We start from the raw sequence: 57671 nt of genomic DNA, 5'->3' as shown, positions 1-57671 counted from the left end.
GAACCATGTACACCACTGTCCGAGGAGTCATAATATCTCTGACCATTTTTCGCTCAAAATTCAAAAGGTTTTTTATGATTTCTGACTCTTCAGCGGCTAACGCACCACTCTCTTTACCTACTGAAGCAATAGCAGCAAAGTCTGCTCTGCTTAATACAGAGGCTGATTTATCACTTTTTAACATTCCGGTTATCAGCTTGCTTAACCATACAAAAGGATATAAAATCCAAATAATGACCCTTAATGTTTTGGCTGTAAATGGAGCTAGTGATCGCCAATTATTGGCACCGATTGTCTTGGGAATAATTTCAGAAAGCACCAAGATGAAAAAAGTCATTAAGCCTGCGATTAGAGCTTCGTAACTAAGGTGGAATCCTCCTGGTAGTGGGATCTCCGTTTCTCCAAATAGATTGCTGGCTTGTACACCTACCATGATCGCACCTATAGTATGAGCAATCGTATTTAAAGTCAAGATCGCAGACAAAGGTTTATCCAAATCATCCTTGTATCGGCTTAAAAGAATTCCGGTACTGGTATTAGATTGCACCTGTTGTGTCACATAAGACGGTGTAATGCTTAAAAGAACAGCTTCAAGGATGGAACACAAAAAAGAAAAGCCAATCGAAATGGCAAAATAGATGAAAAGTAAGAGCACGTTCTTGTTTTTCTTACAAAGTTAATATTCCTTTACTAAGTTCGAGATTTTATTGCTGATACTTCTAGTTGTACCAGACTGCGTACCTTTGTCTTTTCAATATCTTGCTAAGCTGTACCTCCATATCCATAGCCTGAGTTTTATTCATAGGGTTGAGATGTCGATAAAGACTTGGCCTTAAATAAAGTCCGTACTTCAGTACCAAATTTGAGGCAATTTTATGTCCTTTTAAAGATCTCGCATTGGTTTTATGTTTTTTAAATCTTTGTTCAGGAGTTAGACTGGTCATTCCGACATAAAGGCATTCCACGACACCATTAAACTGAGGATTGGCTTCACGAAACTTGCGGTTCTCTGTCCACACTTTCCGAGATAATTCAACGACATAAACGGAATATGCTGTCATAACTTAAGCTGTGCAGTATTTGTGCCAATCTTTTTTGCAATTATTTTTACTTTTGAACAAAATTTTAAATGATGAATTTTATATTATGAGTAATGAAAATATGACTTTGGGAATAGGGTCCAGGGTGGAGCATCCTGCTTTTGGTGATGGAGTGATAATTGGAATCGATGTTATTGCATATAAAGTTTGCTTTATTCTGTATGGAATAAAAAATGTGAGTAAAGAAAATGCAAATTGGGAGGTCGTCGATGCTATCGAAGCTGAAGAAGAAGTCAGCTTTTCAGAAGCAGAAAAGTCTTTAATTAAAATCTTGAACACCTATAATGCTTTAAATCATAAAGTAGAATTAGGTGACAAATGGGTGGATGGCCAACTCATTCTTAAGCCCGGTGATGAAGGGCTCAAATCAAAAGAAATGCCCATCGAAACTTTTTTTCATAAAATTGTGATGGTCCGGGATCGAATAAGAGTGATGGAGCAAAGAATTAATAGCAGTAAATTGACTGATGAAGAGAAAGTGAATCTTCAACAATATATTACCAAAATATATGGTAGCCTTACATCTTTTAATGTGCTTTTTAAGTACAAAGAAGATCACTTTGTAGGAGATAAAACTAAATAAATGAAATTAATCAAATTTTTATCCATCTTGATTTGTGCTTGCCTATTCAGCACTTGTGTGGAAGTACAAAACCAATATCAGGTCATACCTCCTGGTGTTTGGAGAGCAACCCTTAATGTTAGTGGAGGGGGTGCAGAAAGATTTATTGATACAGATAACGAGACGGACCGTGTCTTTACAGAATTAACAGACGGAGAATTACCTTTCAACTTTGAAGTGGTCTATAATTCAGAAGAAGATATTGATATTTTCATTTTGAATGCTGAAGAAAGGATTCTTGTGGACGATATAGAATTTGGCAGGGATAAAGAAACCCTGGAAGATACCATAAGAATTAATTTTCCATTGTTTGATACCTATATTTCTGGTCGATACGAAGAAAATCGCATTGAAGGGTATTGGGTAGTCAATTACAGAGAGCAATACAGCGTTCCGTTTCAAGCAGAGTTTGGGAGAGATCACCGTTTTACTAATCTAAAAAAGGAACCCGCAGCAGACTTAAGCGGAATTTGGGAAACGACATTTGAGATAGGTACAGAATATGAATATAAAGGAGTTGGTGAATTTCAGCAAGAGGGTAATCATCTAACTGGAACCTTTCGAACAGAAACTGGAGATTACAGATTTTTAGAAGGAACCGTTCAAGCTAATAAAGCTTACCTGTCCTGTTTTGATGGATCACATGCCTTCCTTTTCCAGGCGAAAATTTTAGAGGATACTACTTTGATAGGCTCCTTCAGATCTGGTAAACATTACATCACGACTTGGGAGGCCAAAGAAAATGAGGACTTCGAACTGAGCAATCCTAATGATCTGACTTATATCAAAGGTCAGGAAAAGTTCTACTTTGAATTTCCTGACAGTGATGGTCGGCTCGTCAGCATGAATGATGTAAAATTTGCCGGAAAACCCTTACTCGTTACGATTTTCGGAACATGGTGCCCTAATTGCAGAGATGAGATGGATTTTCTAAAAACTTACATAGAAGAGCATCCCGAACTGGATTTTAATGTGGTAGGTATTGCCTTTGAGAGGTATAGAGATACAGATAAATCAATGGCTGCAGTGAAGAGGTATAAGGATAAAATGAAATTACCATTTGATCTGCTTTATGCGGGCTACTATGATAAGGGCGAAGCCGTTAACCAGCTTCCAATGTTAAATAAAATTATATCATATCCAACCCTCATATACATTGATAAAGAAAAGAATGTAAGGCAGATTCATACCGGTTTTTCGGGACCGGCGACCAGTAAATATGAATCCTTTACGAATGAATTTGATGAATTAGTGAGAACTTTAGTAAATGAATAATCAAAAAATTAGAAAAATTGCGTTGATTACGGGCGCGACTTCAGGAATCGGAAAGGCAACAACCGCACATTTTGGTAAAAAAGGTTATGACCTGATCATTACAGGACGAAGGAAAAAGAGGCTTGAAGAAAATGCAAGTAAATTTCGCCAGAAGTATGGTATAAAGGTCAGGCCTCTGAATTTTGATGTTCGGCAATTAACCGCAGTTAAAAAAGCAATAGGATCCTTAGAGGAAGAATGGCTCGAAATAGATGTACTGATTAATAATGCCGGACTGGCAAGTGGCTTTGATCCGATCTTTGATGGAGATATCAAAGACTGGGACAGGATGATTGATACCAATATCAAAGGACTTCTTTATATGACAAGACTTGTCAGCCCTGGTATGGTGAACCGTAAAAAAGGTCATATTATTAATGTTTGTTCCACAGCAGGACATGAGGTATATCCCAATGGAAATGTTTATTGTGCATCAAAACACGCGGTAGATGCTTTGACTAAAGCCATGCGCATAGATCTGCATGAGCACAATATCAGGGTCTCGCAGGTCAGTCCGGGACACGTGGAAGAAACAGAATTTGCTTTGGTACGATTTCATGGTGATAAGAAAAGAGCGAAAATCTATGAAAACTTTCAACCGCTGAAGTCCAAAGATGTAGCGAAAACCATTTACTTTATTGCTTCTCAGCCTAAGCACGTTAATATTCAAGATGTTCTGATGATGGGAACGCAGCAAGCCAATAGCAATTTTATAGATCGCAGTGGAAGATAGAGCTACATATTATGATTCCTCCCGCTCTGAATGGCGGGATTGGTTGCTTCAGAATCATGCAACTGAAAAAAGTGGCGTTCGAACCGTCACATACAAAGAAGCGGCAAAGGAAGCCATGTGTTTTGTATGGGTATACAGCCTTCCAAATATAGGTGATAACGACAGTTATCATACCAGAAGATCTAAATCAAGCATTCGACACGTATCTTAGATCGAAATCCAACTTTACAAAATTTCCTCCCTCTGTGAGACGGGGAATTCTTGATTGGATTTTTAATGCAAAGACTGAAAAAACTCGAAAGAAGAGAATTTCAGAAACTGCACAATTAGCTGAACAAAACGTTAGAGCTAATCAGTATACACACAAATGAATGAACTGTAAAAATTGGAAAAATAAAAACCTGAAGTCAATTCTGCTACAGGAATGGAATGATGCGTCACCTGGTGATATAAAGCTATCTCTTCGTCATTTTCATATTCTACACATAAAAAAGGGGAATGTTGCTCTAAAAATAGGGGGTAAAATATCTCAATATGGGGATAATGACTTCGTTTTTGTTAGAAGGCACGAGAAATTTAAAATAATTAGTGCTCAGAATGCTAAAGTGATTTGCATTAGCATCAAGAGAAAATATCTATCTGTATTTCATTCAAAAATTCACAATCTTCCAATTTTACCTGTACAAGCATCTGAATCACTTAACTATACCCTTCTTAGACTAAGTTTCAACCTTTTTTGTAGTGCTTTTAAAAAAGCTTCCGATGTACAAGTCATCAAAGACTTGTTGGAAGAATTGCTGATACAGTGTTATAAATCAACAACTGATTTGGTTTTAGATCCACAAAGTTTAATCAAGATTGAAGCCATTATCAAGTTAAGAAAAGAAGAACCCATTCAGTTACAAATAGTAGCTGATAATTTCCTGATAAGCCCATTTCATTTGGTTAAGGGATTTATCAATCATTACCAGTCGACACCTCTATTGTACCAGATTGGGTATCATATCCAGGAAGATTTCATACCTGAATGGCTTTCAGGCTGGATTGAAACTTCGGAAATTCGAAATTATCTGGAAAGCGTTACCTAATTTTAGATTCTTCCTCCTATATTCGAAGACAATAGTTTCGAATGAATTATCTAACATTTTTTGTAGCGATTCTTTTCTATATAAATGGCATTGGACAAATTCAATATCCGAATGTAATCGTGATTTTCTGCGATGACCTGGGATATGGTGATTTAAGTACTTACGGGAATCCCACCATACACACGCCTAATCTTGACCGAATGGCATTAGAGGGTCAGAAATGGACACAATTTTATGCTGCAGATCCGGTTTGCACCCCCAGTAGAGCGGGATTATTAACCGGTCGCTACCCTATTCGTTCGGGCATGACCTCTAAAAAGAGAGGCGTTTTATTTCCTGATTCTGCAGGTGGATTACCTAAAAGTGAAATGACACTGGCAGAATTATTTAAAACAAGAAGTTATGTGACATCGGCTGTCGGTAAATGGCATCTGGGTCATTTGCCTGAGCATCTCCCGATGAATCATGGATTTGATCATTACTATGGCATTCCATACTCTAACGATATGAACGCAAAGGTGGGATTATGGGGAAACTATGAAGAATTAATTAATGACCCCGACTACGATTGGGATTATAGGAATTATGATGTACCTCTGATGGAGGATGATCAAGTTATAGAGCGTCCTGCAAATCAGAATACTATTACACAACGTTATACAGACAGATCCATCGAATTTATCAAAGCCAATACCCACCGTCCATTTTTTCTTTATTTGGCACATTCACTTCCCCATATTCCTTTATTCGCTTCTTATGGGTTCAGAGGTAGAAGTAAGAGGGGAATTTACGGGGATGTCATTGAAGAAATTGACTATGGTATAGGTGAAATATTAAAAACGCTACAAGAGGAAGGTATTGCAGATAATACACTAGTCGTCTTTACTTCTGATAATGGGCCTTGGCTAAGATTTAAAACCCACGGAGGTTCTGCTGGACCATTGAGGGCAGGCAAAGGAACTACCTTCGAGGGCGGTCAGAGAGTACCAGCCATCTTTTGGGGCCCTGGAATTGTCAGGCCCGGAATTATAGATACTCCGGGATCCACATTGGATTTATTTCATACATGCTCTACATTGATCGGAAAAAAGAATCGTAAGGATCGAAAAATGGACAGCTATGATCTCACTCCAGTCTTAAGAAGAAAAGAAGGTAGCCCTAGAGAAGAATTCTTCTATTGGGCTTTTGGAGAATTACATGCCGTGAGAAGTGGACCATGGAAACTTCATATTAAACAAAGAGCACCTGTGCATTATGGGCAAGTGGTCGAGATGGATGGAGTTGAATTATACAATCTAGAAAAAGATATTTCAGAAAAATATAATGTGGCAGAAGCCAATGGGGAAGTCGTAAATGAACTATTGATGCTCATCAAAGAACATTTAGAACATACCAGTGACGCCCTACCCGATCAATTGGAAGCAAAAATTGCTGAGTGACTATTGTTTTAGGGATTTTATTTTTAGGTCATGAATAGATCTTAATTAGAGAAGACTCAAAAAAGCCAGGCCAAAACCAATCGCTACCGCAAAAATCTTTCTATATGAAATCTGATGATGTGAATTGACGTCAGTCTCGAATATAATGGTAGTTGCAATGTGCAATATAAAACCAATGGAAATGGCCAATATAATCCTTTGAGTTTCGGCAGAAAAAGAAACGATTTCTGAGATAAGTGTTCCGAGAGGCGACATTGCTGCAAATACTAATAACAAAAGATATACTTTCATTTTACTTACCTTAGAAGCTACTAGCAATATGCTCAGCGCAATAGCAGCTGGAAGTTTATGAGCTACGATGCCCCACAGATATGGCCTGGAGATCAATGAATGTCCATGTCCAAGATGGTCAACTGACATATGAGCTACCGGAAGTCCCTCAATGAAAGCATGAGCACACAAGCCAAACATAATTGAAAATATGTAAAGCTTATTGTGTTTGTCCCTCACATGTATGTGTCCATGTTCAACGCCTCTGGATAAAAACTCCAGTATATTCTGTAGCAGAAATCCCCCAAGAATCAGTACACCGATCTTATGATCCCACTCGCTTCTATAGAATATTTCAGGAAGCATATGCAATACTGCGACACCCAGTAGAAAAGCTCCACTTAGTGGTAGTACGAACAATAAGTATTGCGTTGACTTTTCACGCTGCAACAATGTGCCCAATGCACCACCTATAATGGCTGAAAGAAACAACGCTATGTAAGGTAGAATATTCAAAGAGCCATCTTTCTTTTGCCTAATTTATAAAGTTCAGACGTCAATAGTGCAATTCCTATGCCTAGTAATGCACCACAGAGAATATCCAAAGGGAAGTGTACCCCAACATATATTTGAGCGTATCCAACAAGAAATGCCCAAATAAAAAGCATTAAAGATATAATCTTTTGTTTTTTAGAAAGAGTAAAAATGAGAAAGAAAGCGATCCCAAAATGGTTTGCTGCATGCGAAGAGGTGAAACTAAATCCTGACCCGCAAGTAACCAATAATCGAGGTTGTAGATGTTCATTGGCTTCGTGACATGGTCTGGCTCTTTCAACCAGGGGCTTAATAACACTACTGCTGATGAAGTCGGATAAAGCAAAGGTCAAAACTATAAAAAAGATAAGCCAGTACGCCTCTTTGCGATAATTTAAAACCAAAAAAGTGACAACAAAGAGATAGAATGGCACCCATAAATATTTATTTCTCCAAAAAAAGAGCAGTCCATCCATGAAATTATTGATCAACTCTTTGTTGATCAATTGAAAAAGCTGCTGATCGAGCTCGATAATGGACATTAACGTCATCCAGTGAATTAAATTTAGATTGCTGATTCGAAATTGCCAGCCAAAGTAGTAATATTTTTAGATTTGCAACAAAATTAGGAAAGTGACATTAATCAAATCTATTTCAGGTATTAGAGGAACCATTGGAGGTAAACCCGGCCAAAATTTAACAGCTCAAGATCTTGTAGAATGTACAGCTGGTTTTGCGACATGGATCAAAAGTAGAAATAAAGGGCGTAAGGTGGTGATAGGGAGAGATGGTCGAATGACCGGTATGGTTATTAGCGACCTCGTTTGCAGCACCTTACGAATGATGGGTTTGGATGTAGTGGATCTTGGTTTGTCTACCACTCCCACTGTAGAAATAGCCGTACCCCTGGAAGGAGCCGCTGCCGGCCTCATTCTGACAGCGAGTCATAATCCAAAGCAGTGGAATGCACTAAAATTTTTGAACCATAAGGGTGAATTCATCAGCGCTGAAGATGGTGCAGAAATCCTTGATTACATTTCACAAGGCCAGTTGACTTATGCTGAACTTGCAAAATTGGGTACTTACCGTTTAGATAAATCATACATTGGCAAACATGTCGAACAAATTTTATCTTTAGATATTTTAGACGTGCACATGATTCAGAAAGCAGGTTTTCAGATCGTGGTAGATTGCATCAATTCGACCGGCGCCATAGCTGTTCCAGCCTTGTTGGACGAACTGGATTGTTCCTATATACTGATTAATGATGATGTCACAGGAGATTTTGCACACAATCCTGAGCCGCTTCCCGAGCATCTTGAAGAATTGTCAATGAAGGTATTGAGCGAAGGCGCCGACCTGGGGATAAGTGTGGACCCAGACGTAGATAGATTGGCATTTGTATGTGAAGATGGGTCTATGTTTGGAGAAGAATACACCCTGGTCGCGGCAGCTGACTACGTACTCAGCAAGGGAGGCGGAAATACGGTTTCTAATTTGTCGTCAACAGCTGCTTTACGGAAAGTTACAGAGAAGCACGGTGGTTCTTACAACGCAGCGGCTGTCGGAGAGGTCAATGTCGTCAAAAAAATGAAGGAGACCAATGCAGTAATAGGTGGTGAAGGAAATGGTGGAGTCATTTATCCTGCATTACATTGTGGAAGGGACGCACTTGTAGGAATAGCCTTTGTGTTAAACTTACTTGCTGAGAAAAATCTTAAAATCAGCGAATTAAAAGCCTCCTATCCTGCTTACACAATCATTAAAAATAAAATCCAACTTACTCCTGCGATAGATGTAGATCACTTACTTGCTGAGCTAAAGGGAGTTTACAGCGATCAAGAACTCAATACGATAGATGGTCTAAAAATTCACTTTGATGGTGCATGGGTTCATTTGCGTAAATCGAATACAGAACCAATCATTCGGGTTTATGCAGAAGCAAAAGACGAAACTATTGCATCCCACTACATTAAGGAGGTACAAAGCAAAGTAGATGCAATTCTAAAAAAATGACCATTTATCTAGACAATGCCGCAACCACACCCATCCATCCCAAAGTAATCGCCTATATGAGTCAGCTCATGAAGGATGTGTATGGTAATCCATCCAGTATTCATAAGTCAGGTCGGCACGCTCGAACAATAATAGAGGATGCCAGAAAGACAGTGGCAAAAGCTCTGAACGCATCTATAGGAGAGATCTTTTTTACGGGAAGTGCTACAGAGGCTAACAACATGCTGATTCGACGAGCCGTCAGCGATTTAGACATCAAGACTATCGTGATCAGCAGTATAGAGCATCCTTGTGTCATGAATACAGCACTTGATCTCAAAGAATCAGGATTAATTGAACTCATGATCTTAGAAGTGAATGAATGGGGAAAGATAGACCACGATCAACTTCATAAGATACTTCAAAAATCCTCCGGGAAGACCCTGGTTTCTATTATGCATGTCAATAATGAGATTGGGGTAATTCAAGACATTATGACAATCAGCAAAATCTGTTCACAGAACGATGCACTTTTTCACTGTGACGCAGTGCAAGCCATTGGAAAATTGCCTATTGACTTACAAGAAATTCACATTGACTTTCTAAGTGGTACTTCCCATAAATTTCATGGACCCAAAGGCGTTGGATTTATGTATATCAGAAATGATCACAAAATCAAGCCCTTTATCACTGGAGGTGGACAAGAACGAGAAATGCGAAGTGGTACAGAAAACGTTTATGGAATAGCTGGGCTGGCAAAAGCCTTGCAAATATATCAGGAGGACCAGAAGGTTAAAATGTCCAACATTTTGACATTGAAAAACGCATTCAAAAGCAAACTTCAAGCTTTGGTTCCAGAAGTGAGATATCTGGAAGATCAATGTCCTGATCAATTTATTCCTACGATTTTGTCCGCCTCGTTTCCGGAAACGCCCAAAACTGAATTGATCACCTTCAATCTGGATATTGCAGGAATTGCAGCCTCAGCTGGCAGTGCTTGTGCATCCGGCGTGGAGCAAGCATCCCATGTATTGGAGGCCATTCAATTACCTGAAGATCGCAGAGCAGTTCGATTCTCCTTTTCGTATCTTAACACCATGAATGAGATAGAAGAGAGTGTAAAATTGATTCATAATATGCTTAAGTGAGTCACGAAGAATATATGTGGCGTTGTATCTACCTGGCTTCCATGGCAAATGGTGGAGTAGGAATCAATCCTAATGTCGGTGCGGTCATCGTCCACAATGACGTCATTATCGGTGAAGGCTATCACCAGCAGTATGGAGGTCCGCATGCGGAAATAAACGCAATCAATTCCGTTTCAAAAGAAAATTTGTGGAAATTGTCTGAAGCGACATTGTATGTCACTTTGGAACCATGCAATCACTTTGGCCTGACTCCTCCTTGCTGTGATCGTATTTTGAAGGAAAAGATGCCTCATGTAGTAGTAGGTTGCGAAGATCCTAATCCCAAAATGGCGGGGTCCAGTCTGAAAAAATTGCAAAACAATGGGGTACATGTCACGAAAGGGGTATTACAAAAAGAATGTCAATCTTTAATCCATCCATTTAGAGTCAATATAACAGAGAAGAGGCCGTTTGTAACCCTCAAATTTGCACAGTCAAAGGATTTTTACTTTGGCTATTCCCATGAGCAGGTTTGGCTGAGTAATGCCTACAGCAAGATTTGGAGTCATCAGCTAAGATCACGGAATCATGCCATTTTAATAGGAACTCAAACAGCTCTGATAGACAATCCATCTTTAACGAATAGGTTATATTCTGGCAAATCGCCCTTAAGAGTCGTCATTGATAAGGATAATCAAATCCCAATTACACATCAACTATTGAATGATGAAGAGCCGCTACTCACCATTAATCAAAAGCATAGAGCGGGACTTAAGCCTCAAAAGGAACAATGGACAATGGAGGTGAATTTAATAAAGTTACTGGCCAGGCTATACGAGGAGAAAAAGGTAGGAAGAATGATCGTAGAAGGTGGAGCCATGACGATTAAATCTTTTATCGAGAATGGCTTGTGGGATCAGGCAGCCGTCGTCAATACCAGTAAAGAACTTAGAACGGGAATTGAAAGTCCACAAATTAAAGGTGTATTAAAAAGTCAGATGAACTTAGGAAATGATCATTTGACATTTATAAATAAAATCTTTTGTTAAACTTATTTTAAATGAAGCTGTCCGTAAAGACAATCTATTAAAAATGTTGTTATTTAGATGTTTGTATCAGCTTAACGAAAGCCAATCAGTACTGACACTGATAAAAGTAGAAGAATGAAAAAATTATTAGTAGCCATTTTATTGATTACTATTTGTTTAACTGGAAAAGCACAAAAGGAGATTAACTGGATGTCCTGGGAACAGGCAGTAGAAGCTTCCAAGGAGGAAAAGCGTAAGTTTGTCGTAGATGTGTATACAGAATGGTGTGGATGGTGCAAGAAAATGGATGCAACCACTTTTAAGGATCCGCAGATCGTCAAATATGTTAACGAAAACTACTATGCGATCAAGTTTGATGCCGAACAAAAAGAGGACATTGCACTAAACGGAAAGGTTTATAAATTTAACAAGACAGGTAAAAGAGGTTATCACCAGCTGGCCGCCGAAATTACAAGGGGAAGGCTATCCTACCCTACTGTCGTCTTTCTTGACGAGGAATTGGGATTAATACAGTCCATACCAGGATATCGAGATGTAATGTCTTTTACCATGATCATGAAATATTTTGCCGAAGATTTTCACACAAGCGTACCCTGGAAAAATTACTCTCGAAATTATCAAGTTTTAACTGGCGGAGGGCACTAGATTAAGCACTATCCTTATCGGAATCTCGTGTTGCGATTTTCATATCTATTTTGGTTAAATCTCCAAAGAGATGTATTGAGTTTTGATTCCAGTTCCTCCTCAATTTCATCTGTTAACAAACCTTCAAAAAAATCAAATCCGGTCAGCGATTCCACGCTGTCTATGGTAATGGCATAGTCCCTTAAATGACCTTCCAATAATTTGTTTTCAAGAACATATCCAATGCCTTTTTTTTCTTGACCAGAAATATCCAAAACCACTTTGAAAAACCTTTTAGGTACCCCCACTTTATTCCTGCCTATCGTTTTTAAAATACCATCCTTTAAAACCGGACCTGTCACCACATAAACCCTATCATTATCGTATGCCCAATCTCTCACTGTCTCTTCTAGTTCTCTCCAAACGCCTCCATTAAATTCCTCAATTTGTGGACTGATATTGCTCATTAAAAAAGATTCTTCCATAGCCTCCCTTGAAAAGGCCATGTCTCCGGCTGGAGCCAGATGCCCACGTGTATAACCACTTCCACTGTAGTCGTTATGAATTGCTGACTTTGTTGTTACCAGATCATCCGGTCTAAATTCCCGAGCTCTTTCTACATTAGGCACTTGTATTTGAGCTTTGGTCAACTCATAGGCCACCCAATCAGCTTGCTCATATTTCTCATTGTAACTTAAAGTATAATGTTTATGAAAGACCATTTCGCCATTGGCTCCAGAAGGAAGATAAAATCTATCTGTAGAATCCAGTGAAAATGGGACTTCATATTCCCATACTGTATTTTGATCGAAGGTTCTGGTAAGGTAGTACAAAGCGAATCCACCTAAAAATAAGAATGCTACAATTCTTACAAATGAGCTTGAAAGAAAATTGCCACTCTTGGTATGATTTCTCCTGAACTTAGCCATATTAGTGCAATTATAATAATTATCTTGCCACTATGAAACATTCTTTCCTCCCATTGCTCTTCCTAGCTTCTTGTGCGCTAAGCGCTCAGTTCGAGAGTCCTTTTGGCAAAGGAGCAGAGTTCTTAGGAATGGGAAATGGTGGGGTCGCTTCCGTTTCAAATTATTCAATGCAATATAATCATTCGGGACTGGCCTGGATAGATGAGTGGAGTGTGAATGTGCAAGCGGCAAGATTATTTGATGATTCTGGCATTCTTCATTTACATACTGGTTTTGTATATCCTACACAAAAATTTGGTGCTTTTGGATTTCGTGCAGAGCGATATGGCTTAGATGGGTACTCCTTTCAAAACTATTCGATGGCCTATGCCAGAAAACTACATTCTAATTTCAGCATGTCAGTGGCCTTTAATTTATATCAATTTGCAATTGAAGGATATGGAAATAGTTTTACGCCAAATGTTGAAATCGGTATGCTAACCCAATTAACAGATGAGATTTCTTTAGGCATGCATCTGGCCAATCCTTTTCCACTGCGATTGTCGCAAGAAACCGCCCTACCGACGATCTTCTCAGCAGGGATACAATATCAAATCAACGCATTGGTTAAAATAGTAGCTGATGTTGAAAAAAATATTAAGGAAACTCAAAACTTTAAATTTGGCGTTGAATACCAGATACATCAGATATTAGCTTTGAGAGCCGGTATCAATACGTTGCCGGGGAGCTTTTTTTTTGGAGTCAGCTTGCTCTGGAAAAATATCAAAATGGATATCGGCAATGGCTATCATCAGATTTTGGGAAATTCAATCGGATTAGGAGTAGTGTATAGAAAACCAGCAGAATGAAAATACTTTTAGTATCAAGCTCAGGAGAAGAAATCAATCCGGCTTTAGAAATTATGGACGAAACTTGGGAGAGGGTTTCTTTCTCAGAATATAGAAATGGTAATCTTCAGGTCTTTCCCCTGGTAGTCGGTTATGCAGGCATCTTTATGCCTTATGCGCTTGCAAAGTTTAACGGAATCGAAAATATTGATTACGCTGTCTTTGCCGGTCTTGCTGCTGGTACGACCCGTATTGTGGAAGTGGGACAAACAGTCAATGTCGGTCGTGATATTATGGGTGATGTGGGAATAGAAGAAAGTGACAGAAGTTTCAATGATTTGTTTGATCTGAATCTTCACGAGCGCAATAGATACCCCTTTTTTAAAGGTGAGATTTTTAATGAAGACATTATCAATCCCTTAAAACATCGCGTGGTAAAGAACATTTCAGTGAATATGATTCCCGGGACTTTTGAAAGTATCGAATTACTTAATAAGAAATACCACGCTGAAATTGTAACTACTAACGGAGCGGCTTTTGCTTATACCTGCAGGATGCTTGATGTCAATTATCTCCAATATCGAACAATCTATCGGTATCTGGAACCTACCACCATTAGAAACAGAGAGAAAGAATATGCCATCAAAAACCTTAATAAAGAAATCATCGATTTATTAGCGGAACTGGATTATCTTTCACGCTAGTGAATGAGATTATTCTGGAAGTTGATAAGATCCATATTTCTCTTTGTGACTGTAGGCCAATCGCGTGATCTGAGCATAACTTTTCATACCAGCCTTTACGCCCTGAGCTTTCAAATAATTGTTGTAGAAGAAATCTCTCAGCCATGGGGCAATGTCAGGATATCGATCCAGTCGTTCTCTAATAGCTCTTAAATCCGTCATTATAGCCTCAGGTCGCATGTAATTAGCTTCTTCAAGAATTTCGGGATAATTTCTACGTAGTGCCCTGTACAAATAGCCATGATACTCCAGCCATCCACTATATGCAATAAACGGTTGTGAACTATTGATGCATGTCATAAAACCTATAAAATTACATACGCCCTCGTCGGTGATGGCATAGGCATGTGCCATTTCATGTGCCATCACATAAGGTTTTTCGATCGCATGGAGACCATCATCTATATGCCCTTCAAAAACCCAGGGAAAATATACTCCGGCAGTTTTAATTCGCAGTAATGATCCCCTAGGTTTCAGAACGCGGATTTTAGGATCATTGAAGATTGGTTCTTCAAATTTCTTAAGTACATTAATTTGTGAATTCCTGATTTTTTCTTGCAAATCGATGGGCATCAAATCATCATCTATTGGTACTGAATCTAAAGGCTGTAAATTTTTTCTTAATTCCACTAATATTGAATCAACATCTTGCAATTCACTGAATAAGAAACTTTCATTCGGTTCCTGCAATTCCATCTTTTGCCTGATATGGAAGTCACTTCTGGCATAATTGAATCCCCAGGACCAGTAAAATATAAAAGCGATCCATCCCATGAAATTGAGCGTGAAAGTTAATACTGAAGTCTTTTTTTTGATAAATAATCTTCTCAACAAAATATAAGTCAGCAAGAGAATGAACACATAGATTAATGGAAATGGGATGTAGGTCAATGAATAGCCATAAAGCCATCGGATAAATCTATAAAAACCATTGGTATAAAGAGTCTCTACAACCCTAGGGAAAAGGGAAAGAAATTGAAACAAAAACATGGATATCAATCCGCAAAAAAGGCCAAGAAATCTTCTAATAAACTTCATAATCATCAAATTGACAATAGCGGACAATTGCTCTCAGCCCAATAAGTACAATGCTTTGACACTGCTGGCGGATAAGATATTGAATTTTAGTATTATATTTGCAACCTTTCACGAGAAATTGCAGTTAGGTTTACAGAACAATAAAAAAAACAATTTAAAATGGCATTTGAATTCACAGATAATAATTTTGAAGAAACTGCTTTGGCAGATGACACTTTAGCAGTAGTTGATTTCTGGGCAGAATGGTGTGGTCCATGTAGAATGGTGACGCCAATCATCGAGGAATTGTCTAATGACTATGAAGGTAAAGCTTTGATCGGTAAGGTTAATGTAGATAGCAATCCCGAAGTATCCATGAAATATGGTGTCAGAAGTATTCCGACTATTCTTTTTATCAAGAATGGGGAGATTGTAGATAAGCAGGTAGGTGCTACCTCCAAAGCAAGTCTGGAAAGTAAAATCAAAGCGCATTTATAAAAGGCGCATGACTTAATAATAAAAGGCCCTATATTGACATTCAGTATAGGGCTTTCTTAATTTAACCTATCATTATTATTTTCGAGCATGGAGTTTTTTGAGAATTACGATCTGAAATCATTAGATAATCTGGAATTATTGGCAAAGCAAGTCGTTGAGGGCTTTATTATAGGTCTTCATAAAAGTCCATTCCACGGATTTTCAGTCGAATTTGCAGAGCACAGACTTTATAATCCCGGTGAGAGCACCAAAAATATAGATTGGAAAGTGTTTGCGAGAACTGATCGTCTTTTCACCAAACGTTTTGAAGAAGAGACTAATCTGCGCTGTCAAATAGTGGTGGACTGCTCCTCTTCCATGTATTTTCCTGAAAATGAGAAAAAATTTAATAAGCTCATATTTTCGTCTTTGGCAGCGGCTTCCTTAATGAATCTGCTTAAAAAGCAAAGGGATGCCTTCGGTCTCAGCTTATTTGATTCCACGGTAAATATTCATACACAAGCGAGGTCAAGTACTTCACATTACAGACTGCTCTTGACCTATCTGGATCAACTGATTCATGACCAAACGCCTGAGAAGAAAACCTTTGCCACGGAAGCACTTCACCAGATTGCTGACAGTGTTCATCGACGTTCTCTCATCATGATATTCAGCGACATGTTTGATACCAGTGAGGATTCTGAAAAGTTATTCTCTGCCTTACAGCATCTAAAGCACAACAAGCATGAAGTCGTTCTTTTTCATACGGTCGATAAACAGTATGAACTCGAGTTTGAATATGAAAACAGACCTTACGAGTTCATAGACATGGAAAGTGGTGAAAGAGTGAAGTTACAATCCAATGAAGTAAAAGAGTATTATCAGAAGCGCTTGAAATTATTTACAGAAGATTTGCGAGCAAAATGTCTGCAATACAAAATAGATTTGGTGGAAGCTGATATTCGGAAGGGTTTTCATCCAATCTTACAGAGCTATCTAGTCAAAAGAACAAAAATGAATATTTAATATGATTGACCTGTCAACCATTTCCACACGCGCGCCGAAGGGTTTGGACAAAAACGAAACAAAAGAAAAAACGAAAGAAATCGCTGAGAAGATCGGTAAACTGGCAGAGAAAATGAGGGCTGAAAGAAAGCATTCTCTATTGGTGGTTTTTCAAGGTATGGATTCAAGCGGTAAAGATGGGGCGACAGAGCACGTATTCAGTGCTACCAGTCCTACCTTTGTCAGCGTTAAAACATTCAAAAAACCAACTGAGGAAGAATTCGCACATGACTTTTTATGGCGCGTTACAAAAGAGGCTCCAGAAAAAGGTATGATCAAAGTCTTTGTGCGCTCTCATTATGAAGATATTTTAATACAACGGGTTCATCAATGGATAGATGAAGAACGGGTAACTCTTAGAATGAATGCGATCAATATGTGGGAAAAACTGTTGATACATGATAACAATACCACCATTTTGAAGTTTTATCTTCACCTCTCAAAGGAAAAACAGGAGGAAAAATTACAGGAAAGGATCGATAATCCCGAAAAGAACTGGAAACACAATCCGGGAGATTGGGAAGAAAGAAAGCTCTGGGGCGATTATAGAAAAGCTTATGAGGATGCAATCAATCGATCAGAAGTTCCGTGGATCATAGCACCCGTTGACCAGCGGTGGTATAGAAATTACTTTATTGCTTCTAAAATTTTAGAGACAATGGAAGCGATGGACATCACTTTACCGACATTAGAAAATGGAGAAAACAAGGATTGACAAATGGTTATGGGCTGTTCGAATCTTTAAAACCAGGACGCTGGCCTCTAATAATTGTAAGAAGGGAAACATTAGAATTAATGAGGAAAAGGTCAAACCTTCTTATAATGTGCAGATTGGTGATTTGGTCGGTGTGCATAAAAATGGATTCAATCTAATTTTTAGGGTAGAGAAGGTGATCAGTAAGAGAGTGGGAGCACCCTTAGCGGTTCAATGTTATGAAAACTTAACATCTGAAGACGAATTAAATAAATTCAGTGATTGGTTTATTGGCAAAGGCAGGCCGGAAGTACGGGAGAAAGGAGCCGGAAGACCTACAAAAAAGGATCGTAGAGTGCTGGAAGATTTTAAAGATGGTTTTATTGATTGAAATATGTGGCTATTTGAAAATTACTCGTCTTTAATGTATAAGGTGAATATTTAAGTTTTTTAAGAGTTTGATTAAGATTACAAAGCCAGGTATTCTATAAAGATCTGGCTTTTTTCATTTTATACCGTAAACGCGAGCACTTAGTCTTCCAGGTTAAGTTGCCAGGAGATGCCATATTGGTCTTCACACCATCCGTATTTTTTACCAAAGCCGTAGTCCCCTTCCCCATCATAACCATCAAGAGGCACCATAACCTGGCCTCCATTCGAGCTAAGCTGTTGGAACAACGAATCAATCTGATGTTCTGAGTTACATGAAACGAAAATTGATACCGCTGGTGAAAATGTCCATTTATGGTCATAATTACTTTCTGAAACCATGTACTTTGCACCATTGAGTGTAAATACTCCATATTTAATAAGGTTCGGTGTCCCTCCCGGCTCTCCGTTTGAATAATAGGTCAGACTTTCGATCTTCGAATTTGGAAACAACGAAATGTAGAACTCAATAGCCTCTTTCGCTTTCCCGCAATGATCTCCTACGAATGTCAGAAATGTAGCTGTTTTCATACCTTCAAAATACAAATAATTCTATTTTAGACTATACAAAGATTTCTGCACAGACTTTAGGAACCAATAATTACATTTATAAAAAATATTGGCCTACGAAAGTTCATTAATTTTTCTACAACACCACTGCAACATCTCCGGTTATAATCCTATTCTTCTTATTCTCCAAATTCAATTCGATAACATATGTGTAAATGTCGATTTTAGGCTGTTCATTGTTGATCTTTCCATCCCAAAAAAACAACCCCTCGGACTCTAATTCTGAAAAACGATAAACCATATTTCCCCATCTATCGAATATTTTTATATAGACCACATGGACATCCACCTCTTCAATAAATAATTCGAAGCGGTCATTGATACCATCGTCATTAGGTGAAAATACATTCGGTATGAAAACCTTATAATGAGAAAGGTCTAAATGAATCAAACTATCACATCCATGTGATGAAATCAGGGTAAGATCATAAGCACCTGGTTCGGTATAAGTAAATGATTCAATATTGAAGGCATCTCCCTTTAAAATCCTGGCTTGAACCGAGTCTGAAGATTCACCTATAACTTCTAACTCCAACCTCACTATACTGTCACAAAAGGTTGCATTCTTAAAGGTGTCTGTGTAAATGCCGGTGGAAGTCAGTTCAGCTGCCCCAAACTCGTACACCTCATCTTCACAAATCGTTTTCTTAATCGTACTGAATTCAACAGGAACTCTGTAGAAACTTGGTTTCGAAAGGATGCATTGACCCTCTTTGTATTCCATCACCGAATAGTCTCCACTAACCAAATTTGGTTCATAAAACGGTTTGGTTTCACCCACTAGAGCTATGCCATCTCTGTACCATTGATACGTTGCTTGTTCTGACGGTTCGATCTCCAACCTGAAATTTTCTGTACATGGATTCTGTGATTCGAAAATGGTTTTACGAAAAAACTGAGTCTGAGCCAAGATCAAATTATCAAAAAAATAATAAAGATTCTCTGAGCTGGTGGTCAAGGCACAAGGAGGACCAATTGCAATGGCGTGAATATCTTCAGAAGGTGTGATTGTAAGTGATGTTAATTGCCAATGTTGTCCACTGACTTTCTTTGAATTCAAATATTTCCAACCTCCATTATATTCATTCGTAGGACACCCTAGAAATTGATCCTGTTGTCCGAAAGGCAAGTTGTCACAACTACTGCTTCCAAAAAAAGTGATGTCAATTGGTGGTGAAATTCGCTGGTTTACGAAACCTAAATAAAACTCAAAGGTATAGGATACTCCTTTCTCTAATGGGGAAAGCAGACATGCTCCCGCATATTCTTTCCAGTTAGGTTCTCTATTTCCATTCAAAGCTCTACCATCTCTGAAACCTACGATTCCATCACCATCGGGATAAGGCAAGGGAGCTGGTATCCCTTCCCAACCTAAAAAGCCACAAGTGTGGATATAATCTGTCGTAGGTTGTGACGCCTGTATCCAATCTTTAGCACAATTCAACTGACTTCTGCCGAAAGGGCAACAATTTTGTTCTTCGAAAGATGGATTGGGAATTAAGGATTGCGGCTCTTCTGTCATGCAATCGCAATCGGGATCATTCAAGTCTATTTTACCATCTCCATCATCATCTATTGCATTGGCACAATCCTCCACCATCACCTTTAAGACCACATGATTACTCATAACCCAGAGAGAGCAAATCAGTATCATGATGGTTATGGCGTATTTCACATGTTATTGATTGATAATGATAACGGGAGCTTGATTGAGCCCAACCAAACGGTCTACAAAGCCTTTGGACAAAACAGTCTGCAATACTGGTTTCTTTTTTCTAATCAACATAAAAACTTCATCATTTTTCGACTTTTGAATATAATTTTCAATCGAACTGACGACCTTAATTTCATCCGTAGACTTTACCATATGGGTTGGGTCTCTATGAATGAATTTAATCTCATCAAAAATACTTTTAAACCCTTTCGTGAGTTTTTTGGCCAATTCCAGATTTTCAAAATTCTGAATCAGAAAGTTGAGCCTAATGTCCTTCTTAAATTCATAGTCCTGAGGAAGAATCAAAATTGGAATATCTAATTGATTCATCAGCTTTAACGCATGGGAACTATTGATATATCTTGAAATTCCCATATTCTGCTGAGTAGTCATCATGACAATATCGGGTTTGTATCGCTTGATCTTATTTTTAATACCCTGAACCGGCCTGTTTTTCCTGACTGATGTCTTGATTTTTGTATTGGATTTTAATAACCGCTTAAAAACTTTAGCATGGTTGTTCAGAATTTTTTTAATACTCTTTTCATCATCATCCATTAGATCCTTCATGGTTTGAGGTAATGCTTTTCCTCTGATTTGTGGTGGCTCATAGGCGTGGTAAAGGCAAATCTCGTTGAATTGAGCATTAGCCTCAAACTTATTTATGAGGGGCACCAGGTTCAAGTAATCGTAATGTAATCCAACAGGTATCAGGATCTTTAAACTTTTCGCCATTCTTTATTTTTGTTTATCTCAACAAAATACAATTAATTCTAAATATTTGAAATGCATGTCTGTATTAGAAATATAGATAATGAAATCTCCACTTTCCAAGTGAATTGTATTCAAGAGCTGGAAAGGGAAGCTTGATATGATTCATGGCATAAAATAGTTTTCGTAGGAAAGGACGATTTGTCTCGATAGCCGTCCAGTCGATGTCCAAAGAGACTAAAACTTGACGATATCTTTCGACTTCAGGAAGATCCCTACCCTTCCAGGTCAATCTGTTCTCAAACTCTCCCAGCATGCCATTGGCACTATATCCTAGCGATAGATTGAACCATTTGGGTATAAAACTAGAATTTCGGAAAGGATTAATGGACATCCAATAAGTATGTCCATTATAATCATACAGTAGACTTTCTAATGGATGGTCACCTAGCATTCCATTGGCCCGCTCCGCCAGATCAGAACGACTAAAACTAAACTTAAAAACTATTATTTGTTCATCGAATATCCATTCCTGGCCGACCATGAAAGCTGAACCCGCAGCATTGGCCAGCATATCGCCCCATGAAAATCCCCATCCCTGGTATAATCCGTCGAATATCTCAATAGGTGTTTGTAGTATCAATCCCATTGATCCTCCATAAATCAGCGATTTAGTCTTGCTCACCCCAGCCTTTCGCAACCATTCGTAGCAAATCATGGACTCCGCATAGGCTCCATATGCATGACCGAACTTATCGATCTGTAGGTATCCTTTGTTATCATTATAATAATGAAAGGGTACTCTGGGTACATCTTTATACCAGGCATATCTCAGACCACTTATTAATCCAGTATAAATCACGGCCTCCGTAACAATTGCTGTCGTAAGCATTTTTTTATTGATGCCAATGGTATCCTGTTGCGTGTGAGCAGAGAGATAGAAAATCAAAAAAATGATGGATATCAGCGTTTTCATCCAACCATCTGTTCGATTATTTTGACGATCCCTGAATTGAAATTGACATGTACTTCACCTCCTATAGGGAAGGTAAAATGATGAGCTACGTGACCAAAGTTAAGGCCATATACCAATGGAATTTCAAGTGGCAAAAGTTTGTCCTTCAGGCATTCTAGCAAAGATAAAGAACGCTCTGGATTTGATGGGTGACAACCTTTGAACTGACCTAAGACAATACCCTTTGCTTTTCCGATATCTGTTGCGTGAATGAGTTGGGTTAACATACGATCAATGCGGTACGGCTCTTCTCCAACATCTTCCATAAATACAATGCGGTTCTTGCATTTGATCTCATACCGCGTCCCTGCTAAAGCGGCCATTAAGGATAAATTCCCTCCAACTGCTATGCCTTTTGCTTCTCCCTGTATAAAAGTCTGCATAGGTTCATACGCCTCATCTTTTGACAGGTATAATGGAATTTCTACTGACTTTTCCGGATGCATAATCAGATCTCTCAAAATCTCTCTGGTGTAAGCGTTATCATCCGAAGCGCCTAATGGTCCATGAAAACCGATGATTCCTGTCTGCTGAAATATGGCATTAAGCAAGGCTGTAATGTCAGAAAAACCAATTAATATCTTAGGGTTTCTCCTGATCAACCGATAGTCAATCAGGTCCAGGATACGGGTGATCCCATATCCACCTCTCGCACACCAAATACCTTTCACGCGATCATCGCGATACATCGCATGTAAATCTTCAATCCTCTGTTGATCTGTTCCCGCAAGATATCCGTATTGTGCATCCAGGTACTTCCCTTTTTTTACTCTAAAACCATAGCTCTCGATTTTGGCGACAGCATGATTGATTTTCTCCTCAGTCATCATACCTGCTGGGGCCACAAGTCCAACCACATCTCCTACATGCAATCTTTCAGGAAGAATCTGTCGTTTCACTTCCGGCATTTCGATTGAAGACAAATTATAAGCAGCTGCCGCAGCAAGCAGTGAAGTATTAAATTTTCTACGATCCATATTATAATCCTTCTATGGTCACAAGATACAAATGTCTACCATTACCTAAAAAGCCACTTTCTGAGCCAACAAGAAATTGATTTCCTTCGATTTGAACGATGGCTTCAATTTGCTCTGCAGGTTTTAAATTAAATATATTAGTAGTCCTGAACTTTCCTTCCGCATTTCGCTCTACCAATGCCAGAGAATTTTTAAAACCTCCTAACCCTACTTCATAGCAGGTCAGAACAAAAGTCTTACTTTCTGCATGGTAGGCTGCGTCTGTGACCATGCCCTCCAAAGAAATAGAATCAATAAGTACGAGATTATTGGTAAGCAACGGGGCTGAATATACTTTGGTCTTATTTTTACTTCTGTTTTTTGAAAAAAGATAATATTGTCCATCCAAAATGATCATGGCCTCACAATCAAAGTCATGCTTTTTGACATCAAAAGTTACCTGATCCGGATAATCGATAGGGACCGTATGCTTAAGCTTTCTGGTTTTCTGGTCAATATGGTATATTCGTAAATCCTTACGATTACCAAGATTGTTTCCGACGTCTCCAATGATGATTTCATCTTCATAAATTGCAATGGCTTCCCAGTCCTTATTGGTTACTTCTGGAATTTCGATGATACCCAGAGAGTCTTGTCCATCTTTACTTAACCTTAGCAAACGAGGTCCAAAACTTCCATCATTCAGTATGATCCATTCATCATTCATCTGGACAATGCCAGAACATTCACTGGCCGCCTTGGGCATTGTAGCATATCGCTGCACTGATATTGACTTGCCGGGTTCTATTTTTGCAGGTATTCTAAAACAAGAACCTAGTAATGTAATTGCGAGCAAAAGCACGATGTGTAGTGATTTCATGCAGCTGATGTTTTTTTAACCATTATATTCATCAACATTCCACCTATCACCATTAACATACCTATTATTGCCAACCATGAATGTCCTTCGCCAAACCATATCCAACCGACAAAAATGGCAAAGACAGCTTCCAGGTATTTCATAGGTGCAACTTTATTCGCTTCTTCTATTTGAAAAGCTTTGGTCATATAGAGCTGCCCAAGATAACCGAAAATTCCAAGACTGAACAGTAACGGCCATTGGTACCCTTCAGGTTGCTGCCAATTGTTGATACTACCTATAGCACCGACTACAGTTGCGATAACCATAAAGTAATTGACAATAACCACCGGATGATCCGCAGGTCCTATGGCTCGTAAGAAAATATAAACCAGTCCGCTGAACATAGCTGCACCCAAAACCATGATTAAACCCACTGTACTTACTCTAAGATCGATTCCTTTGAGCAATATGACACCTGCAAAAGACAAAAAGAAAAATAACCATTGGATGGGAATCAGCTTTTCTTTCAGTAAAAAGATCGAAAAGATAGCTGTGAATATAGGAGCCAGATACCTCAATGAAATCGTAGTACCAAGAGGCATTAGTTTCAAAGCTGCAAAAAACAATACCATGGAAATGACACCTACAATTCCCCTTCCTATCATCAACTTCCTGCGGTTCCCCAGAATGGGAATACCCTTGATCCACAAATAGATTATACACAAAACCAGAGATCCCAGACATCTGAAGAAAACCAATTCAAAAGCATTAAAATCCTCCAGATACTTAATGGTTGCACTCATCAGCGTAAATGAAAACGTGGATATAATCATATACTTTAATGCAACCCAGGTTTTCATCCACGCTATAAATTACCCTTCATCTACTTTTGCAATAATTCTCCTGCCTTTCAAGTCTACATCCTTGAAAAGAAAGTCAAGCTGATTCGCAAGACCTTTGTCCAGTCCAAAGAGACTATATCTTTTGTTGATTTCAAAGGCACCAATCTTAGACTTGGATATACCTGTATTCTTAGAAATAAAATCTTCCAGCGCTACATCTCCAAAGCCATCTGAATATCCTATATTGATAAAGATGTCGGTAAAGTTGGGATTGTGCTTTTTCTTTGCCTTTTTTGGTTTTACTTTTTCCTTTTTTCGCTTTTTACCTGAGTCATTGCGTTGCTCCTTGTGCGAAGATCTATCGCTACTTCTTTCCAATTTCGCAAAACGCTTCTCTTTCTCTGTAGGTGCCAATTGCGTATTTGCAATCACATGAATCAACTCCTCCTTGCTCCACTCATCCAGTCGAGCCTTTAAAGCATCTATGATAAGAGGATTCCCACCTTCTTTGTGATCACCATTTCTTTGTATCCATTCTTCTACCTTCTCTTGCGCAGTGGGTGGTTTCAGGTCAATTTTATATTCTTCAAAGTTGATCTTGAGCGCCTTTTCCATTCTCTTTAGCTTGCCCACATCTTTTTTACCTATAAATGCAATGGATATACCGTCTTCACCAGCTCTGCCCGTACGACCACTTCTGTGGGTATAATATTCAAATGTATCAGGCAAAGCATAGTGAATCACATGGGTAAGATTCTTAATATCCAGGCCCCTGGCAGCGACATCTGAAGCAACCAAAATGTTGGTATTCTTACTGCGAAATCGTTTGATGACTTGTTCTCTTTTGCCCTGAGAAAGGTCACCATTGATGGCTTCAGCATTATAGCCGTGTCGATTGAGATCTTTAGCTAATTGTTCGGTCTCGCTTTTCATACGGCAGAAAATGACACCATAAAGGTCTTGAGCTTTATCAATGATGTAAGTCAGTTTGTCAAATTTATTCTCTCTGTTGACAAAAGAGTACATGTGCTTAATATTCTGATTGACCTTATTTTCAGTATTTACGGCAACTTCAACTGGGTCGTTCATATACTTTTTAACTATCCCCCGGATTGACTTAGGCATTGTTGCCGAAAACAACCAGGTGTTGGCTCCATCCGAAGCAAATTCCAGGATCTTCTTAATTTCCTGTTCGAAGCCCATGTTAAGCATTTCGTCGGCTTCATCCAGAATGAAAAACCTAACCTTATCCAAAATGATAGACTTTCTCTTTAGTAGATCAATCACTCGTCCTGGTGTTCCCACAATGATATGTGGCGCATTTCTTTGAATGCGCTTGGCTTGCTTATGTACCGGTGTTCCTCCATACACATTCTCCATCTTTAAACCGTTGAGATACTTTCCAAAAAGACTAAGTTCTTTGAAAGTCTGAATGGCCAATTCACGCGTTGGACTTAAAATGATCCCCTGGGTATATTTTCCTTTCAAGTCCAGTTTTTGTAAAAGGGGCAAACCAAAGGCGGCAGTTTTACCTGTGCCCGTTTGCGCCAAGCCTATAAAATCTGTGGCTTTTTCTAAAAGTATGGGAATGGTTCCGGATTGGATATCAGACGGCTGCGTAAATCCTCTCTCTTTAACCACTCTGGCAAGTGATGGGATCAGACCTATTTCTTCAAAACTTCTCAATGATCATTATTTTGCCGCAAAGGTAGCATTATTATTGACAATCAGTGCTTTTGCAACCATGACATCATTACTTAATTGACATAGATCACTACTTATTTCATTCAAAAATTTACTAACTTTAGGATCAATGGTAATTACTATAAGTAAGGATTATGTCTAAAAATAAGACCCAACCGAATGAAGCATCAGTCAAAGAATTTATCAATGATCTTGAACAAGAGCAACGTAGAATAGATGCTTTAAAGTCACTGGACATGTATGAACAAATAACCGGTTTACCAGCGAAAATGTGGGGAGGTTCCATTATAGGTTTCGGTGAATATCATTACAAATATGAATCCGGTAGGGAAGGAAATTTCTTTAAATCAGGCTTTTCACCCAGAAAAAATAGTATGACATACTACATCATGTCCGGGTTCCCTGAATACAAATTGCTGCTTCAAGAATTGGGAAAGCATAAAACTGGAAAATCATGTCTATACATCAAAAAATTAGACGATGTCAACCTGGATATACTAAACAAAATTATAGCTCACTCCTTTAATGAAATGAACAAGAAGTATCCCGATTAATGGATAATAACATGATTTTCTGGGGAGGTAAGGGTCCGATTCTCCATTTGGCGCACGCTAATTCATTTCACCCCGGCACATACATAGAGTTAATCGAAATGCTAAAGCAGCATTTTTCTGTCTATAGTATACTCTTTCGCCCTTTTCATAAGCAATCAAAACCTGATCACTTACATAACTGGGATGTGTTGAGAGATGACCTGATTAGGTCCTTTGATGAAATGAAGTGGAAGAACGTGATCGGAGTCGGTCACTCGTTGGGATCAACAGTTACAATGATGGCTGCTATTCAACGTCCAGATTTATTTTCCAAACTGGTCATTATTGAACCTCCTTGTGTCAATCCAATGTTCTTTCCGATCCTCAATATTACCCCGTATTTTTTAGCAAAGCACCTGGTACCGCCATCAAGAGTTGCACTGAAGCGCCGACATAAATGGACTTCTAAAGAGGAAGCCTATGATTTGTTTCGACGAAAAAGGGTTTTCAAGCATTGGTCGGATGAGACCTTAAGAGCTTATGTGAAACATGGGCTTTCACCAGATGACCATGGTACATACAGATTGACTTACTCGAAATATTGGGAATCGAAAATCTATTGCACCATTGAAAATCCATATAAACTTTTTAAAGACATTTCTCACGAATCCCTTTGTATCCGAGGCGAGAAAAGTGATGTCATCAATGGTAAAAATTGGGGAAAATGGAAGCAACTACAATCTGATGCTACTTTTGAAAATGTAAAGGACGCCGGACATCATGTTCCTCTAGAAAGACCTAAGCATGTAGCTCTAAGGATATTAAATTTCACTAGGTAATTGTATAATAATGCTTCCAATTTTAAATTCAAACAATTGTAAATAGATGTAAAACATGATTTATTCAGTACTGAATTAGAGGTATTGCGTTAAATTTGCAGTATGAATAGAATGATGATCTGGATATTGCTTTTTCTCAATGTGGCTGCTTGTCAAAAGAAAGTGCCTGCAATACAGAAAGATAAGGAAATCATACTGGTAAGAAAAGTAGGTCATGAGATGATGAGATATGCCCGGGATTCTACATCTAGTCTACAACCCATTAAAGAACTTGGGGATCGAAAGTATTTGTTGGAATTTGATCATCGCTTTTCATTTTTGTCCGATTCTGTGATCCGCATTATAGACAGGGAAATTAAGGAAAACAGTCATTTAGATTATCTGGTCAAGGTGCATTCGACTAAAAGCAACGAATTGATATTTTCATACTTTGGATCCACTAACAACGATAGAGAACTAGCTTCTTGTAGCGGTAGAGAACAAAACGAAGACAATTATAGCATTGAAATCGCCTTTCACGAAAGAGAAAGAATCAATACTTTGCAATCCTATTGGTATTTAATTGCTTTACCATTTCTCGGCTTCATCATTATCTGGCAACTCCGCAAGAATAAAGATGAGGCATTTCATGAATCCGAAGAAGATGACAAAATTAGATTTGGTTCATATACTTTCGACTATGAGGGTCAAGTACTTAGATCTAATGACCTTGAGCAATCATTGACTTATAAAGAAAGTAAAATCCTCAAAGTACTTAGTGAGCATATTAATGAAGTCGTGGAGAGAGAGGAACTGCAAAAACAAGTCTGGGAAGAAGACGGCATTGTAGTCGGAAGAAGTCTGGACATGTTTATTTCCAAGCTAAGAAAAAAACTAAGTAGTGATCCGCTTGTTGAAATCAAGAATATTCATGGAATCGGATACAAACTAATCGTTACTTAATGTCACACTCATTTTTGATTTTAATTTTCTTTATTGCCATTCTCGCAATTTCATGCGCAACCATGCGCGTTCCTACTTATGAAGGAGAAGTGTCGGACCATTTTGATGGAAGACGATTTTTTAATCCTGATGGTCCCGGAATGGGAAATTTCTGGAAATTGATGAAGTACAACCGTAAACATCAAAAAGGGGAATGGAACTTTCAAAATGCTAAAAGTCTTGTCACGGAAGAAATTTCTGATTTTAACCAAACGGGCAGCATCAGGTATTTTTACATCAACCATGCGACGGTTTTAATACAAATAGATGGGGTCAATATACTTACAGACCCTGTCTACAGTCAGCGAGCCAGTCCATTCGAATGGGCAGGACCAAAGAGATATAGAAATCCAGCCATAACTTTTGAGCTATTGCCCAGAATAGACGCGGTCTTAATCAGTCATGATCATTATGACCACCTGGATGTCAAAACTTTGAAGAGGTTGAGAGACAGAGATAATCCGGTTATGTACGTTGGACTAGGATTGAAAAATTTTTTAAAGCGCTTCAAGTTGAACAATGTCATTGAATTAGACTGGGATCAAAAGCATTCGATTAAGGGAGTGGAAATTGTGTTTACGGAAGCCATTCATTGGTCTAATAGAGCCTTCAGCCCCAGAAAAACCCTTTGGGGTGGATATGTTATCAAAGGGAGTGCGAGCACATATTTTGCTGGCGATACAGCTTATGGCGCTCACTTCACTGAAGCTAAGAAAAAGTATGGACCGTTTGATTTAGCATTGATACCGATAGGAGCTTATGTGCCCAGATTTTTTATGCTTCATGTTCATATGGATCCTCAGCAAGGATTACAAACTCATCGTGATTTAGATCCAGGAGAAAGCCTGGCCATACATTGGGGTACTTTCCCTTTGACACATGAGTCAATGTTTGACCCCGTTCAGGAATTACAAACTGCTTGCGATTCAGTGGGTATTGAAAATTTCTATTTCGACATGACACCGGGAATAGAACACATCACATCCCGATAAAGAGATCTAAAGTTTGTGCTGCAATTGATCTATAAAGTACTTTGCGCTGAACGCCGCACTTTTGAGTGAATCCTTTGCGTAATTGCCTCCTTGCTCAATGTAATAAAATTCTAATCCTGACTTTTGAGGATCAGGGAGTACATTATGGTAGTTGATCGATCCATTGCCAAGTTCAGTATAGTCTCTGCTTGCAGCATCCATATCCTTTATGTGCCACATCACATATCTGCCCGGTTGCTCATCCACCAATTTCTTAGGAGTTGTGGTTCCGGCATGCATGACCCAATACATATCCATCTGCAATTTTACCAATTCAGGATCTGTATGACGAATCAAAATGTCAAAAGCATTTTCACCTTCATGATCTTCAAACTCGAAACCATGGTTGTGGTACGCAAATTCAAGTCCAGCGGCTTTGACCCGCTCCCCTATCCTATTCAGCAGTTCAGGTAGTTTTTTATAGGTTTCGAGACTTCGCTGCTCAGGTGCCATAAATGGCCAAGTAATATATCTGCTCTCCAATTCTTTTGCTGCCACTATGTATTGATCTACCAGCTTTTTTAACTCAGACGCTGAGGCTTCAAGGTAGGGCGCGAAAGCGTAGTGTCCGCTGCTGATTGTCAATTCTAAGTCGCTTAAAATAGATTTAAACTCTGAAGGTTTAAATCCATAAATGGTATTGCTTTTATTATCGTATCCATAGACCTCAAAGTCTTCATAACCAAAGCCCTTTAGTGCCTTGATGGTATCAATCGGATTTGTAGCCATTTTATCGCGGATAGAATACAATTGATAGCCTAGCTTATAAGTAGACGATTTCTTCAGGTCAATGTATGGCAAGCCTAAAAATGTTGCTGCGGATATTAATCCAGTATTTTCAATGAATGTTCTTCTCTTCATGAAATTTTATTTGTGTAGTACGACTCAATATAAAGCTAAAATTTGACACTAACCCCTGCAGAAAAATTAATGCCGGTATCGTCTGCAAAGTATCTGAGACGATTGAGGTAGTTGCGATAGCTTACATCTAGCAAGTTATCGACCCTGCTAAAAAAGCGAATTCGATAACCGGAAAATTGTAATTCAGTTGACATATTAAAACCTATTAAATAATAGCTATCTGGAGGTGGAAGGAAGTCAATTTCCTCTGGAAATCGAGATTGTTGCCAAACATACTTCAACTCTGATCCTATCTCTATATTTTCAAATCTCCTATTGAAAAGAACCTGATCTTCAATTACTTTTTGATTAAGACGTACACTTAGATTAGCAGGTGGTATATAGATTAGTGGTTGATTCTGAGACCTGTCATTCCCACGTACAAAACTATACGTACTCTTTATTTGCCAACGTTCTGCTATTTTCATTTGACCGGAGAGATCCACACCATAAATTTCTGCATTGGTTTGTGCATAGGTAAATACTGGAAATGCACCCCTGATGGTCAATCTAATTTCGTCATCTGGCTTTAAGAAAATGTAATCATTGATTTGCTGGTAATAAGCCAAAGCTTCGAATGCGAATATTCTATCATCGTTATACTGGAAAGAAAAGCTTGCTTTCTGTGAACGTTCAGTGTTAAGTGTAGGATCACCTTCTTCTATTCCGCTCACGCCCTGATGAAGTCCATTGCTATACAACTCATTGATGGCAGGATTGCGCATGGCATATCCTACATTCAGGGCTGATTCAAATAAACTGTTCCATACCTGTTTCCATCCCAAAGAGCCACTGATATTATGAAAATCATTTTCAAACCTAATGATTTCGATAGGTGGAGTTCTGGAAATAGTCGGAACATTTTGATAAATGAAATCATACCTTATACCCAACTCAAAAAGAGCGGCTTTGTAATCTTTGTTAAAAAGGGTGAATAAACCAAATTCATTACTGAGATAATCCGGTATCAAGGGCAAAACTCCAGTCTCAGGATTATTTGTATTATTGGTGATATTTGACTGTAATCCTGCTTTGAGCGAAGAAAAATTTTGAAATTCTTGTGCATATGTTACACCAGAAAAGGCGTTCCACTGCTGAAGACTTAACGCGGGTATATCGCTTCTTCCACTTCTCCTTACATCAAATTCCTTTCTACTATTATATTGAAAGGCTGCATCTATGGTTATCCATCGGTTGTCTGAAAAGAAGTATTTAGTTGTTGATTTTAAAAGCTGATGATTAACATCTTGTTTGGGAGCATCAATATCATAACTGAATTCATTTTCTGTAAAAAAGGGAATGTCTCTGTTAAATGCTGCCTGTAAATCGGTTAGATTTCCAATATGACTTCCTCTAAGAACGCCGATCTTTGCATTAAAACTACTGAAATATAAATTCGAAGATAAAACTTCCGAAAATGACTTCTCCAATTGCACTGCAAAATTGGCCTCACGCATTCCTGTATTGGTTAAAAAGTAGTCAGGAGACTTCTTGTCTCCACTTCTTTTAAAAGTCCCTGTGACTTTCCAGTCCACGATTTTAGAGGCCTTTTGTAGTTGTAAGTTTGTGGAATGTCCACGCCCATTACTGTTAAATACATAGGTCCCGACTCCATGAAGATGTGGCTCATTGTCAATATCCTCGGGTTCTACCTTCACAATACCGCCGAGATTAGACCCGGGATACTCAAGTGCTCCTACACCTTTAACGACTGAAATTCGATTTGCAACTAGAGGGTCAATTTCAGGACTGTGATCATTGCCCCATTGTTGGCCACTTTGCACAATACCATTATTCAAAATCGTAATTCTGTTGCCATATAGCCCATGAATAATAGGTTTGGAAATTCCTGCACCCGTTTTCAAAGTCGTTACCCCAGAGATGTCTTCCAATAGATCAGAAAGATTTTCGTCAGCACGGTCTGAAATGGTCTGAGAACTGATGGTTTGTGTATTCTGAGTTCCGGTCGGAATATGATGACCGGTAACTACCACTCCTTCTAGAAGTTTAGAGGTATGCTCTAGTTCAATGTTTAAAGTATCATCAGATTTCAATTCAATGTATTTCTGTTCCGGCATGCATCCGATATGACTAAAAACAATGTGGTAGCTTCCTTCACACAAACCGTTCAGTTCATAGAAGCCCTGCTCATCACTTGTGCTACCTCCTCCTGTTTCCACAATGTATACATTGACATATGCCAAGCCCTCTTCCGTTTCATGGTCAGACACTTTACCCTGAAGACTTAAATCACATTCCTGCGCTGTCAGGTTACCATAAAACATCATTAAAAGTATAAAGCTAAACTCCCCTAATTTCTGCATCCAAATAAATGTTTATTCAGCCTTCCGAAGCAATTGTCTGTCGATCACTCCCTTTTTATTAGAATGACCCAATCACGATTTGAATTGTACGGCGGCATTCCTATTTGTATGAGGCCTCCTCCTTTAATCACTTCCTTGGATCCTTGTAGAAGACTGCCTCCTTTTAATACATCATACCATCCCACTGAGAAGTTATCTAAATGTTTAGAAAGATCTATTTTGACATTTGAAGCTTCAGGAGTATAGACAGCATAAATTTCACCTGGCTTTGAAAGGCAATATGCACTATCTAACTGAATGCTCGAATGATCAGGGACCATATCCCAATATGGCAGATGTTCTTCGAAAAAAGCCCTGGCATTGTTGCTAAGTTCCCATAATTGATTTCTATTCTTCCAATCTTCTGTTCCCAAATCATTGGTTGAGCTTCTTGCGCCAAAGTACCATTCTACTCCTGCGGCTCCAGAAAGCAATGTGCCCCATAAAACATATCTTCTCAATGTTAGATGCCCCGGATCTTCATCATCTGTCAAGGCGCCAGTATGCCACTCACCAATTTCATCCATCGAAATCAGCCACTTTTTGCCGGCTGCTTTAGATTTATCATGCCATTCCATCAATACTTCAGGAGCTTGCTTTCGATGATTAACCTGAAGTGAAATACCATCTAACTGCTTTTCATCCAGCAATTCATTCAATACATCTCCTCTTATGGGTTCATTGGGAAGCGTATGGATGATTAAGGGATGGTCATAGGGATCATTTTCTGAAATGAAGCGTATCATCTCCTTACGTTGAGCAGTGTTTTGACCCTTTCCAGCCCAGGGGTTGTCACCATTCTCTTCTCCTAAATTCCAAATAATTCCATTATGATGACCGAACCTGGAAATCAATTCCTCCAAATATAGTCTTCGCTGTGGACCTGTATCTCCATTGTCCAATAACAATTCATTTTCGGTTTCCTGCAATACAATATGTAAGGCTATGCCTAATTTTTCCATATGGTCGAGTAAGATTTCCCATTGTGCCATCTTACTCACATCGAAACGCAAGAAATTGGTAGGATCGCGGTATGGCCAAACGTCTTTACCATCGCCATTTATGTTCAATGTCAAGAAATAAACAGCATTCATACCTCTGGAAGCCAGATAATTCATTCCACCAATCAAAGCTTTGCCTTTCCCGTTTCTCCAGCTTGGATCACCTTCTTGCCAATCATCCTGATGCAACTGATAACGGTGTACCTCATTTGGAGGTGCCGCTTCACCTTCCCTGGCTTCTGCCACCATCCTATAAGTATTGTCAAAATCTACGTAGGCTAACAAATTCTCTGGGCTATTGGTCCCCATTTTCATCCAAAAAGAACGATCGCCCTTAAAATAGCCATTCTCTACCTTCAATTTACCGATAGCTCTAAAATCAGGTAGTTCTTTATCAGATTGCACAACCTTAAAAGCTCCAGCGCCTATTGGTTTGCCATCCAAATGAGCACTATAGGTCCAATCTCCAATGAGATCAGGTGAAAATCTTACGCTCCATACATTTCCGGAATCTGCGCCGCTTTCAGCAGCATTCCCGTCAGCGGCAAAAAAACCTCTGATAGCGTAAGTCTTTTCGGGATGAATAAAATTTACGATAAGTTCAACATCGGTGAAAGGGTTCTGATTACCCATTTCTGACATGTGTGGCCCTATAAAGTCAAGTTCTACTTTGTGATTCTTTTGAAATACAGGTATGGCATTAACCTCACTCCCTCCGATCAGATCATTTTTATTTTGAACAGCGATATGAGCGCTATCGTTTCTGACAAAGGACTGGCCTTTTGTTTCAACGGCTTCCCGCTGCCAATCCTGCTGAGACCACAATGATAGTGGCATCAAAATAAAGAGCACCCAAACTTTCATAGCTAATATTGACTGGGTTTTCTAGGTATGGTTTGGATCTCTTTCTGTCTGCCATCGATGTAATAAAAGGCACCGTCACTAAAATAGCCATCCTCTTCCAGCATGATTCTGATGACTTTATTCCATTCAGGTATTTCTGTAGAAGTATTGAGCTCGATACTATATGCAGTGTTATTGTACAACGGATAATCTCCCCGACCGGGAACACCTTGTTGTTGATCCCACATCCCAATAGTAGGTCCCGCAGCGTGTCCATGCAGACCTATTGGATGGGTATATATACTGGCGTTTAGTCCTTCCTTCTTGGCTTGTTCAAGACTGAGTTCTAAAATTTCGTTTCCTGTTCTCCCTTCCTTAAAATTAGAGGTCAGGATATCTTGTAAACGGTTGCTACGGTCAAACGCTTGAACAAGAAATTGTGGAACCTGCTTTTCGTTCTTCTTTAAAACATAAAAATGTTGTTGCTGATCAGTACTCAATCTTAAGTAGGTGATCCCAAAATCCACATGCAATAAATCTCCTTCTTCGATAATCTGTCTCTCAGGTCGTTTAGAAAATGTTCTTAGATGGTCAAAATTCTCCGGATCTGCCCTTTGCAGAGAGACAGTCGGATGAAACCAGGTATCTAACCCTAGCTCACGCACTCGATCTCTCAACCACCACACTACATCCTCCGTAGCTGTCAAACCCGGGTGTATCACTTTTTCGGAAAGACCTTCATTAATGATTTCGTGACCTATTCTACAAATCATTGGATAGATCTCCAATTCTTTGTCAGACCTGGTTTCAAGCCAGCTGATGGCCAATGGTTCGGCTGAAATGACTTTCTGATGGTATTGTTCTGGCAGTGCTGCCATAAACTGTTGGTACTCCGTATAAACCAAGCCATCAGATAACCCAAAATCCCCAGAGATATTTAATCCTATGTTTTTGGGATTTCGATCTTCTATTATTTTAATTAAAGCATCCCACTGGTCAGGATTTACATTCTTATCCCAGCTTCCTTTTAGCAAGCTTCCTACATCATAGCGCGCTATGGCAATCTTCTCAATTTCCTGACCTTTACCGGGATCGTAAAACATCAAAATGGTTCGCCTCCTGGCAGACAACCATGTAGATGGAAGCATAGTCTTTAAGAGTGGATCTTCATTATATTCTCGCGAAATTACAATCCACATCTGAATATCATGTTTACGCATCAGTTCAGGCAAGACCTTTTCAAATCTCTCCTCCAAAATCTCGTCGATAATCCTCGCTCTCTCTTTTTCATCAAAGATTACGGGCATTTGAGCTTCAGCCCAAATGGAGGAAGTCAGAATTAATAGAATAATTATCTTTTTCATACGACCGGTAAATATATTTAAAAACCTTTCATTCTTATATAAGACCTTAAATTCTTTATATTCAACCTAAGATCAAAACTTTAATCTAGCTAAAAACAGATATCGTATATTTATAATGTTTAATTGTATTCACCATAGCCCCAAAATTCCATTCTTTAATATAGAATGTGGTGAAAATTTATGGTGAGTAAGCACATCATATTAATCTTAATAGCAATTTTTAATTTGATACTATGGGAGACTGGTCGATGCCAGTCTCCCATAACTTTTTACGCAAACATCAGCGTAGATAGCTACTTGAAAGATCGTCAAGTTAATCGAATCGATAGAGACAGCAGTGGTTTATTCTGGTTTCTTGAAAATTCAGTAATCCAACAATTTGATGGTAGATATGTCAGTGGTCAGATACCCCATACTGTTGATCAGCCGAAATATTTTAATTGCATAGCTGACAATAGGATTCTGCTTATTTCTCACTCGTCCGAAATTTTTATCGTTGATACAGAAGCCAAAGCGATATTTCCCCTTGAGTTGAATATACCCAGTATGAATGACCATCAGATCTTTGATGTGAATTTTATCGATAAAAAACTATACCTATACTTTAGGATCAGTGATCGATATCTGGTTTATGAATCGACCAACTATTCAGATTTTGCTAAATCCGATGAGTTCCAATTTCGTTCCGACAACGAAGTGCTGAACATACTTAAAGTACCTGGTGGGTATCTGCTCATGACCGAAAAAGACGAGCTTTTCGAAATCAAAGGTAAAAAGCAAATTTCGCATTCTCTTCCTGATCGTTTTAGGGAAATCAATAGCACACCTACTTCAGAATATCTAAGTCCTGATGACTTACTTTTCTCTTTTCCGCGAAGGAATGGCACCTTCAGGTACAAAGACGGAATTTTGACTACCTTAACAGAGAATGAAAAGCTAGCTTTTGCAGAAAAGGACAGGAATGGGAAAATATTTATCGCCCTTTCAAAATCCTTTTTACATTCTGAATTACCAGGAGTAATGGAAGGAGATTCCATCCAGGAATGGAATGAACTGGTTTTGATTAATGATACCTATACCGATATTTACCTTGAAGATATTGAAGACAAATTGCTTTTAGGCTCTCATTTAGGAGTCTTTTATATTGAACTAAAGAACCCTGGTATTAATAGTTATCATCAAAATGCTTCGACTAACAGAGGTTTTGGAAATGTCATAATGTCCTTCGCGCAGGTACCAGAAGGTGATGTATATTATGTCAAAGAAAATAAAGGCATTTTTAAGTTTACAGGAGAACGGCAACCAGAATCCCTTCCCATCTCTTCAAAATTGCTTAATAATCTCAATGTCAAGTATGATGCTCTGGATGGCCATTTATGGATTAGTGGATATACGGATGATCGGAAAGGTGTATTGTATCAATATAACTATAAGAAGGAGACAATCTTTCAATATGATTTTGATTATCCCGTTATGTATTTTGAGAGAAGTGACAAGGAAATCATAACGGTAAGTTCAAGCCTTACCAATAATTCATATCTCTTTCAACTCAATACTGCAACCAGGCTAGTACAAGATACCATTCTCCATCTGGCCGGTGAGAGGACTCGGAAATTTATTTATTTGAATGAAGAAGAATTATTGATTGCAACCTCTAAACGATTACTTCAATATCATATAACAGATCAAACCTTTAAAACGATCGTGCCTGATGTACAGGTACAAACCATTGCTAAAACCAGTCAAGGGTTTGCTGTATGTACCATAGGTAAGGGCATAGTTTTTATAGATAGTTCTCTCAATGTCATAATGGAGGTCAATGAACAGAGGGGCTTATCCAGTAATCAGGTTTATAGTGTACTTGAAGATGATAAAGGCTTTTTTTGGGTAGGTACAGGAAACGGATTAAATATATTAGACCCAGACTACCGATATGTAAGGTATTTCAGAGAATATGACGGATTGCCTTCCTACGAGTTAAACACCAATGCCTCCATTGTTCTTAGTAATGGTAGAATGTTATACGGTACCATTAACGGTGTAGTCGAAGTCATACCTGAAAAAGTATTGTATTCACCTGAGTCTGCAGTTCTCAATGTCCCTCAAATCACCTATATTAAGGATGGAGAGACTGTCATTCAAAAAGTAAGCAATTCTGCATTCAAAGTGCCCGCGGATGCTGAAATGCTTGAATTTACAGTCCATGTCAATGACTTCTATAAGTACACACGTGAAGATAATCCTGCCGTGAGGGTGATCACCACACCTAGAGACTTATCGTATGAGGTTAGGCAAGATAAAGTGATCATAGAAAGTCCGAATTTTAAGCAAATGGAGTTAAAATTACTTCCGTCGAATCATTTGGTCAACGATCAGGAACTTGTTTTTACTGTGCAGTCAAAAAGAAATTACAAAGGACTTTTGCTCGGTATGGCTATCGTTCTGATCATCGGATTCATTAGCTATATCATCGCTAACAGAATTATTGATTTCAACAAAAAAATTGAAAAGGAAAGAAGAGAAAATGAAGTGAAAATGGCAGAACTAGAGTTACAAGCTTTAAGGTCTCAAATGAATCCCCACTTTATCTTCAATTCACTTGGAGCCATTTTATTATATCTACAGACCAATGAGAAAAAGAAAGCAGAAAAATATCTAACTAAATTTGCTAAATTAATGAGAATGTTTCTCGAGTCTTCGAAAGCCAAATTCATCAGTTTTGCTGAAGAGCAAAAACTTCTTGAGCTCTATCTAATGTTGGAAAAGTTGAGATTTGAAGATAAGTTTGATTATACTTTTAATCTTGACGATAGATTAGATCACAATAATTTGGTGTTGCCTTCAATGCTTCTGCAGCCATTCGTTGAAAATGCTATCAATCATGGTCTGTATCACAAAAGAAGTGGCAAAGGACTCTTAGAAATCATTGCTGTTCCAGATGGTCAAAATATTAAGATCATTATTAGGGACAATGGAATAGGTCGAGAAAAAGCTGCTCAGATAAAGAAAAATTCACTTAAAAAGCATATTTCGAGAGCAACTGAGATAATCGAGGAAAGGCTGAAACTTTTAAAGTCTGAAAAGAATATGGACAGCAACATCATTTATAAAGATTTGAAATCAAAAGAAGGTTACTCCCTTGGAACAGAGGTGATTATAACCATCCCTAAAATGTTCAAAAGCAATGATTGATGCCGTAATCATAGATGATGAAAGAAAAGCTGCCGAAGTACTCTCTATAAAGATTAAAGAACTCAACTTCAATATCAGAATAGTTAAGAAGATCAATGATCCCGAAGAAGCAGTCAACTTTCTGTCAGGCAATGAGATAGATTTGGTTTTCTTAGACATAGAAATGCCTGTCAAGTCCGGATTTGATGTATTAAGGGCATCGACAAATCTGGACTTCGAGATCATCTTTGTAACCGGATATCAAAATTATGCGATACAAGCTATTCAGTTTAGTGCCATTGGGTATGTCATGAAACCGGTGGATGATGATGATTTAAGATTAGCAGTCAATAATGCTCAAGAAAAAATAAATCAAAAGAAATCCAAGGAGAGAAACAGACAACTACTTGAGAATCTCATCCATAGCAATACCAATAAGAAGATAGGCATCCCCACCATGCAAGGCTATGAGTTCTTAAGACTTGATGAAATCATAAGATGTGAAGGCTTACAAAAGTGTACAAAAGTCGTTAGCAGTCAGGGCAGAAACATTATCAGCTCCTACAATATCGGTGAATTTCTAAAGCTACTGGAACCCTTTGGCTTTTACGCCGTTCATAAATCACACATCATTAATCTATCAAAAATCAAAAAGTATCTTAAAGAAGGCACCATCACGATGGACGACAATTCTGTTGTTCCCATTGCCAGAAGGAGGAAACAAGACTTTTTAGAGCAATTGGCAAAAATTTAAGCCGATGATACTCTCAACCCTACCGTTAGTCAAATATCGATAAAAGGGTGCAGTTGCTTTCATTAACTTAGAAGCATGACTGTAAGTTCTATACAAATTATCAATTTCGATCATAATCTGAACTCCGCAGATATTGTGATTCAAAATGAAGAGAAGGAATCTTTTATTGCAAGGATTCATAAGATCGATGTATTGTTAGAGCAACTAAGAAACGGAAGAGAGGCCAATGCTTCTTTGAATTATCTATATCTACCCAGTTCATTAGTGGTGGACGAAATCAATGAAGATTCAATGTTTGATTTGGTACATGACCTATTGGACGATGGAGATTTTTTTAATGTTTTTCAAAAAATCTAACAGGGCATGTTAATATTTTATGGAAAACTTATATTAAATCTGCATAACACAGGAAACCAATTAGAAAGCAGTTTTCCCGAATAGCAGTCGCGTGGCTCAACCAATTTCCCCCGAGACACGTGACTGCATCTTTAAAACCAAAAAAGTAACGTAGTGAGATTTTTTTAATAGGAAGTATTGAATTTACCAAGTACTTCCTATTTTTTTACTAGTCGCAAGGCTTCTCGTTCGCTTAAATTACTCAATTCATTTTGCTCGCAAAATACCTGAACATATTCTGGATCAGTCTTAGAGAACTCTCTTAACATCCACCCGATGGCTTTATTCAGAAAAAATTCCTTTGTGCCATTGGCTTTTAATATCGCCATTTCCATAAGCTCCCTGTCTACTTCTTCTTTATATTTCAATTGAGCGATGATAGCCGTTCTACGCAGCCACATATTTGTCGAATCTGACCATTTAGTAATAAACTTCTTTTTTGTCGTTTTATCTTTGATTAACAGGTGACCTATGGGATGAACTGCCAATCCATCTACTGTATCCCACCATGAATTGGTTTTTACTAAAATTTCCAGAAATTTAATATCCTCTATAATTAGCTTTTTACGGTACTTCATTAAGTAATCCAAGCCCGCATATTGCAATTCTCTGTATTGAGATCCCCAGGAATGCTGTGCAAATTCTAATAATTCCTTACGATTCCAGTTAAATCCCTGAAAAACTTCTCTCAGCAATTCCTTGCGTTCTGGAGCAGAGATACCTAAAAATTGAAAATGTCCTTTCATATAGTCAGCCATTTTCTCAGCTTTCTTCAAGTTTTGATTTTCTATAAATAAACGCTCTATGCTACTGAAATCTTCGGCATTCATTGGCTCATATAAAATTGACCTAGGCAAACTGTTAGAATAAATTTCATAAAGATATCATAGTGCTTGGTTTTATTTTGCACTTTTAAGTTTTCAAAACTAACTTTGTATTTATAAAACTGAAAAATGACTTTAGAACTATTGATTCGATATTTACACTTCATATCTATCATAACAGTAGCAGGTGCCCTGGTCTCTGAACATATGCTTCTTGCAAAGGAACTTCCAAGGCGAGTGATCAAGAAATTATCAATCCTTGATGCAATCTATGGTGTTGCTGCTATTTTGATCGTGATTACAGGGCTGACGATGTGGTTTGGGGTAGGTAAAGGTGCAGAGTTCTATACCACCAATCCAGTAATGCACACTAAATTTACTTTATTTATAGTACTGGGTATACTTTCAATATTTCCCACTATATTCTTTATTAAGAATAGAAAAGGAGATCCCGATGAGATTGTGGTCGTGCCCAAGCGCATATTTATGTATTTACGAATTGAGATTTTGCTTTTGTTTATTATTCCATTTCTAGCTGTTCTAATGGCTCGTGGAATTTCTTTTTAGAAAAGGAAAATGTATAATATTCCCCTAGCTGAAAGAATGCGGCCGAAAAATTTGGATCAATACATCGGTCAGAATCATTTAGTAGGGAAAAACGGCGTTTTAAGAAAGTCAGTAGAATCGGGTAGAGTTCCATCCATGATACTATGGGGTCCACCTGGGACCGGAAAGACCACATTGGCCAATATAATTGCCCATTCATTAGAGCGACCATTTCATGCTTTGAGTGCCATTAATTCTGGGGTGAAAGACATTCGTGAAACCATTGAAAAGGCTAAAAAGCAACAATTCTTCGGTAATCCCAACCCCATTTTATTTATTGACGAAATCCACAGATTTTCAAAATCTCAACAAGATGCTTTGCTTAACGCTGTGGAAAAAGGAATCGTCACCTTGATAGGAGCAACCACTGAAAATCCTTCATTCGAAGTCATACCCGCGCTTATCAGCCGGTCACAAGTTTACATACTGGAACCTCTGAGTCAAGAGGAATTAAAGTTGATCGTTACTGAAGCGCTTGCAAAAGACGAATTTATAAAGAGCAAGGACGTCAAGATCGAATCTTTTGACGCACTACTTAGAATTTCAGGAGGAGACGCCAGAAAACTTTTGAATGCACTTGAATTAAGCATCGATCAGTTCCAGAAAAATGAAAATATTATCATCACAGACGATGTCGTAGCGAATGCAGTGCAAAACAACCTTGCAAGATATGACAAGGGCGGAGAACAGCACTATGATATTATTTCAGCCTTTATTAAATCGATCAGAGGCAGCGACCCCAATGCGACAGTGTACTACCTGGCCAGAATGATTGAAGGTGGAGAAGATATCAAATTTATCGGTCGTCGAATGATGATTTCCGCAAGTGAGGACATCGGGCTAGCTAATCCCAATGCACTGTTGATGGCAACTTCCTGTTTTCAGGCCATCCAGGCTGTAGGTCTTCCAGAGGCGCGGATTATTATGAGCCAAACGGCAGTTTATTTGGCAGCATCCCCTAAGAGCAACTCGACCTATGAAGCCATCAAAAATGCCCAGTCCGAAGTCAGGAAAAGTGGTGATCTTTCTATACCATTGAGTCTTCGCAATGCGCCGACAACATTGATGAAATCTATCGGATATGGTCAAGACTACAAATATGCCCACAGCTATGAGAAAAACTTCATTGCCACCGAATTCCTACCTGAAAGTTTGGAGCATTACAACTTTTACAAACCAGGGGAAAATGCTTCAGAAAATAGAATTGCAGAACGCTTAAAATCTTTGTGGAAGGATAAATATGATTTCTAATATAAACAAGCTTTAGGTTATGCTGTTATTCTTATTAAATTTGATCGAGAAATAAGGAGTATGCAAGAATTAATGTTAGAGGATCTACAGATGATCACGGAAAGTGCCAGAGAATTCGCGGTACAGCATATAGGCCCTCATGTGATGGAGTGGGACGAAGCTCAATACTTTCCCAAGGAATTGATGAAGGAGGCAGGAAGGTTTGGATTTTTAGGAGTTTTTGTTCCTGAGAAATACGGTGGTGCTGGATTGGGGTATCACGAATATGTCAATATCATTGTAGAGATTTCCAAAGTATGTGGTTCCATTGGGCTGTCTGTTGCTGCTCATAATTCATTGTGCACCGGCCATATTTTATACTATGGAAGCGAGGAATTGAAATCTAAATATCTTCCCAAATTGGCCACAGGTGAATTCCTGGGTGCCTGGGGTTTAACGGAGGCCAATACGGGTTCTGATGCGATGCGGATGAAAACAGTCGCAGAGCGGGATGGCGACTTCTATATCATAAATGGAGCTAAAAACTGGATTACTCATGGCATCTCAGGTGACGTTGCAGTGGTATTAGCAAGAACCGGAGAACTGTTGGATAGTGACGGCATTACTGCATTTGTAGTAGAAAGAGGTACTGAAGGATTTAAAGCAGGAAAAAAGGAAAATAAGTTGGGAATGCGTGCTTCAGAGACTGCTGAAATGATTTTCGAGAACTGTAGAGTACATAAATCTCAGGTCATTGGGCAAGTAGGTAAAGGATTTAAGCAAGCCATGGGTATTTTGGATGGTGGGAGAATTAGTATTGCTGCTTTGTCGCTAGGAATTGCTAAAGGCGCATATGAAGCCGCAGTCAATTATTCGAAGGAGCGGGAGCAATTTGGTCAACCTATTTCAAAATTTCAGGCCATTGCATTTAAACTTGCAGACATGGCTACGAAAATTCAAGCTGCTGAATTACTCATCAGACAAGCTGCTGATCTCAAGAATGCTAAAGAAAAAGTGACTAAAATTTCGGCGATGGCCAAATATTACGCTTCGGAAATCTGTGTAGAAATTGCAACTGATGCCGTTCAGGTGTTTGGAGGCTATGGATACACCAAGGAATATCCAGTAGAAAAGTATTATAGAGATTCTAAGCTATGTACAATAGGAGAAGGTACCAGCGAAATTCAAAAACTGGTCATATCACGTGAGGTTCTGAAAGGAGATTTATGAGGTGGAGTTAAAACTTCAAGTAAAAATCTTTGGTCAATTTTTTATATTCTTCACTAAAGATCTTTGGTTCTATTCTGATCGCTAAAGTACTTTTTTGCCATGTGGTTTTATGCTTTTTAAAGGTCAATAGCAGTCTTTCGATAGGTTGATCAGGAAAAGACCTTACTTCAGTAATCCTGCCACAATGCAATCGATACTGTTCAGCAAGTTCAATAAACCTAAGCCCTTCTAAGTAGGGTAATATCACGGAAAAACACCCTTCATCATTTAATAAACTGAAAGATGATCTCAACAGGTCAGAATGTGAGAGTTTAGTCGTGTGTCTTACGTCTGTTTTTTCCTGCGTTGCTGATAGTGTTCCACCTGAAAAGAAAGGGGGATTAGATACTATTAAATCATACTGACTACTTTGGTCAACTTCAGAAAAATTCTGAATAGAAGTGCAGCAAACGCGAAGTCTTTCTGCCCATGGACTTGCATTCATATTGTGCCTGGCCTCCTCAAACGATTTCTGATCAATTTCAACACCAGTTATTAGTGCATCATGTGTTCTTTGAGCGAGCATCATGGCTATTACTCCTGAACCGCTTCCAATATCCAGAATGTTCGATTTATGATCTACATCTACCCAGGCACCAAGCAAAACACCATCTGTATTGATCTTCATGGCGCAATCTTCCTGCTTTACCTCAAATTTCTTAAATCTAAAGAGGGTTTCAGGCATTACTTATCGACAATTTTAACATCATCAATGATAAAACTGGTCGTTCCATTTGCAGGGTTCCCTTCATACTTAAATCCTATGTAGGCCTCACCTTCAATAGAAAACAGGTCTATCTCCCCTGAATCTACCCAGTCGTAATTATCCTGACCTGATCCCGCGATGGTCAGAGAAAGTTCAGTCCATGAAGCGGACTGCACATTTTCTCCGTCAAAGTCTTTGGAATACCAAACACTCAACCCGCTATGTACATAGAAGGCTACAGCGGTCCTTAATTCCATAACCATCGGAGCATCAAACTTAATTTTTGGGGTGATGAGCCACGCTACCATCTCTTCACTGTTATCATTGTATGCTGTTGCCTGGGCGTACACATTACCGTCAAATTCCTTAGCTCTCCATTTTCTTGTGCCCTTCACTGCAATGTTAGACCAGTTTTCAATCTTGATGTCTTGATTATCTTGCTGCATTTGAAAATCCTCTGAAACAGTATTGACAGGGTCGCCAGAATTATTGTTGTTCTCTCCTCCCCCGTCACATCTTTCTCCATCCATGCTAATTCCTGAATAATCGCGCAATAACAATTGGTAATCACCTCTGAATACACTCAGTATTCCCTGAATCGAACCATTGCCGGCAGGTGTGAATTGGTCTGCAAAGGAAGCAAAGCTGCTTGTACGCAGCAAGATTTCATTTTCACTACAGTCTTCTATATCGTGATTTAATGAAAATTGATTTTCTGTATCTGCTAAAGGTTTGGCCACTGAACCTGCGGTGAATTGCACGTTATCAAATTTTACGAAGGTATTCAGGTCTTCAGGAGAAACTTCAGTAATTGACAGCGAATGGGGTTCCACGTTCTCCGTAAAGGTAGTGTTAAACACGTGTTCAGATATCAGCGGCTCAGGTACAGCAATAGATTGTATGTTACTGCCTGATCCTTCTGCCGCACTTAATTGGGGCAGGCCCTGGTAGTCACTGATGAAGAGATTTCGACACTTGATGAATACCTCTCTACCGATGGGAAATTCATTGAACAATCCTATAGCATCCAATCTGATCTGAATACCTCCTGTTTCATCCTCCACTACTAATTGTTTATAGAAATTTCCCGACTCATCATTGGCCACTACCCTACCACTAAAGGTCAACTCGTCAGTAATCTGAACAAAATTACCCGGCTGCCATTGATCCAATAAGTCTCCTATATTCGCATTTGCATCTACTACCTCAAGGGTAAAGCCCGGCGGTTCATCGAAAGTATGATCAACACATCCAGCTAGCAAAGCAATTGACAAAAGAAATATGATGTTCTTCATTCTATTATAATCTAAAACTTAATCCAATAAAATAGTTCGTACCGTATGCGTAAAAGTAACGTGGAGGAAAGCGGTCAACATCCAGATTTTCAAAATCAAATCGATTCTGCTCATAACCACCAGTAATAAAATTTGTGTTGTTTAAGATATTGTTGATCCCTACCGTCAGGTAAATAAATCGTTGCCCGATTTTCCATGATTTTCCACCAAAAAGGTCCGCCGTATAATTGGCAGGTAATTTCTCCTGATACAATATGTCCTGCCACAATTCGATATTTTCTTCTTTAATCAATTCCGCTACTGCATTTTGCGTTCGCCTGGTAGGATTAAAGGAGAGGTACATCTTATCGAAGTAATTAAAATTCAAATTGAGAAACCAGTATCTGGGAGAATTGTACTTTAAACCTAAAGTATAAGCATTCTGGGGGGTACTGTGAATAAAAAAGTTATTAGTATAGATGGTTTGATCCACTTCTAATAACTCCGCGTTATTATCCTGAGATATGGTGGCAGAAGGTCGTGAGGTATATAGATAATCTCCAATGGCCGCTGCACCTACCAAAGAAAGCGTTGTTGACAACTTTATATCTGCTGCAGCTTCAATTCCCATTTGACGGTAATCGATATCTGAAACAATAAAGTTGACAAACCCTCTCAGCTCATCATGATAGAAGCTGGATACCTCTGTAATATCCAACTGTGTGGAATAATATGCAGATAGTTTGATCTTTGCTCCGGGAGATCGGTGATGATAGGTTAGTTCAGAAGATAAATTCTTGGATACTTCAAGACTAGGTGCGACATCGTGCCTCGTTCGTGGTGATACAAATGCAAATCGCGTCAATGGTGGCTTGGTCAAATACATCGAACTTAGATTGATGTAATTTCGACCATTAAGTTTATAACTTAAACCTCCTTTTACTCCAAAGGTCGAAAAGACGGATACTTCAGACTTTCCGAACGAATTATCGGGAAACTTGCCATTTCGCATGTTTCCAACTCTCCAGAAGCTGGCTTGCCCAATTTCTCCTCCGATATAAGCATCCAATTTGGGTGATTTATAAGCAACTTGTGTCCATAGGCGAGCATTTCTGGTCAATGTGTTGTAATCAAATCCATAGATGTCCCCTTCACTGACGATCTTGTTCGGATTGTTTAAATCGTTTTGAAGCTCATCAGAGTCTGGCTTAAAGTCTCTTTCTGCAAATCGATCAATGTCAATATAGTAATCTGCTCCCAGTAGGTCTAATGCTGACTGAAAATTATGATTGTCTTCCTGGATGAAAATCGCTCCACCATCAATTAATAACTGATTGGTGAATTTATAATTAAGGTTTGTATTGAAGGTAAATTTATCCGCATCAAACCTCTGTTCACCCAATAGATATCTTGCACGATGACCTGAGGCCACAAGATTACCGGCATCGTCAAAAAAATCTTCGGTTGTATTCTTATTAATAAAATATAAATAATCCCAGTCAATCTGGCGCTCTGCTTCATTTTGGTATCGCTCGGTAATTTTTTGTGCAATTTCCGGACTATCTTCATAAAAAGAAGGTAGGTTTCTATAGTAATCTGGTCGAGGGTCTGAGGTATTGTACCAATCCAATCTGGAAGAACCAAACCTTCCAGTCTGGTAAGCTACCGTAGTTGAAACTCTTAAATCCGTTTTTTCATAATCATGTCTCAACATGAAAATAGGTTGGAAAGTATTATAGACCCTCGAATTTCTCTTTTGACCATTTTGATAACCCCAGTAGGAATTGTAATAGTTCGAACCTGCTAGATCATACAACTCTTGCACCGATGCTCCACTTCTGCCCCTTTCTGTGGGTGCTCCGAGTGCCACAAAATTCAAAGCATGGGTCTCACTGATCTTATAATCGAAACTCAGGAAATACGACCAGGCGTCGTAAAAAGTAGCATCAATATAACCCTCATTACCCCACCTTCGGGAGCCAGATACTGTCAATGCGTATTTATTATCCTTTAGACCTGTAGAATAGGTAAACATGGCTCTGTTTCTATAAGATCGATTGGAAACCGCAAATGAAGGTCTGATTTGTTTCCTTTGGTATCTGGCACGAAGATCAATTGACTGAGTTCCAGCAAGATCTCCAAAGGAATATTCAATATTGCCTAATCCATAATTTGAACGTCGATTTCTCAGAACATCATTTAACCCTCCCCAATAGCTCCAATTGATTCTTCCATCGTCAAGATCATTGACCGGCATACCGTTAAGAAACATCCTCGAATCATGAACACCCAGCCCTCGGGCATTAAATCGCGCAACATTAAACTGGAACGCGGTATTGTTCACAAAAACGTCATTTGAAGCTTGAAGAATACTTGAGATATTCTGACTGCTGCCTCCCACCTCCAATTCATCGTCCGATAAGGTAATGACCTGAAAGTCGGTTTCCTCTAAACTGGCTGCAATAGATCGCAACACCACAACCAAATCAGTTGTATTTTCATCCACGATTCGTATTTGCTCTTCAAAATTGGAATCTGCAAATTTGATTTGCTGAGGGTTGTTGGATAGGAAATTTAATTCAAACCTCCCATCTTCGTTGGAAGTACTGATAAGGTCTTCAGATATACTGTATATGGCTACGCCAGGTAGTGGGTTATTTTGTTCATCTAGTACTACGCCAGAAACTGAAAATTGGCCAACAATACTTGAAAAGTGTGAAAGAAAAGCTAAAATAAGCATTAAAGGAATTCTATGCATCCGGTCAGCATTTAATAAATGTTGCGCAAAATTAACATTACTTTATGAACTACATATTAAGAAAATTGTAATTTTTGCGCAAGTGTGAAATCTTACTTAATGACGTCAATGAAGAAAATGATTACCATAGTGCTGTTTTTTTACTGTTTCATCGCAATGGGGCAGGATAAACAGTACAAGATTTCAACGATTGGCTTTTATAATCTTGAGAACTTATTTGATATCAAAGATGATGATGAGGTAAGAGATTCGGAATTCACACCTGAGGGCTCGAAGAATTGGACATTTGAAAAATATCATGAAAAGTTAGAACATTTATCACATGTCATTCAAGACCTCGGGACAGATGAAAATAATGACGGAGTAGCCATTTTAGGAGTTTCAGAAGTCGAAAATCGTGGAGTGCTGGAGGATTTGGTCCTTCAGAAGGCAATAAAAGATAGAAATTACAAAATCATTCATGAAGACTCTCCCGATAAAAGGGGAATAGATGTTGCTTTGTTATATCAGGCAGAAAAATTTCAACCCATTTCTTACAAATATCATACGCTGCATTTGCAGAGAGATGGTGAAAGAGTTTACACCAGAGACGTTCTTCACGTACACGGAAATTTGGATGGTGAAGATATACATTTACTGGTGAACCATTGGCCGTCGAGAAGTGGTGGCGAGAAGAAATCCAGGCCTGGACGAAATGCGGCAGCTAAATTAAACAAGGAAATTTGTGATTCACTACAGCAAGTTTCTCCCAAGGCCAAAATATTAATAATGGGCGATCTGAATGACGACCCTATAAGCCCAAGTCTTAAAAGTATACTAAAGGCCAGACAGCATGTTTCTAATACCCCAAAGAATGGATTTTATAATCCAATGTGGGCGTTTTATAAAAAAGGAATTGGTTCTAACGCTTATCGGGACGCCTGGTCTTTATTTGATCAAATTATTGTAAGTGAAACCTTATTGGATCGCATGCAGGAAGGTTTCTTTTACTATAGAGCCGGTATCCATAATAAAAATGAATTGGTGCAGACCTTTGGTCAGTACAAAGGATATCCTTTTCGAACATTTTCTGGTGACACTTACATCGCGGGTTATTCGGATCATTTTGCTGTTTATGTTCATCTACTAAAAACTGTCTATTGATTGGATCCGGACCTTTGGCTTTAAGTTCAGAACATCAGGAGGCACTTGATCTGATGGAGCACGGCGGCGATCATTTATTTGTTACCGGACGAGCGGGAACAGGCAAATCCACCTTACTCCAATTATTCGCCAAAACCACAAGTAAGAAACATGTAGTCCTGGCACCCACTGGAATTGCTGCGCTGAATGTAGGTGGCCAAACCATACATTCTTTCTTCGGTTTCCCTCCAAAATTGCTCATGAGAGAAGATATTCAAAGGCGCAAAAACTACCGTATGTTTTTAAATATCGAAGTGATCATCATAGATGAAATCTCGATGGTGAGAGCGGACATGATGGACAATATCGACTGGTTTCTAAGAGTCAATCGAGGAACAAATGTTCCGTTTGGTGGGGTTCGCATGATATTGTTTGGTGATTTATTTCAGTTGCCTCCAGTAGTGGGTAATAAAATGGAAGCTCAATATCTCGTGGAAAGGTATGATTCACCTTATTTCTTTTCTGCCTTAGTATGGCGCAATGAAGCCCATTTTGAAATGATAGAACTACAAGAAGTATATCGTCAAGATGAAAGGCACTTTATTAACATTTTAGATAGTATTCGTACCAATGAGGTTGATGAATATGTCATTATGGACTTAAATGAAAGACATTCCGAATCAATAGAAGAAAATGAATTTATTATTACCCTAAGTAGCAGAAATGCCATTGTTAATGAAATCAATATAAGACACCTGTCTGAATTATTCGATGAAGAATATACTTACCTTGCCAGTGTGTCAGGAAACTTCCCACCTTCTTCCTATCCGGCTGAATTGGCATTGAAGCTTAAAAAAGGAACACAAGTTATGTTTGTGAAGAACGATCCCGAAAAAAGATTTGTAAATGGCACTTTAGGAATAGTCAAAGCACTGAGTCACGAGGAAATAATTGTTGAGATTGTGGGTGATGATGGCATGGAGTCCGAAATCAAGGTTCCAAAATTAGTTTGGGAAATACAAAAGTATCGTCACGAAGAAAACCAGATCAAATCTGAAGTGGTGGGCTCTTTTGAGCAGTATCCTCTTAAGATGGCATGGGCGATTACTATCCACAAGAGCCAGGGCAAGACTTTTGACAATGTGATTATTGATGTAGGGACAGGTTCTTTCGAATATGGCCAAACCTACGTTGCACTTTCAAGATGCAGATCTCTGGAGGGTATTCAGCTTAAGCGAAAGATCAGACCTCGGGATATTTTCGTTGACGAGAAAATTGTTGATTTCTACCAACAAAAGAAACGGGGCTAGTATCCTTTAATCAAATTGATGATATTGTATACGAACATTACGATGATAGTAATGAGCGCCAGAAAGGTAAGAACAGATACATTATTAAAATTTAGTGGCACCTTAAATTTCGGAGTTTCTGCCTCCGGATGATCTCTTCTATATAGAATCAATCCCAGGTTGACCATTCCGAAGACGATGAAAATGAAGATATTGCTCATGCTGGCAACCACTTCAAGATTCCCTATCAATCCAAAGCCAATTGCTAAGATACTAATAGAAATGATGGCATAATTCGGCGTATTACCAATACCGGAAAGCGTGGTAAATCTCTTTAGCCAACTTATATCACTATCTCTGGCCACGTCATAAAGCAACCTTGAAGTACCCAGAATATTGCTAAGTATTGTTTTGCTGGTCGCGAAGAGCGCTACAATCACTAAAATCGTAGCTCCGATAGCCCCCCACTGCGACTCAATCACTGCTGCCAAAGGACCATTAGAACTCGAAAGTTCTTCCCAACCCAAGGTACTTACACTGCAAATGGCAATTAAGACATAAAACACCATAACGATGACACCGCTCAAAATGATTGCCCACGGCATATTAACACGGGGATTTTTGGTTTCTTCTGCCATTTTGACAAGGTCTTCAAAGCCTATATAACTGAAAAATATAAGGGCGGCTCCGGCGATGATGCCATTGACACCTTTCGAATTCATCTCCAGCAGGTTCTTACTTCCTATATCAGGAATTGAAAAAGCAATAACCAAAATTAATCCAGCTAGCGTAACAATCGTAGCGAACATATTAAAGTAAGAAGAGTACTTGGAGCCGACAATATTAAAAAAAGCCATTAAGGCTACAACTCCAATGACCACGATCCAACTGGGAGTTTCTATAAGCCTGCTAAAATATTCTGCAAAGCTAATGGCAATCGCGGCAGCTGCTACGAAACCAGTGAATGTCATAAAAATGGACATGTAAAGCGCTGTTTTCTTACCAAAACTTTGCTTGATATATTCAAAGCTCCCACCGGCATCGGGAAAACGGCTTACAAATTCTGCGTAACTTAAACCAGTGAGCAATGCTACCAATGAAGCAATGACGAAACTAAGCCAGAGCATATTTCCACCATGAGTTGCTGCCTTTCCTATGATGGCGTAGATCCCTGCGCCTATGATACCTCCTACACCAAACATTAGTACGTCCCAAAAGCCAAGCGACTTTTTCAATTCCTTTTTACCCATATCATTCTTTTGCTTTGATAAAAATCGGACCATCACTTTACGTGAGATGTTCGAAAGGCAAAAACTATTGCCAGACAGATTTCATCTAATAACAGCAGTTTATTATATTGCTACAAATTCTTAAGGTATGTCTAGAGGAAAGCAACAAAGAAAGAAATTGAGAGACAAAAAAGAGCAGAGAAAATTTTTCGTTGTGTCTATTGTGGTGACTGCGGTAATCATTTTTTTGCTCTATCTTATGTACAGAGCTTCGTTGTAAGTCAAATCCATCATTGAATGAAATTAAACCTGGATATTAAGGCACCCAGCAGCCAGGAATGGATTAATGCTGTCATGTCAGATTTTGATTCGTTTTTGCAAGATCATTTAGATTGTGAGCGAAAAGCTTCATCCATGGCCATGAGTTTTGTGGCAAAATATCCTGACAGAAAGGAGATTATTCCAGATTTAATCGAGACAGGAATTGAAGAACTTGAACACTTCCAGCAAGTTTATCTATTAATGGAAAAGAGAGGAATACCTTTACCACACAGCATGGGTGAGGATCCCTATGTAAAAGCTTTGATTAAAAAATGTCACTCTGGCAGAGAGGAACGCTTTCTCGATCGACTTTTAATTGCTTCTATTGTGGAAACTCGCGGTGCCGAACGCTTCAAAATGGTTGCAGATGCTCTTGAAGATCCGGAACTTAAAAAGTTTTATAAGATGCTGTGGACTTCAGAAGCCAAACATGGTCATATCTTCGTTAAAATGGCTTTAAACTACTTTTCGAAAGATCAAGTATACCAGAGATTAGAGTGGTGGGTGGATCAAGAGCAGGAAATTCTTGATGGGCTTGAGATCAGAGCCGCACTTCATTAGCTTGTTTTTTATCGACCTTTCGGAGAACACTTAAGCTTATTTCATTCACACCATAATAGGATTCTCCAAGTTGCTCAAAGTAATGATCCAATGCAAAATCCAATTTCACATCTTGATACAAAGTGTCTCTTAAAAAATGCAGCGCTTTCATGAATTTAAACGCATCGAAATATTGAAAGTATCTTTTGATGAATGCTTCTTGAGAAGAGGTGTTTTTGTTAATCTCTTCCATCTTTGCTTTAAATTTAATTCGTTCTAAAAAAGGAGTGATCCGGTCATCATTTATATTGGTATTAGCATCTTCACTAAATCTGCCTACTCGATTAAAATAAGGTTGCAGAATTGTGAAACTTGATGGGTGATAAGTCATTATTTCATTTCCAGCTTCCCCCTCTCCTACTGCCTTTCCCGTTCCGAAAGGCACACGATCCGAAATTCTGCCTTCTGGGTAAACAGTGCAAGCAGACAATTCACCACAGGTGCCATTCTTTATAAATTTGTGAAGGAAGTAAAAATCTTCTCCGGCTCTTCTGGTATTCATGCCACCAAGAGCTGCATAGGCTTGGGTTCGCACTGCCATCGCACTTCCTACCGTTTGAAATGCAAAAGGGCAGCCGATCAACTTTTGCATACCAATGAAATACCTCAAGTGTAATTCATAATTGATGATCGAAGGATTGCTCAGTTCATGCTCAATATGAATTGATGCTGCGTTCAGATGAGGATTGATTTCAAAATATTGAATAATGGACTCAAAGTAATTTTTTGAGACCGTACAATCAGCATCCAAATTGACAATGACGCCCTCTTTTTGAAGTGTCTGAAATCTTAATAGAGCCTCATCCATCAATACTTTTCTGGCCAAGCCTACTCCACTCTTCTTGGAAGGTAAATCCAGGTTTTTAAGTATATGAAATTGCAATGCTTCGGTACTATTATTTTTAGCAAATGTTAAGCTTTGTGAATAGGCTGAGTCATTGTCACGCCTTACCTCCCTCGTATCTGATGAAGAACCATTGATATAAATAAGAACTTCTATCTTACCATTCCGGATAGAGCAAGCTGATAAAGATTCTAACGTTTTAATAATGTTAGGTTCCTTATATGCCGGTATGACCACAATTAATTCTAAATCGACCGAAGGAGATTCCGTAATCAGCCCCTGTGTCTTGCCCTGCTTTTTTAGATATTGTTTAATTATTTCCATTCAACTACATTTACACTTCCTGACATGACAAATGTACTTATAGAAATACAATATTTTCCTCCCATCGCCTATTTCGCTTTGATGGAATCCTATGATATCTTCACCATAGATCAACATGAGCATTATCAGAAAGGTGGTTATCGCAATCGCATGTATGTACTAAGTCCTCAAGGTCCACTTGCGCTAAGTGTCCCCTTAAAAAGTGGTAAAAACAGTCAGATGCCTATTAGAGAGGTTGCTATAGATCATTCAGAAAATTGGCAGGTGAATCATATTCGCTCCATCAAAACATGTTATGGTAAATCGCCCTACTTTGAATACTATTTTCATTTGTTCGAACCAATTTTTGAAAAATCATATCAATATCTATTTGATCTAAATTTGGATATCATTGATAAGTGTCAAGAAGTTTTGGAATTGAAAGCAGACATTAAATTGTCGTCTCAATTTTTAGAAAATGAGACGTTTAAAATAGACATAAGAAGAGGAGCGCTGAGCCCTAAAAAGAAACATCAGCAGAAAATTGAGCAACAATATAATTTTCCAATTTACGACCAGGTATTTTCAGATGAACGACCATTTGCACCTAATTTAAGTATCTTAGATTTGATATTTTGTTTGGGTCCTGAAGCCAGGTTATATCTAGCCTCAACGATAAATAAGAAATGAAAGAATACATAGATCAAAAAGCAACCGCTTTCAAGAATCAGCTGCAAGAAGTATTTCATGCCTTGAATCAAATAGTGGAAGAGATTAATAATGAGGAGTTAGAGCAAACAGCCAGGGAGGTTTCAAGAAGTATTCACGAACCTTTTATGTTTGTGATAGTGGGTGAAGTCAAAGCCGGTAAGAGCAGTTTTATCAATGCTTTATTGGAATCGCAGAAAGACATTTGCAAGGTAGCTCCATCACCTATGACCGACACGATCCAGCAGATTACTTATGGAGAAGAAAGAGTCGAAATGATCAATCCATTCCTGAAAAAGATCTACCAGCCTGTTGAGATACTTAAAGAAATAAGCATCGTTGATACACCTGGCACCAATACCATCGTAGATCATCATCAGGAAATAACAGAGCGTTTTATACCGTCCTCAGATTTGATCGTTTTTGTATTTGAGGCCAAAAACCCTTACCGACAGTCCTCCTGGGAATTTTTTGATTTCATCAATGAAGAATGGCATAAAAAAGTCATTTTTATTCTCCAACAGAAAGATCTTTTGCCTGAAGAAGATCTACTCATCAATTCAAATGGTGTTAAGGTTCAAGCTGAAAAGAAAGGCATGGCAAACCCTAAAGTTTTTGCCGTAAGTGCCAAACAGGAGCAAGAAGGTCAAAAAGATATATCAGGATTTCAAGTTCTGAGAAAATATCTTGAGGATAATGTTACTGGAGGAAAAACGCCTTATCTGAAATTACTCAGTTCTATTAATTCAGGCCAACAAATATTATCAAGAATTTCAGCAGGAATCCAGGATCGGCGCAAACAATATGAATTAGATAAAGCCTTTAGACAGGAAATCAGGGAAACACTTGATCAGCAAGAACAAAAGTCTGTAAAACAGGTGGATAACTTGGTGGAAAACCTACTCAATGCCTATGATCGAGTGACTTTAACCAAACTGAATGAATTGAGTGACGGACTTTCTTTTGTGCCTATGGTTAAAAGGTCTTTTACTTCAATGGTGGGAAGTTCAAAATCAGTTAAAGATTGGCTAGCCGAGCTTCAAAATGAACTTGAAAAAGGGCTGAATAAACATTTAAAAGATAAGCTTCAGGAAGGTGTGGTGGATATAGCGGACAGTATTCAAAACATGGCCAAGATTGTAGATCTGAAAATAAAGAACAGTACTACTGTCCTTAAAGATAATCATGAAATTTTCAGTGATATAGCGGAGCGTCGTGCGAATGTTCTTAAAGATCTGCAGGAAACATTTTCTTCATTTCTAAGCCGTTCAGAGAATTATTATGATGACCAGATTATGGGCAATAGCAATATCACTCCTAATCTAGCTGCGGGAGGAGGAATCGCTGTGGTAGGTGTAATTTTAACCGCGGTAACCAACCTGGCAGTTTTCGACATCACTGGAGGGATATTAGCAGCCACTGGATTGATCTTCGCAGGCTTTTCACTGGGATTACGTAAGAAGAAAATTGTAAGGAGTGTCAGGGAAGAAATAGATAAAGGAAGAATTCGAATAGATGAAGAGATCAGTGAGAAACTGGCCAATTACATTGCCAGAATTAAGGAGAAAATAGATGAAAACTTTCAACGTTTTGATGACCTTATCGAAAAGGAAGGTAAAGCATTAGAAAGATTAAATGCAAAAGAGCAGGAATTAAAACTGCAAATGCAGAAATACGAAACGGAAATTACAGAAGTTTTGAACTCTGCTTAGAACTCTTCTCCTCCATCATAATCTCCTCCACCGTCACCTCTTTCACCTCTTCTGCCGCGCCTTCTGTCCTGATTGATCCTATAATTTAATGAAACAATAATACTTCTAGCCCTCCATTGAAATTCACTCTCAGAGAAGAATGTACCTACTACATCACCGTCTTCATAGAGATTGAATTCATTGATACTTTGTCTTTTTCTGGAATTCAATAAGTCTCTGACATTTAAAGCCAGGCTCAGATTTTTTTCAG

Annotated in this window: 57 protein-coding genes (2 of these 57 cut by a window edge); 32 read left to right on the top strand and 25 right to left on the bottom strand. The window is 38.6% G+C overall.

What is annotated here, in order from left to right; translation table 11 throughout:
• Both L2567_RS21175 and L2567_RS16630 read right to left on the bottom strand, forming a co-directional pair.
• On the bottom strand, positions 1–655 hold the 5' portion of the coding sequence (locus L2567_RS21175; RefSeq protein WP_235298940.1) for a hemolysin family protein. Its footprint begins 431 nt before the window's first position; only the first 655 of its 1086 coding nucleotides appear in the window; its start codon is at positions 653–655; its stop codon lies beyond the left edge, outside the window.
• Positions 656–719: 64 nt separating this feature from the next.
• Positions 720–1061, bottom strand: coding sequence for a hypothetical protein (locus tag L2567_RS16630; protein WP_235298939.1), 342 nt, complete (start codon positions 1059–1061; stop codon positions 720–722).
• A gap of 85 nt (positions 1062–1146) precedes the next feature.
• Between L2567_RS16630 and L2567_RS16625 the strand changes: the two genes are divergently transcribed.
• The 7 genes from L2567_RS16625 to L2567_RS16600 are packed head-to-tail and all read left to right on the top strand — an operon-like array spanning position 1147 to position 6296.
• The gene (locus tag L2567_RS16625; protein WP_235298938.1) at positions 1147–1683 is read left to right on the top strand and encodes a hypothetical protein; all 537 of its coding nucleotides are present in this window, start codon (positions 1147–1149) and stop codon (positions 1681–1683) included.
• A complete protein-coding gene (locus L2567_RS16620; protein WP_235298937.1) occupies positions 1684–2997 on the top strand; it encodes a peroxiredoxin family protein in 1314 nt (437 codons plus the stop codon). It begins immediately after the preceding gene.
• Complete coding sequence (locus tag L2567_RS16615; RefSeq protein ID WP_235298936.1) at positions 2990–3769, top strand: SDR family NAD(P)-dependent oxidoreductase; 780 nt, start codon at positions 2990–2992, stop codon at positions 3767–3769. Before L2567_RS16620 ends, L2567_RS16615 begins: the two co-directional genes overlap by 8 nt.
• A complete protein-coding gene (locus L2567_RS16610; protein WP_235298935.1) occupies positions 3759–3980 on the top strand; it encodes a YdeI/OmpD-associated family protein in 222 nt (73 codons plus the stop codon). Before L2567_RS16615 ends, L2567_RS16610 begins: the two co-directional genes overlap by 11 nt.
• Positions 3922–4140: a YdeI/OmpD-associated family protein gene (locus L2567_RS21345; protein ID WP_406626716.1), complete on the top strand. Its 219-nt coding sequence runs from the start codon at positions 3922–3924 to the stop codon at positions 4138–4140. Before L2567_RS16610 ends, L2567_RS21345 begins: the two co-directional genes overlap by 59 nt.
• Complete coding sequence (locus tag L2567_RS16605; RefSeq protein ID WP_235298934.1) at positions 4141–4857, top strand: hypothetical protein; 717 nt, start codon at positions 4141–4143, stop codon at positions 4855–4857. It begins immediately after the preceding gene.
• A 41-nt stretch (positions 4858–4898) separates the two neighbouring features.
• On the top strand, positions 4899–6296 hold the full coding sequence (locus L2567_RS16600; protein WP_235298933.1) for a sulfatase family protein: 1398 nt from the start codon (positions 4899–4901) through the stop codon (positions 6294–6296).
• Between the two features lie 45 nt (positions 6297–6341).
• Here L2567_RS16600 and L2567_RS16595 read toward each other — a convergent pair whose 3' ends face one another.
• Complete coding sequence (locus tag L2567_RS16595; RefSeq protein ID WP_235298932.1) at positions 6342–7082, bottom strand: ZIP family metal transporter; 741 nt, start codon at positions 7080–7082, stop codon at positions 6342–6344.
• On the bottom strand, positions 7079–7651 hold the full coding sequence (locus L2567_RS16590) for a phosphatase PAP2 family protein (RefSeq protein WP_235298931.1): 573 nt from the start codon (positions 7649–7651) through the stop codon (positions 7079–7081). The genes L2567_RS16595 and L2567_RS16590 overlap by 4 nt, the downstream gene beginning before the upstream one ends.
• Before the next feature lie 82 nt (positions 7652–7733).
• On the opposite strand from L2567_RS16590, the gene glmM reads away from it, so the two are divergent.
• The 4 genes from glmM to L2567_RS16570 all read left to right on the top strand — a co-directional run bounded on the left by glmM (position 7734) and on the right by L2567_RS16570 (position 11916).
• Positions 7734–9116 (top strand): phosphoglucosamine mutase, encoded by a 1383-nt coding sequence (gene glmM, locus L2567_RS16585; RefSeq protein WP_235298930.1) that lies wholly within the window; start codon positions 7734–7736, stop codon positions 9114–9116.
• Complete coding sequence (locus tag L2567_RS16580) at positions 9113–10243, top strand: cysteine desulfurase family protein (RefSeq protein ID WP_235298929.1); 1131 nt, start codon at positions 9113–9115, stop codon at positions 10241–10243. The genes glmM and L2567_RS16580 overlap by 4 nt, the downstream gene beginning before the upstream one ends.
• The gene (gene ribD, locus L2567_RS16575) at positions 10240–11271 is read left to right on the top strand and encodes a bifunctional diaminohydroxyphosphoribosylaminopyrimidine deaminase/5-amino-6-(5-phosphoribosylamino)uracil reductase RibD (protein WP_235298928.1); all 1032 of its coding nucleotides are present in this window, start codon (positions 10240–10242) and stop codon (positions 11269–11271) included. Before L2567_RS16580 ends, ribD begins: the two co-directional genes overlap by 4 nt.
• A 114-nt stretch (positions 11272–11385) precedes the next feature.
• Entirely contained in the window at positions 11386–11916 is a 531-nt protein-coding gene (locus L2567_RS16570) for a thioredoxin family protein (protein WP_235298927.1), read from the top strand.
• A gap of 14 nt (positions 11917–11930) precedes the next feature.
• Here L2567_RS16570 and L2567_RS16565 read toward each other — a convergent pair whose 3' ends face one another.
• A complete protein-coding gene (locus tag L2567_RS16565) occupies positions 11931–12824 on the bottom strand; it encodes a DNA/RNA non-specific endonuclease (RefSeq protein ID WP_235298926.1) in 894 nt (297 codons plus the stop codon).
• A 32-nt stretch (positions 12825–12856) separates the two neighbouring features.
• Here L2567_RS16565 and L2567_RS16560 point away from each other — a divergent pair, with 32 nt between their 5' ends.
• The gene (locus tag L2567_RS16560) at positions 12857–13672 is read left to right on the top strand and encodes a PorV/PorQ family protein (protein ID WP_235298925.1); all 816 of its coding nucleotides are present in this window, start codon (positions 12857–12859) and stop codon (positions 13670–13672) included.
• A complete protein-coding gene (locus L2567_RS16555) occupies positions 13669–14355 on the top strand; it encodes a nucleoside phosphorylase-I family protein (RefSeq protein ID WP_235298924.1) in 687 nt (228 codons plus the stop codon). Before L2567_RS16560 ends, L2567_RS16555 begins: the two co-directional genes overlap by 4 nt.
• A gap of 9 nt (positions 14356–14364) precedes the next feature.
• On the opposite strand, the gene L2567_RS16550 is transcribed toward L2567_RS16555, so the two are convergent.
• The gene (locus L2567_RS16550) at positions 14365–15432 is read right to left on the bottom strand and encodes a DUF3810 family protein (protein WP_235298923.1); all 1068 of its coding nucleotides are present in this window, start codon (positions 15430–15432) and stop codon (positions 14365–14367) included.
• Between the two features lie 159 nt (positions 15433–15591).
• Here L2567_RS16550 and trxA point away from each other — a divergent pair, with 159 nt between their 5' ends.
• From trxA to L2567_RS16530, 4 genes are all read left to right on the top strand, one after another.
• Positions 15592–15909: a thioredoxin gene (gene trxA, locus L2567_RS16545; protein ID WP_235298922.1), complete on the top strand. Its 318-nt coding sequence runs from the start codon at positions 15592–15594 to the stop codon at positions 15907–15909.
• A gap of 87 nt (positions 15910–15996) precedes the next feature.
• A complete protein-coding gene (locus L2567_RS16540; protein ID WP_235298921.1) occupies positions 15997–16914 on the top strand; it encodes a DUF58 domain-containing protein in 918 nt (305 codons plus the stop codon).
• Between the two features lies 1 nt (position 16915).
• The gene (locus L2567_RS16535) at positions 16916–17668 is read left to right on the top strand and encodes a PPK2 family polyphosphate kinase (protein WP_235298920.1); all 753 of its coding nucleotides are present in this window, start codon (positions 16916–16918) and stop codon (positions 17666–17668) included.
• Positions 17649–18038 carry an RNA-binding S4 domain-containing protein gene (locus L2567_RS16530; RefSeq protein ID WP_235298919.1) on the top strand — a complete coding sequence of 130 codons (390 nt, stop codon included), beginning with the start codon at positions 17649–17651 and terminating at the stop codon, positions 18036–18038. Before L2567_RS16535 ends, L2567_RS16530 begins: the two co-directional genes overlap by 20 nt.
• A gap of 140 nt (positions 18039–18178) precedes the next feature.
• On the opposite strand, the gene L2567_RS16525 is transcribed toward L2567_RS16530, so the two are convergent.
• The 8 genes from L2567_RS16525 to L2567_RS16490 form a co-directional block, all read right to left on the bottom strand.
• Positions 18179–18607 carry a VOC family protein gene (locus L2567_RS16525; RefSeq protein ID WP_235298918.1) on the bottom strand — a complete coding sequence of 143 codons (429 nt, stop codon included), beginning with the start codon at positions 18605–18607 and terminating at the stop codon, positions 18179–18181.
• A gap of 115 nt (positions 18608–18722) precedes the next feature.
• Positions 18723–20321: a T9SS type B sorting domain-containing protein gene (locus L2567_RS21170; protein ID WP_235298917.1), complete on the bottom strand. Its 1599-nt coding sequence runs from the start codon at positions 20319–20321 to the stop codon at positions 18723–18725.
• Positions 20322–20324: 3 nt separating this feature from the next.
• Positions 20325–21095 carry a universal stress protein gene (locus L2567_RS16515; protein ID WP_235298916.1) on the bottom strand — a complete coding sequence of 257 codons (771 nt, stop codon included), beginning with the start codon at positions 21093–21095 and terminating at the stop codon, positions 20325–20327.
• 64 nt (positions 21096–21159) lie between these two features.
• Positions 21160–22047, bottom strand: a complete 888-nt coding sequence (locus L2567_RS16510; RefSeq protein ID WP_235298915.1) for a DUF2279 domain-containing protein — start codon at positions 22045–22047, stop codon at positions 21160–21162.
• Positions 22044–23063, bottom strand: coding sequence for a S66 peptidase family protein (locus tag L2567_RS16505; RefSeq protein WP_235298914.1), 1020 nt, complete (start codon positions 23061–23063; stop codon positions 22044–22046). The genes L2567_RS16510 and L2567_RS16505 overlap by 4 nt, the downstream gene beginning before the upstream one ends.
• 1 nt (position 23064) lies before the next feature.
• A complete protein-coding gene (locus L2567_RS16500) occupies positions 23065–23922 on the bottom strand; it encodes a hypothetical protein (RefSeq protein WP_235298913.1) in 858 nt (285 codons plus the stop codon).
• On the bottom strand, positions 23919–24764 hold the full coding sequence (locus L2567_RS16495; RefSeq protein WP_235298912.1) for a DMT family transporter: 846 nt from the start codon (positions 24762–24764) through the stop codon (positions 23919–23921). The genes L2567_RS16500 and L2567_RS16495 overlap by 4 nt, the downstream gene beginning before the upstream one ends.
• A gap of 12 nt (positions 24765–24776) precedes the next feature.
• Complete coding sequence (locus L2567_RS16490; RefSeq protein ID WP_235298911.1) at positions 24777–26432, bottom strand: DEAD/DEAH box helicase; 1656 nt, start codon at positions 26430–26432, stop codon at positions 24777–24779.
• Between the two features lie 152 nt (positions 26433–26584).
• On the opposite strand from L2567_RS16490, the gene L2567_RS16485 reads away from it, so the two are divergent.
• The 4 genes from L2567_RS16485 (at position 26585) to L2567_RS16470 (ending at position 29795) form a co-directional block, all read left to right on the top strand.
• Positions 26585–27004, top strand: coding sequence for a DUF1801 domain-containing protein (locus tag L2567_RS16485; RefSeq protein WP_235298910.1), 420 nt, complete (start codon positions 26585–26587; stop codon positions 27002–27004).
• On the top strand, positions 27004–27822 hold the full coding sequence (locus L2567_RS16480) for an alpha/beta fold hydrolase (protein ID WP_235298909.1): 819 nt from the start codon (positions 27004–27006) through the stop codon (positions 27820–27822). The genes L2567_RS16485 and L2567_RS16480 overlap by 1 nt, the downstream gene beginning before the upstream one ends.
• 102 nt (positions 27823–27924) lie before the next feature.
• Entirely contained in the window at positions 27925–28764 is an 840-nt protein-coding gene (locus tag L2567_RS16475; protein ID WP_235298908.1) for a winged helix-turn-helix domain-containing protein, read from the top strand.
• The gene (locus tag L2567_RS16470; protein ID WP_235298907.1) at positions 28764–29795 is read left to right on the top strand and encodes an MBL fold metallo-hydrolase; all 1032 of its coding nucleotides are present in this window, start codon (positions 28764–28766) and stop codon (positions 29793–29795) included. Before L2567_RS16475 ends, L2567_RS16470 begins: the two co-directional genes overlap by 1 nt.
• A gap of 6 nt (positions 29796–29801) precedes the next feature.
• Here L2567_RS16470 and L2567_RS16465 read toward each other — a convergent pair whose 3' ends face one another.
• Genes L2567_RS16465 through L2567_RS16450 form a run of 4 tightly spaced genes read right to left on the bottom strand, consistent with a single transcriptional unit; the run spans position 29802 to position 36305 of the window.
• The gene (locus L2567_RS16465; RefSeq protein ID WP_235298906.1) at positions 29802–30695 is read right to left on the bottom strand and encodes a sugar phosphate isomerase/epimerase family protein; all 894 of its coding nucleotides are present in this window, start codon (positions 30693–30695) and stop codon (positions 29802–29804) included.
• A gap of 35 nt (positions 30696–30730) precedes the next feature.
• On the bottom strand, positions 30731–33058 hold the full coding sequence (locus tag L2567_RS16460; protein ID WP_235298905.1) for a TonB-dependent receptor: 2328 nt from the start codon (positions 33056–33058) through the stop codon (positions 30731–30733).
• A gap of 44 nt (positions 33059–33102) precedes the next feature.
• Positions 33103–34962, bottom strand: coding sequence for a DUF5060 domain-containing protein (locus L2567_RS16455; RefSeq protein WP_235298904.1), 1860 nt, complete (start codon positions 34960–34962; stop codon positions 33103–33105).
• 2 nt (positions 34963–34964) lie between these two features.
• A complete protein-coding gene (locus L2567_RS16450; RefSeq protein WP_235298903.1) occupies positions 34965–36305 on the bottom strand; it encodes a M24 family metallopeptidase in 1341 nt (446 codons plus the stop codon).
• A 183-nt stretch (positions 36306–36488) separates the two neighbouring features.
• On the opposite strand from L2567_RS16450, the gene L2567_RS21165 reads away from it, so the two are divergent.
• From L2567_RS21165 to L2567_RS16435, 3 genes are all read left to right on the top strand, one after another.
• Positions 36489–39497, top strand: a complete 3009-nt coding sequence (locus L2567_RS21165; protein WP_235298902.1) for a sensor histidine kinase — start codon at positions 36489–36491, stop codon at positions 39495–39497.
• Positions 39490–40230, top strand: coding sequence for a LytR/AlgR family response regulator transcription factor (locus L2567_RS16440; RefSeq protein WP_235298901.1), 741 nt, complete (start codon positions 39490–39492; stop codon positions 40228–40230). The genes L2567_RS21165 and L2567_RS16440 overlap by 8 nt, the downstream gene beginning before the upstream one ends.
• Positions 40231–40305: 75 nt before the next feature.
• Positions 40306–40587 carry a hypothetical protein gene (locus tag L2567_RS16435; RefSeq protein ID WP_235298900.1) on the top strand — a complete coding sequence of 94 codons (282 nt, stop codon included), beginning with the start codon at positions 40306–40308 and terminating at the stop codon, positions 40585–40587.
• Positions 40588–40784: 197 nt separating this feature from the next.
• Here the strand turns inward: L2567_RS16435 and L2567_RS16430 are convergent, their stop codons facing one another.
• Entirely contained in the window at positions 40785–41456 is a 672-nt protein-coding gene (locus tag L2567_RS16430) for a DNA alkylation repair protein (protein ID WP_235298899.1), read from the bottom strand.
• Between the two features lie 123 nt (positions 41457–41579).
• Here L2567_RS16430 and L2567_RS16425 point away from each other — a divergent pair, with 123 nt between their 5' ends.
• Genes L2567_RS16425 through L2567_RS16415 form a run of 3 tightly spaced genes read left to right on the top strand, consistent with a single transcriptional unit; the run spans position 41580 to position 44516 of the window.
• A complete protein-coding gene (locus tag L2567_RS16425; RefSeq protein WP_235298898.1) occupies positions 41580–42017 on the top strand; it encodes a DUF2214 family protein in 438 nt (145 codons plus the stop codon).
• 9 nt (positions 42018–42026) lie between these two features.
• The gene (locus tag L2567_RS16420) at positions 42027–43307 is read left to right on the top strand and encodes a replication-associated recombination protein A (RefSeq protein WP_235298897.1); all 1281 of its coding nucleotides are present in this window, start codon (positions 42027–42029) and stop codon (positions 43305–43307) included.
• 60 nt (positions 43308–43367) lie between these two features.
• A complete protein-coding gene (locus tag L2567_RS16415) occupies positions 43368–44516 on the top strand; it encodes an acyl-CoA dehydrogenase family protein (RefSeq protein WP_235298896.1) in 1149 nt (382 codons plus the stop codon).
• A 7-nt stretch (positions 44517–44523) separates the two neighbouring features.
• Here L2567_RS16415 and L2567_RS16410 read toward each other — a convergent pair whose 3' ends face one another.
• The 3 genes from L2567_RS16410 to L2567_RS16400 are packed head-to-tail and all read right to left on the bottom strand — an operon-like array spanning position 44524 to position 49293.
• Complete coding sequence (locus L2567_RS16410) at positions 44524–45240, bottom strand: tRNA1(Val) (adenine(37)-N6)-methyltransferase (protein ID WP_235298895.1); 717 nt, start codon at positions 45238–45240, stop codon at positions 44524–44526.
• On the bottom strand, positions 45240–46556 hold the full coding sequence (locus L2567_RS16405) for a DUF5689 domain-containing protein (protein WP_235298894.1): 1317 nt from the start codon (positions 46554–46556) through the stop codon (positions 45240–45242). Before L2567_RS16405 ends, L2567_RS16410 begins: the two co-directional genes overlap by 1 nt.
• Positions 46557–46560: 4 nt before the next feature.
• Entirely contained in the window at positions 46561–49293 is a 2733-nt protein-coding gene (locus L2567_RS16400) for a carboxypeptidase-like regulatory domain-containing protein (RefSeq protein WP_235298893.1), read from the bottom strand.
• A gap of 108 nt (positions 49294–49401) precedes the next feature.
• Between L2567_RS16400 and L2567_RS16395 the strand changes: the two genes are divergently transcribed.
• Entirely contained in the window at positions 49402–50436 is a 1035-nt protein-coding gene (locus L2567_RS16395; RefSeq protein WP_235298892.1) for an endonuclease/exonuclease/phosphatase family protein, read from the top strand.
• A complete protein-coding gene (locus L2567_RS16390) occupies positions 50433–51725 on the top strand; it encodes an ATP-dependent DNA helicase (RefSeq protein ID WP_235298891.1) in 1293 nt (430 codons plus the stop codon). Before L2567_RS16395 ends, L2567_RS16390 begins: the two co-directional genes overlap by 4 nt.
• Here L2567_RS16390 and L2567_RS16385 read toward each other — a convergent pair.
• Positions 51722–52954: an APC family permease gene (locus tag L2567_RS16385; RefSeq protein ID WP_235298890.1), complete on the bottom strand. Its 1233-nt coding sequence runs from the start codon at positions 52952–52954 to the stop codon at positions 51722–51724. The two genes, L2567_RS16390 and L2567_RS16385, sit on opposite strands and share 4 nt — an antisense overlap.
• Before the next feature lie 276 nt (positions 52955–53230).
• Between L2567_RS16385 and miaE the strand changes: the two genes are divergently transcribed.
• Complete coding sequence (gene miaE, locus L2567_RS16380) at positions 53231–53815, top strand: tRNA-(ms[2]io[6]A)-hydroxylase (RefSeq protein ID WP_235298889.1); 585 nt, start codon at positions 53231–53233, stop codon at positions 53813–53815.
• On the opposite strand, the gene L2567_RS16375 is transcribed toward miaE, so the two are convergent.
• On the bottom strand, positions 53796–55022 hold the full coding sequence (locus tag L2567_RS16375; protein ID WP_235298888.1) for a glycosyltransferase: 1227 nt from the start codon (positions 55020–55022) through the stop codon (positions 53796–53798). The genes miaE and L2567_RS16375 overlap by 20 nt on opposite strands.
• A 24-nt stretch (positions 55023–55046) precedes the next feature.
• Here L2567_RS16375 and L2567_RS16370 point away from each other — a divergent pair, with 24 nt between their 5' ends.
• Both L2567_RS16370 and L2567_RS16365 read left to right on the top strand, forming a co-directional pair.
• Complete coding sequence (locus tag L2567_RS16370) at positions 55047–55691, top strand: WbqC family protein (RefSeq protein WP_235298887.1); 645 nt, start codon at positions 55047–55049, stop codon at positions 55689–55691.
• Positions 55688–57421, top strand: coding sequence for a dynamin family protein (locus L2567_RS16365; protein WP_235298886.1), 1734 nt, complete (start codon positions 55688–55690; stop codon positions 57419–57421). Before L2567_RS16370 ends, L2567_RS16365 begins: the two co-directional genes overlap by 4 nt.
• On the opposite strand, the gene L2567_RS16360 is transcribed toward L2567_RS16365, so the two are convergent.
• Positions 57418–57671: the 3' portion of a TonB-dependent receptor domain-containing protein gene (locus L2567_RS16360; RefSeq protein ID WP_235298885.1), read on the bottom strand. The gene runs 2233 nt beyond the window's last position; 254 of the gene's 2487 nt are visible here — the last part of the coding sequence; the start codon falls outside the window, past its right edge — the gene reads right to left on this strand; its stop codon occupies positions 57418–57420. The genes L2567_RS16365 and L2567_RS16360 overlap by 4 nt on opposite strands.

This window comes from Portibacter marinus, assembly GCF_021533195.1.
GTDB lineage: Bacteria > Bacteroidota > Bacteroidia > Chitinophagales > Saprospiraceae > Portibacter > Portibacter marinus.
Note: the sequence above shows the minus strand (reverse complement) of the source record. Positions and strands in the feature narration are given on the sequence as shown.

Bases quoted from the DNA above. Each gene is read 5' to 3' on its own strand.
- L2567_RS16600 (WP_235298933.1), top strand. From the start codon at position 4,899: ATGAATTATCTAACATTTTTTGTAGCGATTCTTTTCTATATAAATGGC.
- L2567_RS16510 (WP_235298915.1), bottom strand. From the start codon at position 22,047: ATGAAAACGCTGATATCCATCATTTTTTTGATTTTCTATCTCTCTGCT.
- L2567_RS16370 (WP_235298887.1), top strand. From the start codon at position 55,047: ATGACAAATGTACTTATAGAAATACAATATTTTCCTCCCATCGCCTAT.
- L2567_RS16530 (WP_235298919.1), top strand. From the start codon at position 17,649: ATGGAGAAAACAAGGATTGACAAATGGTTATGGGCTGTTCGAATCTTT.
- L2567_RS16470 (WP_235298907.1), top strand. From the start codon at position 28,764: ATGTCACACTCATTTTTGATTTTAATTTTCTTTATTGCCATTCTCGCA.
- L2567_RS16475 (WP_235298908.1), top strand. From the start codon at position 27,925: ATGAATAGAATGATGATCTGGATATTGCTTTTTCTCAATGTGGCTGCT.
- L2567_RS16625 (WP_235298938.1), top strand. From the start codon at position 1,147: ATGAGTAATGAAAATATGACTTTGGGAATAGGGTCCAGGGTGGAGCAT.
- L2567_RS16485 (WP_235298910.1), top strand. From the start codon at position 26,585: ATGTCTAAAAATAAGACCCAACCGAATGAAGCATCAGTCAAAGAATTT.
- L2567_RS16540 (WP_235298921.1), top strand. From the start codon at position 15,997: ATGGAGTTTTTTGAGAATTACGATCTGAAATCATTAGATAATCTGGAA.
- L2567_RS16525 (WP_235298918.1), bottom strand. From the start codon at position 18,607: ATGAAAACAGCTACATTTCTGACATTCGTAGGAGATCATTGCGGGAAA.
- L2567_RS16395 (WP_235298892.1), top strand. From the start codon at position 49,402: ATGAAGAAAATGATTACCATAGTGCTGTTTTTTTACTGTTTCATCGCA.
- L2567_RS16450 (WP_235298903.1), bottom strand. From the start codon at position 36,305: ATGAAAAAGATAATTATTCTATTAATTCTGACTTCCTCCATTTGGGCT.
- L2567_RS16565 (WP_235298926.1), bottom strand. From the start codon at position 12,824: ATGGCTAAGTTCAGGAGAAATCATACCAAGAGTGGCAATTTTCTTTCA.
- L2567_RS16515 (WP_235298916.1), bottom strand. From the start codon at position 21,095: ATGGCGAAAAGTTTAAAGATCCTGATACCTGTTGGATTACATTACGAT.
- L2567_RS16615 (WP_235298936.1), top strand. From the start codon at position 2,990: ATGAATAATCAAAAAATTAGAAAAATTGCGTTGATTACGGGCGCGACT.
- L2567_RS16495 (WP_235298912.1), bottom strand. From the start codon at position 24,764: ATGAAAACCTGGGTTGCATTAAAGTATATGATTATATCCACGTTTTCA.
- L2567_RS16430 (WP_235298899.1), bottom strand. From the start codon at position 41,456: ATGAATGCCGAAGATTTCAGTAGCATAGAGCGTTTATTTATAGAAAAT.
- L2567_RS16405 (WP_235298894.1), bottom strand. From the start codon at position 46,556: ATGAAGAACATCATATTTCTTTTGTCAATTGCTTTGCTAGCTGGATGT.
- L2567_RS16460 (WP_235298905.1), bottom strand. From the start codon at position 33,058: ATGCAGAAATTAGGGGAGTTTAGCTTTATACTTTTAATGATGTTTTAT.
- L2567_RS16400 (WP_235298893.1), bottom strand. From the start codon at position 49,293: ATGCATAGAATTCCTTTAATGCTTATTTTAGCTTTTCTTTCACACTTT.
- L2567_RS16425 (WP_235298898.1), top strand. From the start codon at position 41,580: ATGACTTTAGAACTATTGATTCGATATTTACACTTCATATCTATCATA.
- L2567_RS16605 (WP_235298934.1), top strand. From the start codon at position 4,141: ATGAACTGTAAAAATTGGAAAAATAAAAACCTGAAGTCAATTCTGCTA.
- miaE (WP_235298889.1), top strand. From the start codon at position 53,231: ATGAAATTAAACCTGGATATTAAGGCACCCAGCAGCCAGGAATGGATT.
- L2567_RS16410 (WP_235298895.1), bottom strand. From the start codon at position 45,240: ATGCCTGAAACCCTCTTTAGATTTAAGAAATTTGAGGTAAAGCAGGAA.
- L2567_RS16375 (WP_235298888.1), bottom strand. From the start codon at position 55,022: ATGGAAATAATTAAACAATATCTAAAAAAGCAGGGCAAGACACAGGGG.
- L2567_RS16365 (WP_235298886.1), top strand. From the start codon at position 55,688: ATGAAAGAATACATAGATCAAAAAGCAACCGCTTTCAAGAATCAGCTG.
- L2567_RS16570 (WP_235298927.1), top strand. From the start codon at position 11,386: ATGAAAAAATTATTAGTAGCCATTTTATTGATTACTATTTGTTTAACT.
- L2567_RS16620 (WP_235298937.1), top strand. From the start codon at position 1,684: ATGAAATTAATCAAATTTTTATCCATCTTGATTTGTGCTTGCCTATTC.
- L2567_RS16480 (WP_235298909.1), top strand. From the start codon at position 27,004: ATGGATAATAACATGATTTTCTGGGGAGGTAAGGGTCCGATTCTCCAT.
- L2567_RS16455 (WP_235298904.1), bottom strand. From the start codon at position 34,962: ATGAAAGTTTGGGTGCTCTTTATTTTGATGCCACTATCATTGTGGTCT.
- L2567_RS16385 (WP_235298890.1), bottom strand. From the start codon at position 52,954: ATGGGTAAAAAGGAATTGAAAAAGTCGCTTGGCTTTTGGGACGTACTA.
- L2567_RS16500 (WP_235298913.1), bottom strand. From the start codon at position 23,922: ATGAAATCACTACACATCGTGCTTTTGCTCGCAATTACATTACTAGGT.
- L2567_RS16420 (WP_235298897.1), top strand. From the start codon at position 42,027: ATGTATAATATTCCCCTAGCTGAAAGAATGCGGCCGAAAAATTTGGAT.
- L2567_RS16435 (WP_235298900.1), top strand. From the start codon at position 40,306: ATGACTGTAAGTTCTATACAAATTATCAATTTCGATCATAATCTGAAC.
- L2567_RS16535 (WP_235298920.1), top strand. From the start codon at position 16,916: ATGATTGACCTGTCAACCATTTCCACACGCGCGCCGAAGGGTTTGGAC.
- L2567_RS16550 (WP_235298923.1), bottom strand. From the start codon at position 15,432: ATGAAGTTTATTAGAAGATTTCTTGGCCTTTTTTGCGGATTGATATCC.
- L2567_RS16560 (WP_235298925.1), top strand. From the start codon at position 12,857: ATGAAACATTCTTTCCTCCCATTGCTCTTCCTAGCTTCTTGTGCGCTA.
- L2567_RS16630 (WP_235298939.1), bottom strand. From the start codon at position 1,061: ATGACAGCATATTCCGTTTATGTCGTTGAATTATCTCGGAAAGTGTGG.
- L2567_RS16580 (WP_235298929.1), top strand. From the start codon at position 9,113: ATGACCATTTATCTAGACAATGCCGCAACCACACCCATCCATCCCAAA.
- L2567_RS16590 (WP_235298931.1), bottom strand. From the start codon at position 7,651: ATGACGTTAATGTCCATTATCGAGCTCGATCAGCAGCTTTTTCAATTG.
- L2567_RS16465 (WP_235298906.1), bottom strand. From the start codon at position 30,695: ATGAAGAGAAGAACATTCATTGAAAATACTGGATTAATATCCGCAGCA.
- L2567_RS16415 (WP_235298896.1), top strand. From the start codon at position 43,368: ATGCAAGAATTAATGTTAGAGGATCTACAGATGATCACGGAAAGTGCC.
- trxA (WP_235298922.1), top strand. From the start codon at position 15,592: ATGGCATTTGAATTCACAGATAATAATTTTGAAGAAACTGCTTTGGCA.
- L2567_RS16505 (WP_235298914.1), bottom strand. From the start codon at position 23,063: ATGGATCGTAGAAAATTTAATACTTCACTGCTTGCTGCGGCAGCTGCT.
- L2567_RS16555 (WP_235298924.1), top strand. From the start codon at position 13,669: ATGAAAATACTTTTAGTATCAAGCTCAGGAGAAGAAATCAATCCGGCT.
- L2567_RS16440 (WP_235298901.1), top strand. From the start codon at position 39,490: ATGATTGATGCCGTAATCATAGATGATGAAAGAAAAGCTGCCGAAGTA.